The 57,671-nt window shown below is 36.5% G+C and carries 53 protein-coding genes, 1 other RNA gene and 1 riboswitch (2 of these 55 running past the window's edge); of the genes, 10 read left to right on the top strand and 44 right to left on the bottom strand.

What is annotated here, in order from left to right; translation table 11 throughout:
- The 11 genes from H9655_RS03790 to H9655_RS03740 all read right to left on the bottom strand — a co-directional run.
- On the bottom strand, positions 1-33 hold the 5' portion of the coding sequence (locus H9655_RS03790) for a transcriptional regulator SplA domain-containing protein (protein WP_318245440.1). The gene continues 213 nt to the left of window position 1, outside the view; the window shows 33 of its 246 coding nt (coding positions 1-33); its start codon is at positions 31-33; its stop codon lies off the left edge, out of view.
- Between the two features lie 181 nt (positions 34-214).
- Complete coding sequence (locus H9655_RS03785) at positions 215-1,114, bottom strand: 5'-3' exonuclease (RefSeq protein WP_225230394.1); 900 nt, start codon at positions 1,112-1,114, stop codon at positions 215-217.
- A gap of 155 nt (positions 1,115-1,269) precedes the next feature.
- Positions 1,270-2,103 carry a sulfurtransferase gene (locus H9655_RS03780; RefSeq protein WP_191811001.1) on the bottom strand — a complete coding sequence of 278 codons (834 nt, stop codon included), beginning with the start codon at positions 2,101-2,103 and terminating at the stop codon, positions 1,270-1,272.
- Positions 2,087-2,281, bottom strand: a complete 195-nt coding sequence (locus H9655_RS03775; RefSeq protein ID WP_191811374.1) for a hypothetical protein — start codon at positions 2,279-2,281, stop codon at positions 2,087-2,089. Before H9655_RS03775 ends, H9655_RS03780 begins: the two co-directional genes overlap by 17 nt.
- A 28-nt stretch (positions 2,282-2,309) precedes the next feature.
- Complete coding sequence (locus H9655_RS03770; RefSeq protein WP_191810999.1) at positions 2,310-5,960, bottom strand: dynamin family protein; 3,651 nt, start codon at positions 5,958-5,960, stop codon at positions 2,310-2,312.
- 194 nt (positions 5,961-6,154) lie between these two features.
- A complete protein-coding gene (locus H9655_RS03765; RefSeq protein WP_191810997.1) occupies positions 6,155-6,328 on the bottom strand; it encodes a hypothetical protein in 174 nt (57 codons plus the stop codon).
- Positions 6,329-6,347: 19 nt separating this feature from the next.
- Positions 6,348-6,899: an isoprenylcysteine carboxyl methyltransferase family protein gene (locus H9655_RS03760; protein ID WP_191810994.1), complete on the bottom strand. Its 552-nt coding sequence runs from the start codon at positions 6,897-6,899 to the stop codon at positions 6,348-6,350.
- Positions 6,900-6,904: 5 nt separating this feature from the next.
- On the bottom strand, positions 6,905-7,990 hold the full coding sequence (locus tag H9655_RS03755) for a type III polyketide synthase (protein ID WP_191810992.1): 1,086 nt from the start codon (positions 7,988-7,990) through the stop codon (positions 6,905-6,907).
- Positions 7,991-8,396: 406 nt separating this feature from the next.
- Entirely contained in the window at positions 8,397-9,197 is an 801-nt protein-coding gene (locus tag H9655_RS03750) for a formate/nitrite transporter family protein (RefSeq protein ID WP_191810990.1), read from the bottom strand.
- A 249-nt stretch (positions 9,198-9,446) separates the two neighbouring features.
- A complete protein-coding gene (fdhD, locus tag H9655_RS03745) occupies positions 9,447-10,238 on the bottom strand; it encodes a formate dehydrogenase accessory sulfurtransferase FdhD (RefSeq protein ID WP_191810988.1) in 792 nt (263 codons plus the stop codon).
- A 14-nt stretch (positions 10,239-10,252) separates the two neighbouring features.
- Positions 10,253-10,603, bottom strand: a complete 351-nt coding sequence (locus H9655_RS03740) for a DUF2294 domain-containing protein (RefSeq protein WP_191810986.1) — start codon at positions 10,601-10,603, stop codon at positions 10,253-10,255.
- 446 nt (positions 10,604-11,049) lie between these two features.
- On the opposite strand from H9655_RS03740, the gene fdhF reads away from it, so the two are divergent.
- The 4 genes from fdhF to H9655_RS03720 all read left to right on the top strand — a co-directional run bounded on the left by fdhF (position 11,050) and on the right by H9655_RS03720 (position 16,883).
- The gene (fdhF, locus tag H9655_RS03735; RefSeq protein WP_191810984.1) at positions 11,050-13,989 is read left to right on the top strand and encodes a formate dehydrogenase subunit alpha; all 2,940 of its coding nucleotides are present in this window, start codon (positions 11,050-11,052) and stop codon (positions 13,987-13,989) included.
- Positions 13,990-14,010: 21 nt separating this feature from the next.
- Positions 14,011-14,493 (top strand): DUF1641 domain-containing protein, encoded by a 483-nt coding sequence (locus H9655_RS03730; protein ID WP_191810982.1) that lies wholly within the window; start codon positions 14,011-14,013, stop codon positions 14,491-14,493.
- 418 nt (positions 14,494-14,911) lie between these two features.
- Positions 14,912-16,048: a stage II sporulation protein P gene (spoIIP, locus tag H9655_RS03725; protein WP_191810980.1), complete on the top strand. Its 1,137-nt coding sequence runs from the start codon at positions 14,912-14,914 to the stop codon at positions 16,046-16,048.
- 220 nt (positions 16,049-16,268) lie between these two features.
- A complete protein-coding gene (locus tag H9655_RS03720; protein ID WP_191810977.1) occupies positions 16,269-16,883 on the top strand; it encodes a PH domain-containing protein in 615 nt (204 codons plus the stop codon).
- A 239-nt stretch (positions 16,884-17,122) separates the two neighbouring features.
- Here the strand turns inward: H9655_RS03720 and H9655_RS03715 are convergent, their stop codons facing one another.
- The 11 genes from H9655_RS03715 to H9655_RS03665 form a co-directional block, all read right to left on the bottom strand.
- Positions 17,123-18,433: a nucleobase:cation symporter-2 family protein gene (locus H9655_RS03715; RefSeq protein WP_191810975.1), complete on the bottom strand. Its 1,311-nt coding sequence runs from the start codon at positions 18,431-18,433 to the stop codon at positions 17,123-17,125.
- The gene (locus tag H9655_RS03710) at positions 18,430-19,029 is read right to left on the bottom strand and encodes a xanthine phosphoribosyltransferase (protein ID WP_191810973.1); all 600 of its coding nucleotides are present in this window, start codon (positions 19,027-19,029) and stop codon (positions 18,430-18,432) included. The genes H9655_RS03715 and H9655_RS03710 overlap by 4 nt, the downstream gene beginning before the upstream one ends.
- Before the next feature lie 121 nt (positions 19,030-19,150).
- A riboswitch (purine riboswitch) is annotated at positions 19,151-19,252 on the bottom strand.
- A gap of 238 nt (positions 19,253-19,490) precedes the next feature.
- Positions 19,491-20,402, bottom strand: coding sequence for a DMT family transporter (locus H9655_RS03705; RefSeq protein ID WP_191810971.1), 912 nt, complete (start codon positions 20,400-20,402; stop codon positions 19,491-19,493).
- Between the two features lie 26 nt (positions 20,403-20,428).
- Positions 20,429-21,949: a carboxypeptidase M32 gene (locus H9655_RS03700; RefSeq protein WP_404826064.1), complete on the bottom strand. Its 1,521-nt coding sequence runs from the start codon at positions 21,947-21,949 to the stop codon at positions 20,429-20,431.
- A gap of 165 nt (positions 21,950-22,114) precedes the next feature.
- Positions 22,115-24,046, bottom strand: coding sequence for an ATP-dependent DNA helicase (locus H9655_RS03695; RefSeq protein WP_191810969.1), 1,932 nt, complete (start codon positions 24,044-24,046; stop codon positions 22,115-22,117).
- 98 nt (positions 24,047-24,144) lie between these two features.
- Entirely contained in the window at positions 24,145-24,312 is a 168-nt protein-coding gene (locus H9655_RS03690; RefSeq protein ID WP_191810967.1) for a hypothetical protein, read from the bottom strand.
- Between the two features lie 107 nt (positions 24,313-24,419).
- Positions 24,420-25,568, bottom strand: a complete 1,149-nt coding sequence (locus tag H9655_RS03685) for a THUMP domain-containing class I SAM-dependent RNA methyltransferase (RefSeq protein WP_225230393.1) — start codon at positions 25,566-25,568, stop codon at positions 24,420-24,422.
- 148 nt (positions 25,569-25,716) lie between these two features.
- Positions 25,717-26,102: RNase P RNA component class B (rnpB, locus tag H9655_RS03680), an RNA gene on the bottom strand.
- 77 nt (positions 26,103-26,179) lie between these two features.
- Positions 26,180-26,488 carry a cell division regulator GpsB gene (gene gpsB, locus H9655_RS03675; protein ID WP_191810963.1) on the bottom strand — a complete coding sequence of 103 codons (309 nt, stop codon included), beginning with the start codon at positions 26,486-26,488 and terminating at the stop codon, positions 26,180-26,182.
- 86 nt (positions 26,489-26,574) lie between these two features.
- A complete protein-coding gene (locus H9655_RS03670) occupies positions 26,575-27,138 on the bottom strand; it encodes a DUF1273 domain-containing protein (RefSeq protein WP_191810961.1) in 564 nt (187 codons plus the stop codon).
- Between the two features lie 643 nt (positions 27,139-27,781).
- Entirely contained in the window at positions 27,782-28,033 is a 252-nt protein-coding gene (locus H9655_RS03665; RefSeq protein WP_191810959.1) for a CotD family spore coat protein, read from the bottom strand.
- A 435-nt stretch (positions 28,034-28,468) separates the two neighbouring features.
- Here H9655_RS03665 and H9655_RS03660 point away from each other — a divergent pair, with 435 nt between their 5' ends.
- Positions 28,469-28,882 (top strand): VOC family protein, encoded by a 414-nt coding sequence (locus H9655_RS03660; protein ID WP_191810957.1) that lies wholly within the window; start codon positions 28,469-28,471, stop codon positions 28,880-28,882.
- 22 nt (positions 28,883-28,904) lie between these two features.
- Here H9655_RS03660 and H9655_RS03655 read toward each other — a convergent pair whose 3' ends face one another.
- A complete protein-coding gene (locus H9655_RS03655; RefSeq protein WP_191810955.1) occupies positions 28,905-30,164 on the bottom strand; it encodes a ribonuclease H-like domain-containing protein in 1,260 nt (419 codons plus the stop codon).
- A gap of 16 nt (positions 30,165-30,180) precedes the next feature.
- The gene (locus H9655_RS03650) at positions 30,181-32,445 is read right to left on the bottom strand and encodes a DEAD/DEAH box helicase (RefSeq protein WP_191810953.1); all 2,265 of its coding nucleotides are present in this window, start codon (positions 32,443-32,445) and stop codon (positions 30,181-30,183) included.
- Positions 32,446-32,617: 172 nt separating this feature from the next.
- Here H9655_RS03650 and H9655_RS03645 point away from each other — a divergent pair, with 172 nt between their 5' ends.
- The gene (locus H9655_RS03645) at positions 32,618-33,064 is read left to right on the top strand and encodes an Hsp20/alpha crystallin family protein (protein WP_191810951.1); all 447 of its coding nucleotides are present in this window, start codon (positions 32,618-32,620) and stop codon (positions 33,062-33,064) included.
- 318 nt (positions 33,065-33,382) lie between these two features.
- On the opposite strand, the gene H9655_RS03640 is transcribed toward H9655_RS03645, so the two are convergent.
- Both H9655_RS03640 and H9655_RS03635 read right to left on the bottom strand, forming a co-directional pair.
- Complete coding sequence (locus tag H9655_RS03640) at positions 33,383-35,701, bottom strand: ABC transporter permease (RefSeq protein WP_191810949.1); 2,319 nt, start codon at positions 35,699-35,701, stop codon at positions 33,383-33,385.
- Positions 35,694-36,560: an ABC transporter permease subunit gene (locus tag H9655_RS03635; protein WP_191810947.1), complete on the bottom strand. Its 867-nt coding sequence runs from the start codon at positions 36,558-36,560 to the stop codon at positions 35,694-35,696. The genes H9655_RS03640 and H9655_RS03635 overlap by 8 nt, the downstream gene beginning before the upstream one ends.
- A 102-nt stretch (positions 36,561-36,662) precedes the next feature.
- On the opposite strand from H9655_RS03635, the gene H9655_RS22340 reads away from it, so the two are divergent.
- Positions 36,663-36,890, top strand: a complete 228-nt coding sequence (locus tag H9655_RS22340) for a hypothetical protein (protein WP_225230392.1) — start codon at positions 36,663-36,665, stop codon at positions 36,888-36,890.
- A gap of 31 nt (positions 36,891-36,921) precedes the next feature.
- On the opposite strand, the gene H9655_RS22335 is transcribed toward H9655_RS22340, so the two are convergent.
- Positions 36,922-37,497 carry a YppG family protein gene (locus H9655_RS22335; protein ID WP_225230391.1) on the bottom strand — a complete coding sequence of 192 codons (576 nt, stop codon included), beginning with the start codon at positions 37,495-37,497 and terminating at the stop codon, positions 36,922-36,924.
- A 298-nt stretch (positions 37,498-37,795) separates the two neighbouring features.
- Here H9655_RS22335 and H9655_RS03625 point away from each other — a divergent pair, with 298 nt between their 5' ends.
- On the top strand, positions 37,796-38,008 hold the full coding sequence (locus H9655_RS03625) for a YppF family protein (protein WP_191810945.1): 213 nt from the start codon (positions 37,796-37,798) through the stop codon (positions 38,006-38,008).
- Between the two features lie 188 nt (positions 38,009-38,196).
- On the opposite strand, the gene H9655_RS03620 is transcribed toward H9655_RS03625, so the two are convergent.
- Together H9655_RS03620 and H9655_RS03615 are read right to left on the bottom strand one after the other, a co-directional pair.
- Positions 38,197-38,559 carry a DUF1798 family protein gene (locus tag H9655_RS03620; RefSeq protein WP_191810944.1) on the bottom strand — a complete coding sequence of 121 codons (363 nt, stop codon included), beginning with the start codon at positions 38,557-38,559 and terminating at the stop codon, positions 38,197-38,199.
- 81 nt (positions 38,560-38,640) lie between these two features.
- Positions 38,641-38,901: a hypothetical protein gene (locus H9655_RS03615; RefSeq protein WP_191810942.1), complete on the bottom strand. Its 261-nt coding sequence runs from the start codon at positions 38,899-38,901 to the stop codon at positions 38,641-38,643.
- 319 nt (positions 38,902-39,220) lie between these two features.
- Between H9655_RS03615 and recU the strand changes: the two genes are divergently transcribed.
- On the top strand, positions 39,221-39,841 hold the full coding sequence (gene recU, locus H9655_RS03610; protein WP_191810940.1) for a Holliday junction resolvase RecU: 621 nt from the start codon (positions 39,221-39,223) through the stop codon (positions 39,839-39,841).
- Positions 39,842-39,868: 27 nt separating this feature from the next.
- Positions 39,869-42,529 carry a penicillin-binding protein 1A gene (locus H9655_RS03605; protein ID WP_191810938.1) on the top strand — a complete coding sequence of 887 codons (2,661 nt, stop codon included), beginning with the start codon at positions 39,869-39,871 and terminating at the stop codon, positions 42,527-42,529.
- Between the two features lie 109 nt (positions 42,530-42,638).
- On the opposite strand, the gene H9655_RS03600 is transcribed toward H9655_RS03605, so the two are convergent.
- The 15 genes from H9655_RS03600 to bshA form a co-directional block, all read right to left on the bottom strand.
- Positions 42,639-43,115, bottom strand: coding sequence for a YpoC family protein (locus tag H9655_RS03600; protein WP_191810936.1), 477 nt, complete (start codon positions 43,113-43,115; stop codon positions 42,639-42,641).
- 2 nt (positions 43,116-43,117) lie between these two features.
- Entirely contained in the window at positions 43,118-43,771 is a 654-nt protein-coding gene (gene nth / locus H9655_RS03595) for an endonuclease III (protein ID WP_191810934.1), read from the bottom strand.
- A gap of 18 nt (positions 43,772-43,789) precedes the next feature.
- Positions 43,790-44,497 carry a DnaD domain-containing protein gene (locus tag H9655_RS03590; RefSeq protein WP_191810932.1) on the bottom strand — a complete coding sequence of 236 codons (708 nt, stop codon included), beginning with the start codon at positions 44,495-44,497 and terminating at the stop codon, positions 43,790-43,792.
- 132 nt (positions 44,498-44,629) lie between these two features.
- A complete protein-coding gene (gene asnS, locus H9655_RS03585) occupies positions 44,630-45,925 on the bottom strand; it encodes an asparagine--tRNA ligase (RefSeq protein ID WP_191810930.1) in 1,296 nt (431 codons plus the stop codon).
- 141 nt (positions 45,926-46,066) lie between these two features.
- Positions 46,067-47,257 carry a pyridoxal phosphate-dependent aminotransferase gene (locus tag H9655_RS03580; RefSeq protein WP_191810928.1) on the bottom strand — a complete coding sequence of 397 codons (1,191 nt, stop codon included), beginning with the start codon at positions 47,255-47,257 and terminating at the stop codon, positions 46,067-46,069.
- Positions 47,258-47,334: 77 nt separating this feature from the next.
- Complete coding sequence (locus H9655_RS03575) at positions 47,335-47,814, bottom strand: cell wall elongation regulator TseB-like domain-containing protein (protein WP_191810926.1); 480 nt, start codon at positions 47,812-47,814, stop codon at positions 47,335-47,337.
- 12 nt (positions 47,815-47,826) lie between these two features.
- Positions 47,827-47,997, bottom strand: a complete 171-nt coding sequence (locus H9655_RS03570) for a YpmA family protein (RefSeq protein WP_191810924.1) — start codon at positions 47,995-47,997, stop codon at positions 47,827-47,829.
- 103 nt (positions 47,998-48,100) lie between these two features.
- On the bottom strand, positions 48,101-50,902 hold the full coding sequence (gene dinG / locus H9655_RS03565; protein ID WP_191810922.1) for an ATP-dependent DNA helicase DinG: 2,802 nt from the start codon (positions 50,900-50,902) through the stop codon (positions 48,101-48,103).
- A 223-nt stretch (positions 50,903-51,125) separates the two neighbouring features.
- Complete coding sequence (locus H9655_RS03560; protein WP_191810919.1) at positions 51,126-52,511, bottom strand: vWA domain-containing protein; 1,386 nt, start codon at positions 52,509-52,511, stop codon at positions 51,126-51,128.
- A gap of 235 nt (positions 52,512-52,746) precedes the next feature.
- Positions 52,747-53,130, bottom strand: coding sequence for an aspartate 1-decarboxylase (gene panD, locus H9655_RS03555; RefSeq protein WP_191810917.1), 384 nt, complete (start codon positions 53,128-53,130; stop codon positions 52,747-52,749).
- 21 nt (positions 53,131-53,151) lie between these two features.
- The gene (panC, locus tag H9655_RS03550) at positions 53,152-53,997 is read right to left on the bottom strand and encodes a pantoate--beta-alanine ligase (RefSeq protein ID WP_191810916.1); all 846 of its coding nucleotides are present in this window, start codon (positions 53,995-53,997) and stop codon (positions 53,152-53,154) included.
- Complete coding sequence (gene panB, locus H9655_RS03545) at positions 53,994-54,830, bottom strand: 3-methyl-2-oxobutanoate hydroxymethyltransferase (protein WP_191810914.1); 837 nt, start codon at positions 54,828-54,830, stop codon at positions 53,994-53,996. The genes panC and panB overlap by 4 nt, the downstream gene beginning before the upstream one ends.
- 253 nt (positions 54,831-55,083) lie before the next feature.
- Complete coding sequence (locus tag H9655_RS03540) at positions 55,084-56,064, bottom strand: biotin--[acetyl-CoA-carboxylase] ligase (protein ID WP_191810911.1); 981 nt, start codon at positions 56,062-56,064, stop codon at positions 55,084-55,086.
- Positions 56,049-57,245 (bottom strand): CCA tRNA nucleotidyltransferase, encoded by a 1,197-nt coding sequence (locus tag H9655_RS03535; protein WP_191810909.1) that lies wholly within the window; start codon positions 57,243-57,245, stop codon positions 56,049-56,051. The genes H9655_RS03540 and H9655_RS03535 overlap by 16 nt, the downstream gene beginning before the upstream one ends.
- Positions 57,245-57,671: the 3' end of an N-acetyl-alpha-D-glucosaminyl L-malate synthase BshA gene (gene bshA / locus H9655_RS03530; protein ID WP_191810907.1), read on the bottom strand. The gene runs 713 nt beyond the window's last position; 427 of the gene's 1,140 nt are visible here — the last part of the coding sequence; its start codon lies off the right edge, out of view; the stop codon is at positions 57,245-57,247. The genes H9655_RS03535 and bshA overlap by 1 nt, the downstream gene beginning before the upstream one ends.

Raw genomic sequence — 57,671 nt, 5'->3', positions numbered from 1 at the left:
AACATAAACAATATCACCAGCATTATAATTCATCATAACGTCTCCCTTAACTAAATGATCTATCTTACATTTTGTGTCAGTTTCTTAAATACTTGCTATAATAATTTTGGTAAATTTATTGTGAGGAAGAGCATTATGCGATGAATGAAAAGTTTTGTTGGAAGAAAACGTAAAAAAAGCCATCAGGAATGAATTATTCCCAATGGCTTAAATGTTATATAACTGCAGGTTGACGCAGTAATTTAGCAATACCTCTTAGTTCAATTTCTTCAAGCTTCTGATTAACTTTATTTAGATTATATTTCCATTCAGCTTCTAATAAAGTACATTTAACAGGAACATCACATTTAATTTCTGCTAATTGTCTGCTTAAATGTAGCATGTCCAAATCTTGCTCAATTTTAGTTTTTTGCCCTTTTGTTAGTGCTTCAATATTCTCTAATACGCCTTCTATATGCTCGTATGTTTGTAAGAGTTTTAGTGCGGTTTTCTCACCAATTCCCTTTACTCCAGGATAATTATCGCTTGGGTCACCCATAAATGCTTTTAAATCGATTAACTGCTTTGGTTGTATCCCTTTCTCTTCATAAAAGCTATCTGGTGTATGGACTTCATAATTACCCATCCCCTTTTTTAAAAGGGCAACCGATACATTCTTATCTAATACTTGTAAAATATCACGATCCCCTGTTAGGATCACGACCTCCGCTTCTTCTTTTAAAGCCTGTGAAAGCGTGCCAATACAATCATCTGCTTCATAACCCGTCACGCCGATATTTGGAATATCAAAGCTCGCTACCATATCTTTCGCCAGCTCAAATTGTGGGACCAATTCAATCGGTGCATCTGGTCGATTTGATTTATACCCGTTATACATATCTGTTCTGAATGTTTTACTGCCCATATCCCAACAAACTGCCACGTGGCTAGGGTTAAAATGGTTCACACCCATTAAGAAATGTTTCATAAATCCATATATGCCATTCGTTGGCGTTCCTTTGGAATTATACATAAATTGACCAGTAACAGCTGTTGCAAAATATGCTCGAAATAATAAAGCCATCCCATCTACAAGAAGGAATCGCGGGTTTTGTAGTTGTTGATCTTCGTTCAAAGTTGTTCCTCCTCCATCTCAAGTATCATTATTATAACATAGATATAAAACGTGTATTGCCTGCGCTTTGTAACGTATTTCTGCAAAAAAAGAGAAAATCCGTTGTCATCGCAACCAGTTAAGGTGACAAAGATGATCGGATTTCCCTATAGTAATTATTTCATTTTCGTAGCAACCGGATGCTCTTCATAAGAAATCCAGTCACTAAAGCTACCAGGATAGAGTTTTACATTTTTGTATCCTGCTTCTTTTAATGCTAAATAATTGGGAGAGGCCGTAATTCCTGAACCACAATAAACAATAATAGGCTGATCTTTCTCCATTTCTGAAAAACGTTGCTTTTGCTCATCGATTGATTTAAACTTGCCGTTACTTAGAGTGTCCAGCCAAACTTTATTGATTGCTCCAGGTATATGACCTGCTTTCTTATCAATCGGTTCAATCAAACCCAGATATCTCTTTTCTTCTCTCGAATCAATTAACACCACTTCATTATTCGGATACTCAACAGCTTCTTTTACTTGTTTGTAATCGGCAACCATATCAGAATGAATATTTACTGTAAAATGACCGTATTCAAACGCCTGAACGTTGCTTTCAGTTGGATAATCTGAAGCTAGCCATTCGTTATAGCCGCCATCTAAAATATATACTTGTTCATGACCAAAATAATGAAACAGCCACCAACAACGAGCGGCAAAAGATCCTTCCCCATTGTCATAAACGACAATTTTTGTGTCATTTGTTAATCCGACTGCTTCTGCCTTCTGGACAAATTGCTCTGCTAAAGGCAGTGGGTGTCTGCCGCCATGCTTTTCTACTTTTGATGATAAATCTTGTTCAAGGTGATAATAGACAGCGCCAGGAATGTGACCGATGCGATACTGCTCGATTCCTTCTTCAGGCTTAGCAAGATTAAATCTACAATCAATCACTCTCACATCTTTTAGATGTTGGAAGAGCCATTCTACGTTAACTAAGCTGTTCATCCCCGTCACCCTTTCTTTTTTCGATTAGTCTTTTCACATGTTCCTTAGGCTCCCAGCAGTTAAACTTGTAATTAGGCTTTGTTTCATAACCTAAACGTTCACAAAAATAACTCATTCCATTTTCTTTTTTAATGGCTAAGAAGTTTACGCAAGTTGCACATACATGAAAGGTATTCATATCCTTCAAACATGCCACCTCCAATGCCTTAATAGGCCCTCAAACGTTCTTCTGTTGCAATTAGCTGTTCAAGTGGGAAGTCTTGAGATAATGTTGCTAACAATCCTTTATAATACTCTTCTGTTTCGGTCGTTAAATCAGACAGTAGTTGATGATAAACAGCTGAAAGTTTTTCATCATAATAATCTTTGAGTTGTTTAGATGCTTCATGTAAATATATATCTGTTGGTTCTTGCAAGCTTTCCTCAAGATTCTCTGCTAGTAATTTTCTTTCATTCTTCTCAAAGAAGTTTTTAGGGTTTTTAAAATAACTCATTGCTTTTTTAAATGTAGTGCGATCCACCTTACTGAAAGCAGACTCAAAATTCACCCCTTCAAAAGAAGGATTTTCTGGACGACTAAAGGTGACATCGCGATTCATTTGGTTTACTTGGTTGCTTCGTTTCTCATATGTTTGTTGTAATAACTTTCCTATATATACTTCTAGACGAATGGTCGTCGCTCGCAACTCTTGGGCAAAGTCATATCCGAAGCTTTGTAAAAAGTCCTCTAAGGCTACTTGGAGTGCTTTTTTCATATCACGGCCATCCTCTTTTAATTGTCCTGGATTAAAAGATTCTTTTAAGAAATCATTAAATCGTAAGAATACTCGTTGTTTAATATAAAACACTAGTTCATCCGCTTCTTGATTTAAAGCTTGAGTTAACAAATCAAGGTCGTCTTTAGCAATTACTTCTTTAATATTCGCTAGTTCATTCGTCAAGAGTTCTCTTTTTGCTAACTTTGCCTCTTTACTTTCTTTAGAAGATTCAATAAATGAACGCAATTGGTTCATTACTCGATTCCACTCAAGTTCAGCAGCAGATAATGAGAGTGACATCAAATCGTGATTAATAAATCGATAAAAGCTTTCCTCAAAACCCTTCATACCAGAAGAAAGTTCATCACCTGATTGTTTTTCGAATAATGCCTGTAAACTCGATAACCCGTGTAATGTTGGTCTTCTAATACCGTATTGAATGAGCTGATCATGAACATATTGCAAGACATCATTTTTCTCTTCTTCATCACTTGCCAGGTCAATGGCGTTGACAACAAAAAACATTTTATCAAGTTCAAATGCATCTTTAACCCGGCCCAACTGTATGAGAAACTCACGATCGGCTTTAGAGAAAGCATGATTATAGTACGTCACGAATAGAATGGCATCTGAGTTTTTAATATAGTCAAAAGCTACTCCTGTATGACGTGCGTTGATGGAATCCGCTCCTGGAGTATCAACTAGTGTAATGCCTCTGTCAGTCAATTCACATTGATAAAATACTTCAATCATCTCAACAAAACATGATTTTTCTTCTTTAGCAACATAATCAGCTAACTCTGTGAGGTCTGTGATTACTTCTTTACCAAGTTTTTCTTGGAAATTATGATAACCTTTGGCAAAGGCAGCAAGAAAGGCAAAATGCGTTTTTTCATGGGCATCAAAATCGTGATGTTCTTTTAAAATCACATCAATCTTCCCGATAGCTTCAGTAAATGATTTCGCCTGTTGATCAAAGACTTGTAGTGAGCGATTAATATCTGCAAACATAACTTTTTCACTTTTCACAAATACCTTAACCGTACCATGAGGGTACTCAGGAGTAACAGGCATAATTTTATTAATGGCAGCAGTTGTTGGATTTGGCGATACAGGTAAAATCTTTTCACCAATTAATGCGTTGGCAAAAGAAGATTTTCCAGCACTAAAGGCACCAAACAAAGCGACAGTGAAACTACGTGATTGCAGTCGGTCAGCTTTCTCGACTAGCTCTGCTGAGATTTTTTGAAAACCTGGGATATCTCGTAACTCTTTTGCGGTATGCTCGAGCTTACTAATCAAAGTCTCGATATCAGCTTCATGATTATTTTCTTCGTTTATTTCTTTTTCAACATTTGAATGGCTACTTGCTACTTGTTTATCATCAACAAACTCTTCTTCACCTTCGCGAATAATTTGGACCTCTTCATCCTTAGGTCTCATTAATTCTTGTACGGAAGTTGACACTTTTTTATGGTCTAGTTCTCCTGCCAATAATTTCTTGATTTCTACTTTTTGCTCTGTTTGTTTTGCTTTAATTGACTGTAGTGTAGTAAGGGCCTCACCGAAACGAGCATGAGCATCCCATTCCTCTTTCATCTCAAGGATTTTTTCATTAGCTAACTCTTCTACCTCATTCAAGTACAACTCTTTCCAGTTGATTATTTGTTTCTTCGTTTCTTTTTTTACAGCATCAGATACATCCTTTGTATATTGCAAAACATAATCACCTGACAGCCTAGCCCCTTCTTTAATTGCTGCCGTTAACAGGCTTTCTGGTAGAGTGATTTTAATGTTTTGAGCTTGTGCCTGTAAATCATTATTGTGAATTTGATCTTCTTTTAATTTTTTTAGGAATAACTCTTTCACATGCCATTCAATTTGAGATTGGACTTTTTCCTTTAAATCATCAGATAAAAGATGTAGCCTTGTACTTCGTTCTTGTTCAGTTTTAGCCTTTGCAAATAATAGTCCAACTTTAAAGCCAGGTTGCATCGATTCTAAATAGTTCTCAGCTAATTCTCTCGTTTGAAACGGCATTAAATAAGCATTATTTAAGATATCTTCCATCTCATGATTCAAATCAATTTCAGCCTGATATTTTTTTTGCTGCAAAGTTTGTTTCGATAACTTTAATTTTTCAATCTTCTCAAATACGAGCGCTCGTTCATCTTCAGGTAGATTTGCTAAAACTTCCTCATTTGCTGCTATTTCATGAGCGTCTTTTTCTTCTAAGTAGACAAAGTGTTCTTCAGTTAACTTTTGTAATGAGTGAAAAACAGATTGTGGTAAGAGCGTATCTTTTTGGCCAATTTGTTCATAGATAAATTTCTGCAGAGCAGAAAAATCATTATGTTGTAACGCTGGTTTCTTCAGCGATGTATAGAAGATTCTTTCAGGATGAACGCCCCATGAGGCGAAAGAATCCTTTACACTTTCAGTAAAATGTTGAAAACTTAATTCTTCTTCTCGATGTTTATCTATTTGATTGATAATTAAGTATACTTGTTTACCTGCTGCTGTTAAGTCTTTAGTGAATAAGAAATTGAGTTCTGATTGAACATGATTATAATCCATCACATAAAAGACCATATCAGCTAAATGTAAAGCCGACTCAGTAGCAATTCTATGGGCATCATCTGTCGAATCAATTCCTGGTGTATCCATAATAACCGTATCTTTTGGCAAATTTGTATCCGAATGGCTAATTTCTACAGTATGAATGAGGTCGCCATCTTTACTATACTTTTTAATCTTTTCATAATCGTAAGGTGCAGGATAGAGCTTTGGCATCCCTTCTTTTAGATAAACCTTTGCATAGTCCTCTCCAGACATCACTTTAACTAAATTTGCACTCGTTGGGATTGGGCTGGATGGCAGTAAGTTTTCTCCCACAATTTGATTGATCATACTCGACTTACCCGCAGAGAAATGTCCACAAAATGCAATCGCGTATTGTGAATCTCGTAATTTATAGACGAGGTCTCTTGCTCTAGAAGCAGAAACATTATCTCCATTTTGTTCAAAAAACAATGATAATGCTGCTATTCTTTCAATTAATTCATTTTGACTAAGTTGTTTACCCACTGTTTGAACCATAATTAATCCCCTTGTCACATCAATTTACTACTATTATAATTGCGCAAGCTTTTTTCCTATATAGGTATTAATATATTATAAATATGGGGTAAAGTGAACCTTTCGTTATGAAAATTGGTATTTTCACCAAAAAAAAGAAGAAGCCTCACTCACTAAGGCTTCTTCCAATATGTAATAAAGGGGTAAACGCTATTTTAAGATTTTGCTTCTGGCTTAGTAACACCATTCAACACATATTTCATTACTGCACCATATACAGCGACAGTGCCAATCACAAAAAGAGCTGTCAAATGTATCACGCCTTTCATTAATTGAGAATAAATATCATCTTCAATTAATAATTTATCATAATCGAGAATGATTTTCAATACTAAAAAAATACTTTTTTCATATTTTTCCTATTTCTTCATCTCTCTTCAATGGAAATGCTTCTTCATATTTCGTTAATGCTTTCAATGCCTCTTCCTCTGCTGGAATCCGAATAGCTAAAATAAAGAAGTTTAACAAAGTAAAGACGAGTGCAGTGTAATAAGCTTGAAACAATAGTGGCAAAATCAAAAACTCCATAGCAACGACTAGATAATTCGGGTGTTTTAGCCAACGGTATGGTCCTTTGGTTACCACTTTCGCGTTAGGCAAAACAATAATTTTAGTATTCCAAAATCTTCCTAACGAAGATAACGCCCATATTCTTACTCCTTGTGTGAGTATAAATAGCGGCAACAAATAGTACCAGTAAGAAGATAATCCTTTTTCGAATACAACTACCTCAACTGTAAGAACAATAAAAAACAAACTATGTACCATAACAATCAGCGGATAATGACTTTGACCAAATTCAATCCCACCTCTTTTTTTCATCCAATCCTCATTGTATTTTGCAATGATTAATTCGATACATCGTTGGATGATGACAAATAGAAGAAAATAAAAAAACATTCAATTCACCTCCATTTTAATAAAAGCAATTCTGAGCTAAAACCCGGTCCTAAGGCTGTTGCCAAGCCTATATCATCCTTTTTTCCATGTAGAAGAAATCTTCGTAAGACGTACAATATTGTGCTGGAGGACATATTACCGAATTCCCTTAGAACATCTAGTGAAATGGCGGTCATCTCAGCAGGAATTTGTAAAGACACTTGATAAGCATCAATCACTTTTTTCCCACCTGGATGTGCAATAAAATGTTGCAAATCGGAAATCTGTAATGAGAATTGATTTAAGAATTTCTGTACATTTGGCTTCAGCCAGCCTTCAATAATGGTAGGAATATCTCTTGAGAATATGACATACAAACCATCGTCCTTCACATCCCAACCCATTACATCAAGCGAATCTTTTTTGGTCGTTGATTGTGTCCCGTAAATATGGGGGATTACTGGAAATTTCTGATATTTTCTATAATCACTCTCATCACCAGCGATTAATGCACAGGCAACACCATCAGCAAATAAAGATGTCCCTACAAGATTACTCTTAGAGCGATCATTTCTTTGAAAGGTCAAACTGCATAATTCAATGGTTAATACTAAAACTTTTGCTTTGGGATAAGCTAAGCAATATTCATAAGCCCTCGATAAACCCGATGCACCACCTGCACAACCTAATCCCCAGATTGGGATTCTTTTTGTTTGTTCAGAAAAGGGTAATAGATTCATTATTCTTGCCTCAAGTGATGGTGTAGCTAAACCGGAACTAGTAATCGTAAAAATCGCATCTATCTCTTGATACTTAATCGGTTGACTAAGAAATTCCCTCGTTGTTAAACATTTTTCAATCGCCTCACACCCAAGTTTTACTCCCGTTTCAATAAAGGCATTATTTTTATCAGCAAAGCTATGGTCCTCTTTAAACCAATCTAGTTCTTTGGCAAAATGACGTTTTTCAATTTGGCCATTTTGGAATACTTTTAATAAACGATCAATATCTTTGAAAGATTGCCCAAATAAGTGGCGAGCAAATGCTACCACTTCATTTTGGGTAATTTCATTTGGTGGGGGTACTTCTGAGATAGATAAAATTGCTGGCATAAGGAACTCCCTTTCTGTCTAGGTACGGGTATTTTTTCCTTAATAAGGATATTTATGCATTGTTTGGTTTTTAATCTTTCCCGTTCATTTTTCATAAAAAAAAGCCGAATGAGTTATCTCATTCGGCTTTGAAAGATGTGTTTTGAAGGAGTTGCTGTGCCCTTTTATCATATCTTAATATGGCTCTTTTGGCATTACGCAAACTTTACCAATTACATTGACTCATTTATTGCTTTGCTTATGCACATCAATAATAATCGTTTTATCAATGATTTGACCACAAACACGGCAAACCCCTTGTTCTTTATATATGGTTTTACAATAATCACAATAATATTGTTGCATCTGCTCACATCCAATATCTCTAATAGATTATTTTATGTAAGCTATGATGAATATGTTTCTATTATGAAGCTTTTTTCAACTGAGCATTTGTTTCATTTTTTGGTTTATAGGAGATAAAATAAGCTAGGCCAACAAAAACAGCCCCACCAACTACATTACCTAAAAAGGCAGGTATGATATTGCCAATGAAATCTAACCAAGTAAACGAACCTGCAAAAATCGCAGCTGGAATAACGAACATGTTGGCAACAACGTGCTGGAATCCAATTGCAACAAAGGCCATAACTGGGAACCAAATAGCTAAAATTTTTCCTGCAAAATCATGAGCACCATAAGCTAACCAAACAGCTAAACATACGAGCCAATTACAACCAATCGCTGAAACAAATGTTTGTAAGAATGTATCATCAATTTTTGCACCAGCAATCGCTACTGTTTTATCAAGATATGGACCTGTCTCTGTTAAACCAACGACATGTCCAAAGAAATAGGCAACAAACAGCGCACCTACAAAATTGGATAATAACACCCAAAACCAATTATTCAATAATTGCCCAAGACTAATTCTCTTTGAGAACAAAGCACTCGCAACTGACATCATATTACCTGTAATCAATTCAGCCCCAGCCAATACTACTAATACAAGGCCTAAAGGGAAAACAGCTGCACCTAAAAACGATCCGAAACTTCCCCACTCTTCTGGTAAATTCCCAATTACACGAATGTCTAATAAGAATCCTAATGCAATAAATGCACCACCTAAAAAGCCTAAAACCAACAGCGACAAAAGTGGTGTTTTCGTTTTTGCAACACCTGTTGCAATCGTTTGTTCCATAATTTCTTGCGGTTTACTAAATCCCATTCTAACTACCCCCTAAATAAAAAAGGCAGCACTCAGTCATCCCGTACTTTTGTAAAGGATTTCAAAAGAATGCTGCCTAACCCTTCTGCAATCCCCTACAGAAGTATCAGTCATCATATTTATATTGTTTGTAAAAAGAAATAAAACAGTACTTGCCTTATATCCATTTACTCATTGCAAACTATATGCTACCAAAAAACAAAAAATTTTACTAGACTATTTTTATTTTTTCGTGTAGCGAAGTATTTTTTATAAGAGGATTCGTTCAGGATAAGTATAGATATTCATGTTGCCATTACGAATAAATCCAACAGTGGTAATGCCTAATTCCTCGGCTGACTGCAAAGCAAACTCTGTTGGTGCAGATTTTGAGAGAATCATTTCACAACCAATTTTCGCTACTTTTAAAAGAATTTCCGAAGAGATTCTGCCTGTGAAAACAATGATCTTACCTTTCATGCTGATGCCCTCTCTTAAACTGTATCCATATATCTTATCAAGAGCATTATGCCTACCAATATCCATTCTGCTCAAAATCATCCCGTCTTTGTCACAAAGCGCAGCGCTATGAACACCACCTGTTTGTTTAAATGTAGTCGCAGAAGCTTGTAATTGTTCCATTAACTGATTACATTCATTGACAGTTAATCGGATGTTAACATCTTTCATTTTCTTAGCTGTTAATGCATCATTAACAAAAACAAATCCTTGTCTACTCATGCCACAACAAGAAGTAATATATCTTTTATTTTGGAAGTTTTGTATATAAGGATTGGTACGATCGGTTGTTACATGAACGAACCCTTCCTTTTCTTGTACCCATATCTCTTTAATATGCTCGTAAGATTTTATGATACCTTCTGATGCAAGGTAGCCTATAACCATGTCCTCAATATATTCTGGTGTACATACCATAGTGACGAGCTCTTCTCCATTCAGCTTAACCGTTACAGCATATTCGGTAACAATGGTGTCTTCTACCTTTTCAACTTTATTGCCAGTCACTCGTATAATTTTACGACTCGTTTCCACTTGCTTCATCTTTTCACCTCTTTCTATGAATCTATGATATTTTTATCGAATACAAATACAGATATCGCCATATTCTCTTCCACTTTAATATCAGAAAATAAATGTAACAGCTTCGCACCGACTAGTTCTTCCATTCCCTCAGGTGTACCTTCAGCATATACATCTTGAATCATTTTTGTTCTTGCTGAATGTACCATTTCTTTGCCACCTTCTGTACGAGAAATAAATTGTTCTGTTGGTGTAAGATTACCGTATAAAGTCGAAACGGCCATATTCTCTACAAATACTGTATGTATTTTCTCCGGCCCCTTACCAAATAAGTCTTTCCTTAATTTACGAATGATATCATTAAACTCATGCACCATTTTTGACATCTTCTTTACCCCTTTATATAAGATTCTGTCTCAATTGTATAATCATAGTACAAGCTTTTAAAAAATGAAAGGGGCTGTTGAATAGAAAAAATTCGCCCTATGATTGTATCACTTTTTCACTTTACCAAAATTACCCTATTAAACTGTAATCGTTATAAGATTAAATTCATTATTGTTAAATTTAATTTTTAGCGCTATAATAGCTAGTGGAATTGTTGGAGGGGTAATATTTTCATGTTGTCTCTCTATCAATGGTACTTTCTACATACTAAAAATGGTATGGATTGGTCTAATAGCAAGCGTTGTTATTTAACTATTCCACCATGGATTATGCTCGCTTTTTGTAAGCGGTATAGTACATGGTGGTTTTTTTATTGGTTTAAGCAGAAACACTCACTTTATTCTCTTTAAACCTTTGTTTGATCAAGTGTAAGGGGGAAACAAAATTGACTTCCAATGTAAACATTACAATTAATGGTGTGGAATATGAGGGGCATGAGGGGCAAACCATTCTCCAAATCATTAATCAAAACCAAATTGAACATCCACAGATTTGTTATTTACCTGAGGTAGACCCGATACAAACATGTGACACATGTATTGTAGAAGTAAATGGGCAGCTTATGCGCTCTTGTTCGACTGTAGCAGAAAGTGGAATGAGTGTTAGCTTAAGCTCAAACCGTGCCAAAGAGGCACAAACAGAAGCGATGGATCGTATTTTAGAAAACCATCTACTCTATTGTACAGTTTGTGATAATAATAACGGAAACTGTAAAGTCCATAATACAGCTGAATTATTAGAGATTGAGCATCAAAAGTATCCTTATACGCCTAAGGAAGATAAAACAGCTGTCGATATGTCACATCCTTTCTATCGTTATGACCCAAATCAATGTATTGCTTGCGGACAATGTGTAGAGATTTGTCAAAGTCTACAAGTAAATGAAACGCTTTCCATTGATTGGGAAAGAGAAAGACCAAGAGTCATTTGGGACCAAGGTGTATCCATTGATGAATCTTCATGTGTTTCATGCGGACAATGTGTAACGGTTTGTCCATGTAACGCCTTAATGGAAAAATCAATGCTCGGTAATGCAGGATTCATGACAAAAATTGATGATGAAATCATGACGCCAATGATTGACCTTGTAAAAGAAGTAGAACCGAACTATGGCACAATTTTTGCTGTTTCAGAAGTAGAAGCTGCGATGCGTGAAGAAAGAATCGAAAAAACGAAAACCGTTTGTACTTTCTGTGGTGTAGGTTGTTCATTTGAAGTTTGGACAAAAGACCGTGAAATTTTGAAAGTGCAACCGAGTCATGATGCGCCAGTAAATGCGATTTCTACTTGTGTGAAAGGTAAATTCGGTTGGGATTTTGTTAATTCTGAAGAAAGAATTACAAAACCATTGATTAGAAAAGAAGGCCGCTTTGTAGAAGCGAGTTGGAACGAGGCATTAGACTTAGTAGCAAGTAAACTAGGAAATATTAAACAAGAATTCGGCAAAGATTCAATTGGCTTCATTTCTTCTTCAAAAATTACAAACGAAGATAGCTATTCATTACAAAAGTTAGCTAGACAAGTGTTTGAAACGAATAATATCGATAACTGCTCTCGTTATTGTCAATCACCAGCCACTGATGGCCTATTCAGAACGGTAGGTATGGGCGGTGACGCTGGAACCATTAAAGATATTGCTGAAGCAGGTCTTGTCATTATTGTCGGAGCAAACCCAGCAGAAGGTCACCCGGTTCTAGCTACACGTGTGAAAAGAGCGCATAAATACCATGGCCAAAAACTAATTGTTGCAGACTTGCGTAAAAACGAGATGGCCGAACGTTCTGATATATTCATTAGTCCAAAACAAGGAACAGACCAAGTTTGGTTAATGGCTGTAACTAAATACATGATCGATCAAGGTTGGCATGATGCCGAATTTATTAAGGAAAATGTCAATTACTTTGAAGATTTCAATGATGTTTTAGAGAAATATACGTTAGCATATGCTGAAGAAACGACTGGTTTACCACAATCACAAATCATCGAAATTGCCGAAATGATTCGTGATGCTGACGGTACTTGTATCCTTTGGGGTATGGGTGTTACGCAAAATACTGGTGGTTCTGATACTTCAGCAGCTATTTCTAATCTGTTACTAGCAACAGGTAACTATCGCCGCCCAGGTGCCGGAGCTTATCCATTACGTGGGCACAATAATGTACAAGGTGCATGTGATATGGGTACCCTACCTACTTGGTTACCAGGTTATCAACATATTACAGATGATGTCGCTCGTGCGAAGTTTGAGAAAGCTTACGGAGTAGAGATATCAGGTACACCAGGTTTAGATAATATTCAAATGTTACAAGCGATTGAAAAAGGTGAAATGAAAGCCATGTACCTTGTTGGTGAAGATATGGCACTCGTTGATTCTGATGCGAACCATGTGGATAAAGTACTATCTAGTCTTGACTTCTTTGTCGTGCAAGATATCTTCTTCTCTCGCACAGCTCAATACGCTGACGTTATCTTGCCTGCCGCACCATCGCTAGAGAAAACAGGTACATTTACAAATACTGAACGTCGTGTACAAAGATTGTACCAAGCATTACCAACATTAGGAGACTCTAAACCTGACTGGTGGATTATTCAAGAAGTAGCTAATCGCCTAGGGGCAAATTGGACATATACTCACCCTAGTGAAATTTTTGCTGAAATGGCGAGTCTTGCACCACTATTCTCTCAAGCAAGCTATGATGTACTAGAAGGTTGGGGTAGCTTCTTATGGGGAAGTCTTGATGGCGCAAGCACACCATTGTTATATGAAGATGGCTTTAACTTCCCAGATAAAAAAGCACGTTTCGCCTTATCTGATTGGGCAGAACCTGCATTCTTCCCTGAGGAATATGATCTCCATATTAATAATGGCCGGATGCTTGAACACTTCCATGAAGGAAATATGACCAATAAATCAAGAGGTCTAAATGCAAAAGTTCCAGATGTATTTGTGGAAGTATCAGAAGAACTAGCAAAAGAGAGAAAACTTTCGGATGGCTCGACAGTAAGACTTGTCTCTCCATTTGGTGCAGTTAAATTGAATGTCCTTATTACAGACCGAGTGAAGAAAAACGAACTATACTTACCAATGAATTCAGTTGATAAGGATTCTGCTATCAACTTCTTAACTGGTCCTTTATATGATAAACGAACACGTACACCGGCTTATAAACAAACGAAAGTACGTATGGAAATTTTAAATAACAAAGCCGGCGACAAACCATTACCAAAAACGAACCCGCGTAATAAAAAACGTAATCCACAAAACGGTGTGGAAGTTCAACGTAAATGGAATCGCGAAGGCTATGTTCATTTAACAGATCAATAAAGATTGGAGAGATGATTCATTATGGCAGCGCCTATTACTGAAATTCATCGAGAGAGAAATGAAGCTCTTGAACAAGAGCAAAAGCTTAACGAATTAAAATCATTACTCACTGAAAATGATCAAGCAGTACAAAGTATCATGGCTCTTATTGGCGAATTACAACAAGCAGGAATGCTTGATGCAGCCAATTCCATGTTAAAAGGGAAAGAACAAATTGCTAAAGTAGCACTTGGTCAAGTAACAAAAGAACCTGTAACAAACTTGATTAACACATTAATGGGTGCAACCGGTGCCCTTATGCAAGCTGACCCTGAACAAACAACAAAGCTCATTAAAAGTGCAGTATCAGGCATGGACGAAGGGAAAAACTTCCTACAGGAAGAAAAGAAAATTGGTATTATGCAATTGGCCAAAGTATTAAATGACCCTGATATTAATCGTGCTATCGGTTTCGGAGTCCATTTCCTTAAAGGCATGGGTAAAGAATTAAAAGAAGATAAATAATGAGAAAACCTCCCACTCGATTGTTGTGGGAGGTTTTTTATGATTGTTGAACCTTCTTTATCCCCTAACCTAATTAAGATAAAATAAAAATTAGAATCACACACTCCTCTCCTAATGCAACATATGTAACTAACCACACGCTTAAGCTATTCCCTATAACATTACTTGAGTTTATAGCATTTTACAGATCTGGGTGACTTGCTCATCCATTTTCCGTGCTGAGCGACCTGTGAGATACACCCACTTTTTTATCCCCCTTTGGGTGGGAGGTATCAGAACAAAATTTCAGGTCCCCTTTGTCTCTATTATTTTCACCGACAATTAGTTGTTCTTTTTATAAAGACAAAATTGATAGTCTTAAATTTAGCATATCTCTCTCTTTTTCTTCATAAGCATTTTAATAGAAAGGATGGATGATATGCAAAAATCACAAGGCTATCAGTTATTTCTATTTATTAACACTACTGCTCTCTCCATTACTATTGCTTGCATCTTTTTAGCAAGTACTGTCGCACTCGTCACAATAAAGATGTCTTCTGATATTGCTAGCTCTGTCATCAATGGACCACAATCGCATTCCATTTATCTTCACTTATTAAAAAGTGCTAACCAAAGTTTTATAAGTGAGGATGCGATTGAAGAAGTGTCTATCTCTGACCTTGCTTTTAAGTTTGCAACAAGTATTACACCTGAGGATCCACGAACATTCTTAGGTAGAGAGCTCCCTTTATTCTCCTTTTTCGATGGTAAAATTCACATCGCCGGAAAAGGGACAGACTACACAACTTTACCCATTGAGTCAACAAACGTACCAATGGATAAATTAATAAAAGACAAAGAGACGATCGGAAACGATGATGATAATAAAGATGACGAGCAAGATGGAACAACGTCACCTAAAGAAAAAAATGTGTATATTTATCATTCACATAGTTATGAATCTTACCTTCCATTTATAAAAGATGCACAAACAGCCGACGACGCTGTAAGTAATAATGAAAAGTATAATGTAATCTCAGTCGGTTCCAAGCTACAAAAAGATTTGCATGCAGAGGGTATCGGTGTTGAACATAACAGAACAAATATGACAGAAGCATTGCATAGTCAAGGATTACAGCATAATGATGCTTATACAAGAGCAAGAGATTTCGTTTCTGAGGCATTGGCTAGTAATAAAAACTTAACTTATATTATTGATATTCATCGAGATTCGCAGAGAAAAGATGTCACTACTATTGAGATTAATGGTAAGAGTTATGCCCGTCTCTTCTTTGTTGTTGGTGAGGAGAGCAAGAATTTTGAAAAGAATTTAAAACTGGCTGAAGATCTTAATAAAAAACTGGAAAAAAAATATCCTGGCCTAAGTAGAGGCGTTTTAAAGAAAGATTACTCAGTAGGTAATGGTGTCTACAACCAAGACTTATCTGATCGCTCCATTCTCCTAGAAGTCGGTGGTGTCGACAATAACCGTGAAGAACTTGATAATAGCACAGATGCCTTTGCCGATATATTTAGTGAATATTACTGGAAACAAAAAGAAGTAGAATCTCAATAGTTTAAAAGCGACTATTCACTTTATGGGTAGTCGCTTTTTATTGATGAATATATTTAACAGAGCTACATTTCATCCTACTTACGATTGAAAACTCTTTTCTCTAATTGGCTTCATACTTCTTTCAAATTTTACAAATTTGTGATGCAAATCAAATGAAATATCCCTTATAATGAAAGTTGGTAACAATTGACTAATTATATTAACAGAGGGGCGTATTCGTATGTTTAAAAAAATTGCTTCAGATGCATTAGGGTTATCAGATATCGGGAAAATTATAAAACCAGAGGATTTTGATAAAACACAATCAGATGATTTTGTACGTCATGAAGATAATGAAAAAATCTATTTTCTTATTATGACGAAAAGTGATGAATATTGCTTTACCAACTTAGGTTTAATTCATATTGATGGCCAAAATGCAATCTCTTCAAAAAGAGTCATGAAGCGTTATCCTTACTTCCAATATGACATCAGTGACGTAAAGCTAGAAACAGCTGGTAAGATTGACTTAGATGTAGAGATTAAATTTAATCTTGGTAGTATCCCATTCAGTATTGATGTAGATAAAAAGCAAGTAGATGAATTGAAAGACTTATATAAAGCATTATTATATATTGCCGAAAAAGTGTATGAGAACAAAATTATGCTAAAAATGGCCAATGATAGTCTTGATAAGGCCGTTCAAGTTTTACATAATTCGAGAATCGGTGAACAAGACCTAGCCAAACAATTCCAAGCCCTCACAGAATTTTCATTTAATTGGCTTGACTCAAGTAAAAATCAATTACATGAAAAAGACTTCGGTTCAGTGTTCGAAAAATATATTAATAACTAAACAGAAAAGACTCTTGCCTATTATTGGATTCAGAAGTTTGTAGTACATATCGAAGAAAACGAGTTTTGCTCGGATAGCTTTGCAAGGTTTCCTATAGATGTAGAAGCAAAACCAATTTCGTTTTATATCAAAGCTGGGCGAAGCAATCGACTTTTAATGCATTCGATTTGAACCGCCAACATTTCTATAGAGGCAAAGAAAAGCAGCTGACTTGAATATCAGCTGCTTTTCTTCACTAATTAAGAAGCTTTCGGTTGCTCAACTTCCTCTTCATTTACTCCACTCTTTTTTCCAAGCATATTAAAAACGATATTTAAAATAATTGCCGTTAAACTCCCAACCACAATTCCGCTTTCAGTAATAATACGGATATTTTCTGGTAGATTCGCAAAGATCGTTGGAACAAATGTAACCCCTACACCTAGACCAACAGAACAAGCGATAATGAGTAAGTTTTCTTGTGAGTTAAAGTCAACTTTACTTAACATTTTAATTCCTGATGCTATAACCATACCAAACATGGCAATCATTGCTCCACCTAGCACAGAAGATGGAATAACAGTTGTTAAGGCACCGATTTTAGGTACTAATCCTAAGATGACTAAAAATGCACCAGCAACATAAATGACATTTTTTGTCTTCACACCTGATAATTGAATTAATCCAACATTTTGTGAAAAAGTTGTGTATGGAAATGCGTTAAAAATACCACCAAAAACGATCGCTAACCCTTCTGCACGATAACCGTTTGCTAAGTCTTTATCTTTCAATTTTTTATTTGTAATATCACCTAACGCGAAATATACACCCGTAGATTCGACAAGGCTAACCATTGCCACGAGAATCATTGTAAGAATCGGAATCAAATCAAAAGTAGGCATTCCGAAATAAAATGGCTGTGGCATATGGAAAAATGACGCCTCGCCAACCGCTGAAAAATTAACTTTCCCCATAATAGAAGCAATAATCGTACCGACAACAATACCAATTAAAATAGAAATAGCACGTACAAAGCCTTTAGTAAACTTATACAATACTAGGATAACGAGAAGCGTTGTAAAAGCTAAAATAACATTTTCCGTTGAACCAAAATCTGGACTACCTTCCCCGCCGGCCATATTATTCATCGCTACAGGAACTAAAGTTAATCCGATAATTGTCACAACTGATCCTGTTACGACAGGTGGGAAAAACCTAACCAATTTGCCAAAGAAAGTAGCAACCAATATTACAAACAAGCCTGAAACAAGAATGGCACCATAAATGGATGTAATACCATAGTTTCCGCCGATTGTGATCATCGGCCCTACTGCTGTAAATGTACAACCTAAGACAACCGGCAAACCGATACCAAAGAATTTATTCTTCCAAACTTGCAATAATGTAGCAATCCCACACATCATAATATCAATGGAGACAAGATAGGTTAATTGCTCTGCTGTTAAACCTAGTGCACCACCAACAATTAATGGGACAATAACTGCTCCAGCGTACATCGCTAGCACATGTTGTATTCCTAGGGAAGCTAATTTCAACGGATTTTGATTCATTTTGAGGATTCCTCCATCTCTTCAACTTGTGTAAAAGTAACCTTGCTACCCGCAAGCGATTGAACAATTGCTAAAGATTCAACTTTATAACCTTTTTCGCGTAATTGTTTTCCCCCATCTTGGAATCCCTTTTCAATGACAATGCCCATACCAGCGATGGATGCTTTCGCCTTATCGACGATATCCGCCAAGCCTAGAGCTGCCTGACCGTTTGCTAAGAAGTCATCAATAATTAATAGACGGTCATTTTCACTAATGAATTTTTGCGATACTGAAATCTCATTGGTTTCTTGTTTTGTAAAAGAATACACCTCTGCAGTTAACAAATCATTGACCAATGTCAAAGATTTTCTCTTCCTCGCAAAGACAACAGGTACATTCAAATATAATCCAGTCATTACAGCTGGAGCAATTCCTGAAGATTCTAATGTAAGTATCTTCGTCACGCCTTCATCTTTAAACCGAGCTGCAAATTCTTTGCCTATTTCTAACATAAGCTCAGGATCAATTTGGTGATTAAGAAAAGAATCTACCTTCAAAACAGTTTCTGAAAGTACTTTTCCTTCTTGTTTGATTTTTTCTTTAAGCAGCTCCATAATAATCCCCCTTGGCTATAATACAAAAAAACCTAAAAGTCATCCGCTTCACTTTCAACTTGAGTGCAGCAAGGACCTTTAGGTTTTAAAGGTGTGGAAACAAGAGCAGATAAAAAGACTACTCCTCCACTTGCTCACCCATAGTCAAATAATTTACGGTTATTCGGTAGAAACTCGCGGACCCTATTTCCGCTATTATATGAATGACAACTATTAAGTTAATTAAATTGAATTACTATCATTATATCATGCGACTTTGAAAATTCAATAGGATTATGTTAGAAAAAACGAACAATATAGAAATTCATTTAATTATCATTCGTATATTATTGTAAATTTTCTAAAATCTCATGTTACGCTCATCCTAAATATTTCGCCAAACTAAATCATTTCTACCTAAAAACCATCTAAACCTACTTCAATGAATAGATTCAGATGGTTTAAAAACTTACGAAACTATATTATTGAGTGAATTCATCAATGGCATATCGTTTCCTTTTCTTTTGCGGTAAGTTCACAACAACAACTGAACCGACAATAAAAAGGGCACCAACTACTTGTAGCCAAACAAGGCTTTCATTAAATAATAGTATACCCATTATTGTAGCAACAACCGGTTCAACTGTGGAAATGACTGCTGCAGTACTTCCTTCTGTCTTCTCTAACCCTTTTGTATAAAGAATATAAGCAAGGACTGTTGGTATAAGTCCTAGGCCAACACTTAAAAGCAATACATCCGTTTGCCTGAAGAGTGTAATTTTCTCCCATAAACTTGTTATTGGTATAAGCACAGCAGCTGCGATAACAAAAGTAAAAAATGTTACGGCAAACGGAGAATAGCGGTTGAGCGCAAATTTACCAAATATCGTATAAAGTGCATAACCAATACCAGAGCCTAAACCAGTAATAATACCTAAAATGGTTATTTGACTTTCTCCTAAAGCTAACCCTGCAATTAATATACAGCCTGCCATAGTCATTATAACGACGATGATTTTATTTATTGTCATTTTCTCTTTTAAAAACATAAATGATAGAATGGTTACAAATGCAGGTGCAGTATAAAGAAAAATAACTGCCATGGAAATACTCATCTCACTCATTGTCGTGAAATAACAAAAATTGAATAAGACAATACTACAAATTCCTGTCCCGAGGAAGTAACGCACATCACCTACCGCATGCAGCTTCATCTCTTTTCGATAATGTACAAAACCAATGAGTAGCAAAAATAAGACAGCAAATACTGCACGAATCGCAACGATTTCCATTGATGTGAATCCAGCGGAAGCTAGTCCTTTAACAAATAATCCGATGATGCCCCATAAGCTTGCCCCCGCGGCAATCATTATAAAGGGCAGAATCCGCTTCATCTGCCTCCCTCCATTTCTAACAATCTCTAGTTAAGTTGATAAATTTCACGATATTTTTCCGTTAAATAGTCAATTAAATATTGGACATTTAAGCCTTCACCTGTAGCTGCTTGAATGATTTCTAAAGGTTCTTTCAAACTGCCAAACTGATGGACATTTACAGTTAACCATTCTCGTATCGGTGTAAGATTGCCCGCTTCTACTAATTGATCAAACTCCGGGATACTCTGCAACATGCTTTGTTTTAATTGTGCTGCATACATATATCCTAGCGCATAGGATGGGAAATAACCGAAGCTACCACCTGCCCAATGGACATCTTGCAAGACACCTTCTGCATCATTTTTAGGCGTAATCCCTAAATATTCTTCATATTTTTCATTCCATAATTGCGGCAAATCTTTCACTTCGATTTCATCATTAAATAATGCCTTTTCTAGTTCATAACGAATCATAATATGAAGCGGATAAGTTAATTCATCTGCTTCTATACGAATCATAGATGGCTTAGATTCATTAATCGCATGATAGAATTCATCTAATGTAATGCCGTCAAATTGATCCGGTGCATATTGATTGAGCAGTGCAAAATTATGTTGCCAGAACCCTTTATGACGACTGACAAAATTTTCATAAAAAAGCGATTGTGATTCATGTATACCTGTTGATGTACCTTGATGGAGGGGAGTATTTTCTAGCTCTTTAGAGATATTTTGTTCATAAATCGCGTGCCCACCTTCATGAATCGTACCGAATACTGCCATGCGAAAATCATTTTCGTCATATCTCGTTGTGATGCGGTAATCTCCAGAATTAATACCAGTTGCAAATGGATGGACGGTATCATCTAATCTCCCCGCCTCAAAGTCATAACCCATTTGATTAAGAATTTGGATTGTAAATTCCTTTTGTTTTTCCTTAGGGAAAGTTTCATATAGGAAATCTGTTTCTGGTTTACTTTGTGATTGAGCAACTTCTTTTACAAGTGGCACAATCGATTGTCGTAACTGACCGAACACTTCGTCTAATGTTTTCACCGTCATCCCTGGTTCATGGTGATCTAATAATGTATTATACTTATGTTCTTTGTAACCCCAATAATTGATAAAACGTTTATTATAATCGACGAGTTTTTCTAAATACGGCAAAAACATCGAGAAATCTGACTTTTCTCGTGCCTCTTCCCATACTGTTTCAGCGTGCGATTGAATAGATACATATTCTCTAAATTCATCAGCAGGAATTTTTTTATTCAAATCATACTCTTTTTTACATACTTCAACTAACCTATTCGTTCGCTCTGAAAGTTTATTTTTTGCCTGCTCATCACTTAACTTCCCTATGTATGCCGCCATTTCTTCGCTCGTACACATGGCAAAGATCTCAGAAGACAACATACCTATCGTTTCAGCTCTTTGTTCAGCACCTTTGCGCGGGGCACCTGTTCGTAAATCCCAATGCATAAGAGAAACTGCTTCCTTATAAGCCATCACTTTTTTAACAAATGCTAAAAACTCATTTTCAACATTAGTAATCATCGCATCCATCGTCATTCCCCCTTCTTATTACTAGGTTTATTTTAGCATAATCTATTCTATAAAAGCTGATGTTTTATTTATCTTTATTAGCTGCTACATAATTAAAAATAACAATCAAAGTATTTATTTAGCCCATAATAAAAGAGAGACCTAAATTGAAGTCTCTCTTTTATTTTAACCATTATTAACCATCACAGGCAGTATATTCAATACCTTTTCCTTAACCTCTTCCGAATGATTTTCGTCAAATAAAATATGCACATTACCATGATCGTCATTCGTACGAATCAGGCGGCCTATGCCTTGTCTCATGCGCAGCAACATATAAGGCATGTCCACTTCTTCAAAAGCATGACTTGTTTGTTCCCTTTTTGACTGGAAGACAGGGTCATTTGGTGGAAATGGTAAGGAGAAGATAAAGACATTTTCAAGTGATGCACCTGGAATATCCAACCCTTCCCATAAATGAACCGACGCAAGAATGGACTGCTCTTCATTTTGGAATTTTGAAACGAGCGTACTGATTTCTGCTTCTCCTTCAAAATAAATCGGGTAGGTAAGTTTTCCTTCTGCATAGTCTTTAAACAATGCTAGCTCTTCTTTTTTTGAAAAAAGAAGTAAACTACCGCCTTGCACTTTATTTAATTGCGCAATCATATAATCCATTTTTTGCCGATGGTCGCCTGGCTTAAAGAATGGCGCCAAGGCCGTCATGTTATTTTCGTAATCAAATGGTGAATCTACAGTGAAAGAAAGAAAATCATCAACGCCTAAGCTTTTCGCCATATAGTTAAATGATTGTTCCTCAGATAATGTCGCTGATGAAAAGATAAAAGGAATGTCCTGGGAGAATACTTCTTCTCTCATAATTTCTTCTACCAATCTCGGCATAATGATCAATGTTCTTTCTTCTTTCTCCTCTTCAAACCAAGCGATACCACTTTGGTCTTTAATAAATAGTGATAAAGAATAGGAAATCTGCTCAAGATACTCTTCAACAACCTTTAGTTCATATTCATTAATGACATACATTTCACTTTCAAACACAAGTTCTTCTTCTAGCTGACTAATAAGGGCAAATAGCTTTTTCGCCTCATCCATTAAAGCTTTCTCTCGCTTAATCATTTGTTTTTCAGAGCCAGCAATTTTCTCAGTCGTTTGTGATAGTTGGCGAAAGAACATTTCACTTTGATAAATGGTATCTTCAATTGTATGCAATGTTTTTTCACGTACATCGTTCGCCATTAATCTCGTTAACAACGACTCTAAAATTTGTTCAGTTAGGCGATAGGTTAAAGCTTTTTGGGCAGCATATTCTAATAAGTGGCCTTCATCAAAGACAACACTAGATGCTTCCGGTAAGAGTGGTAACTGTCCTTCTCTCTTTCTTGATTCTTTCGTCCAAATATGTTCCATATAGAAATCATGAGAGCAAATAATGATGTCTGTTGATTGGCGGTAATGGTCACGATGTAAGGTTTGACCACAACGGTGACGTTTTTCACAAGTGAAACAATCTTGTAAGGAGTCCCAACCAACCTGCTCCCATTGTTCATCTGTCAGCTCTGGATAGCTTTTGCGATCACCATAAGGCGTAAACTTTTTCATGGAGACACTTTCCTCAACAAATGATGGAAGGCTTTCATGTACCTCCATAAAGATATCATCACTATCAATAGACGCAAGTTGTTTATCTAATTTATTCAAACATAAATATTGCTCTCTTGATTTGGCTAAACGAACATCAATATTTAAATTTAAAGCTTTCTCTAACTTAGCAATATCTCCTTCTGGCTTTACTAATTGCTCAATTAACGTTTCATCAGCACAAGCAATAATCGCCGGCTGGTGGCGGTACCGCGCGTAACAAAGGGCATATAATAAATAGACAATCGTTTTTCCTGTGCCTACTCCTGCTTCAGCAAATACGACTTTACGGTCTTTCATTGCATTTTCTAATTGAAAAGCCATATAGATTTGTTCATCGCGTATATCAAATCCACTCTCTGGAAGTAGATCATAGAATACATCACCAATCCAATCCCCAAGTTTCTCGTAGAATGATTCTGTTTTTTCAACCGTAAACGGCATCTGACTCTGTTGCATGACGCTCCCCCGTTTTCTTCTTTTATGAACCCTATAGTAGCAAAAAAAAGTCGAAACCCCTCAATCATACAAGGTTTCGATTAGCGATTACTACCTTTTTAATTTATTTTTGATAATGAATACGATAATGCATGCCTAATTTCTTGTTGGGCAGATTGCAATTTTTTTAGTGCATCACTATCTTCTATTTGATCTGATGATATCGCCTGTATAGATCCATCAATTGCTTGCATTATTTTGTGAAAATCAATTTGCGTATCTTTCATTATCATGACCTCCATGAACCTTTCGATATATGTATTCTATTCACTTTTATCACATCATATACCTGCTTTAAAAGAGAAATACAATCATAAATTTCATGGAGAGTCTATTAGTTTTTGCGTGGAGGACGCTTGCCCCAATATTGATAATAGTCTGTTTTAATAAAACCATTAAAAAGTTTTCTTTTCTTTGTTGCTGGCTTTCCGAACATTTGTTCAAATTCCTCATCAGAAGTGAGGATATAAATAGACCATGTATCAAGTAAAGACAAAGCTTCGCCCATTTCTTTATACATTCTTTGCACTGCTGGTTTATCACCTAACCGTTCACCATATGGCGGATTTCCAACAATGACACCATAATCCTTCGTTGTTGTAAAGTCACGTACTTGCATCTGTTTAAATTGCACAAGATCGCCAAGACCCGCTTCGAAGGCATTTTCTTCAGCAATTTTCACCATGCGATGATCAATATCCGTGCCAGTAATATCTAGTGGTTGATCATAATTAGCAAGATCTTCCGCTTCCATTCGTACCTCATCCCAAACTTTAGTAGGGATAATGCCCCAACCTTCTGAAACAAATTCTCTGTTAAATCCAGGAGCGATATTCTGTCCTATTAAAGCAGCTTCAATAGGAATTGTTCCTGACCCGCAGAAAGGATCTACAAATGGTTTATCTGGATGCCAATTAGTCAGCATGATAAGTGACGCTGCCAAGGTTTCTTTAAGCGGTGCTTCACCTTGTCCAGTTCGATAACCTCTTTTATGCAATCCACTTCCACTCGTGTCAATTGTTATCGTTGCCACATCCTTAAGAAGAGCGACTTCAATCTTGAATAACGGACCATTCTCTTCTAACCAACCATTCGTTTTATAATGGTGCCTCATCCGCTCGACAATTGCTTTTTTTACAATCCCTTGACAATCAGGAACACTAAATAGTTTGGACTTAACCGATTTACCCGAAACAGGAAACTCTGCATTTTCTGGAAGAAATGCTTCCCATGGTAAGGCTTTTGTTTTCTCAAATAATTCATCAAATGTTTTTGCTTTAAATTCTCCCACTTTGATTTTGATACGATCCGCAGTTCTTAACCACATATTGCTTCGGGCAATCGCATGCGCATCACCTTCAAAAGTGATTTTTCCATTATCAACTTGACATTCATAGCCTAGCGCACGAACTTCCTTGGCTACAAGCGCCTCTAGCCCCATTGCAGAGGTGGCAATCAATTGAAATTTTGACACAACGTTCATCCTTTTATCTCTTATTCGATCTCGCTCAACAGCAAGCTTGCATAACTTTATTTGATTTAATAACTTAACTGAATTCTAATCTTAAATTGAAAGAAAAGCTCTCCTTATATTAGGAGAGCCTATAATTTCTTTTTTTACATTAATTCCGTTCTGTAAGCCATGTTTTGTTCTACGTACTACAAACGGCAATGTATTGCCTCGTACATAGTGGTAATCATCTATCTACAGACGATACGCCTGTCCTTCCCATCAGTTCATTTCCTTTAGGAAAGTGCCCCTACCATAATTTGGGTTTCTCACTCGCGGGGTTTACCTCGTTCCACTCTTCTCATTTCTGAAAAGACTTCGTCACTGTGGCACTTTTAAAGGTATTCATACCATATCTTAAAAGACTTAGGTATTTTCCCTGCCGTCAACTTTTAAAGTTGCCCTAGCTTATGACTTCGCCAGGCACGAACACTACTGGCATCTCAGCCTGTGTGAGCATGGACTTTCCTCTACAATTTCAAAAAATTGCAGCGATTACCCGAACGTTATTAATGATACAACGAATATTATATGTAATATTCTTATGAATAGCAAGGGCTTTTTTGAAAGTCACTAATGTTTAATTAATCGTACAATTTACTTCCAAATACATGCTTCTCTAAATTTGATAACCTTTTTAGAATATCAAAGTTTGTTGTACCTGCTGGTTGCGAAACGGCTTGAGGTCTTTTATTATTAGACTCCTCAAGTTCTTTTCTTAATTTCAAGTTTTCATGCTGTAATTCTTCAATTTCAGCGTGGAAGGTTTCATAATCTTTAATAATTAAATCTAAGTATTTATCTACATCTTCAGGTTTGTAGCCTCTCATGGCCGTTTTAAATTCTTTTTCTAATATATCCTTACTCGTTAATTTAACTTTATCAGATAGCATTATACTCACCTCTAGTATCGCCAATAGTATTCTTTATTTTTTCAAATAACAACACTTTTGTCAATTTAATTTATCGGTTTCACGCGTTAAAATCCTTCTTGGGTCATTTGATCTTCTTCTACTATTATCTGTATATCATAAAACGAGATTTGATGTATGGCGTAATTTTCTTTATTTTGATACTTTAGTGCCTCTTCAAATAAATATTTGGGAGACCCTTCTTTTTCCGTATCATAAAAAAGGATAAGACAATCACTCTTTATTAGATGAAAAATGTTTTTCATTCTAAATTGATTAGGGTTTTCATAAGGCTTATGTGAGACTGCATCAACATAATCAGCTCTTGCTACAATTGATTCATACCATTCTTTATTATCCTCTTTCCAATTCCCCTCTACATTTAAAAAAGGCGTGATTACAGCTAACTGTAAGTGTTCATATCCTTCCTCCTGCAATTCGTAAACGACCTCTGCTGCCCATAGCTCCGTTCCAAGCTGCCCACTAATGAGCACCCACTCTAATCCTTCATCAAGTAATATAAGCAATTGTTTTTTAATTGCCCTTTTGATATACGTTACTGCTTGTTCATCTTTTTTAAAAATTCCTAACTCGAAAGGCTTATAACCTGAGACAGTGGTTACTTTTACCAACTTTAACTTCTCCTTACAACTATTTCAAATTCATATTAGCCTAATTTTAACATATTCCCTCATTTAAATCGAAGGATTATAAAGCAAATACAAGGTATCTTTCGTTTCAACATCAGATGACCTGGAAATCTCAGTAACGCGTGATACAACATTCCACTATCTTTATTTCTATTCCCGATTCAATCGTGTATGCTCGAAAAAGATTCTCAGTTTTCCGATAATTACTGGAGATTCCGAGCTCGATCGGTTAATCCATACATGTTGCGTATTCTTTTCTCACGCTTATTTCAATTGAATTTTTTGAAAAATTTTCAAAAAGAGGTTGGGACATAACTAAATGAGCTAACCTCAAAAAGAACAATAACAAATTAATCTTAAAACATCATTTAAAAAAAGTCCGTTCCATTGCGCTCACGTACTCTCGCTTTCCGCGGGGAGGGGCTGAGTCTTCTAAGGCATTGCCTGTGTCTCAGCTTTCCCTCTATTTCCCGCAGGAGTCGAGTGTCTTCCGCTCCATTTCACTATTCTTTTCATATAAGGGTTCAAATCACACAAAAAACCGAATGATTAGACTAGAACTCCTAATCATTCGGATAAATCATTAGCTAGAATACTTATGTCCCAGCCTCTTCGTGCTCCATTTTCAAAATCCCCTAAACCTTCTATTAAAAGGATGAAGTGGGAAAGGGCGATACGGTACTTGCCCATGTATAGCCGGTACTTCTGAAGAAGGATGATCGAAATGTACATGCTGATAATTAATATGTTTCACTGTTGTCGTATGACTGGGATGAAAATGTGGAATAATAACGGTCTCATAAACATGGTTAACATGATGGTTAGTTGGATGAACAATCGGTTGCAAATCATTTGGTTTATGTGGAAATTGGTGCATAAAATCTCTCCTCTCACTAGATAAAAAAACCTTTTTTTTCATTCTATGAGAAGTTAGGAAATCTGCCCTGAGAAATCCACCTATAATCGCACCCAAATTATATAAATAGTAAACTATAAAAACTATCCTTCATCGTTGACATAAAAACAGCTGTAATGATAACGACAAAAAAGAAAATATATAAAATAGCTCTGTACATTTAAAAATCATCCTCGCAATTAGCATTCATTTCATACACGGATTATTGTACAAGGAAATATCTGATAAAACAACTAAGAAAGTTGCCCTTTTTAGTGGTTTTTTTTTACAAATAAAAATACGATTAACGCAAACGACGTAAGTCTAAAGTCTTATAGAATTTCAGACATCAAACAGACGGCAAAAACCTTCTCACTTTCTATAATTAAAATGAAGAAAGAAATGGAGGTTTTTCCAATGACAAAGAAGTGGCCAAATGGCGCAGCTGTTGCCCAAGTAAGAGTCGCACGTCCGACTAATCAATTAACAGAAATAAAACGGTTTTATTGCAGAGGTTTAGGGTTACAACAGATAGGATCTTTCCAAGGTCATAGAGGATATCAAGGGATAATGATTGGTTTACCGGACTCTAGTTATCACTTAGAAATCATCCAACACGAATCTGGACAGCCGGTTCCTTCACCTACAAAAGAAGACCTATTCGTTTTTTATATTCCTCAATTATCAGAAATGATGGATATAAAAAATAGATTACATAGCTTGGGGTACCACACGGTTTCACCAGAAAACCCATACTGGGAGGAGAAAGGTTTCACATTTGAAGACCCTGATGGCTGGAGAGTTGTTATAATGAATACATCAGGGATATAAATAAAGATCTCCACCGGGACAATTACTCCTCCCGGTGGATGCTTTTCTGTAATTTCCTTATTAGTCTTTCACGACGTTTATATAGCTCGTCTTTATGCTTTTTATATTTCTTGTTCGTTTCTATTTGCTTTAAAGCTTTATCTGTATATTGGATCGCTCGCAAGGGATCTGGCATCCGGTGTTCATATATTTTTGCCAATTCAACACATGCACTAAGCCTTTCTTGGTCATCTCCATCAGAAGAAACCATCTGCCATAACTCTGCTGCTTTAGCCCATTGCTTTTCCTTTTTTAATTGCCAAGCTAGCTGATGTTTCGCCTTCATTCCTGCCTCATCATTCATTTGTGCTAATTCTTCATACCCCACTTGCGCTTTTTTGATTTCACCAATAGCGTTAAACCATCTCGCCGTCTCATAGGCTTCTCTTGAGGTTTGCTCTTTATCTAATCCTAGTAATTGGTTAGACAAGTGGATATATAATGTGATCAGTGAGAGAATGTCTGTTTCATTATGTTTCATGATCCCTAACATACCTTCAGGGTTTTTAGTATCTAAATAATCATAGTAAATCATCGGTGCAAGATAACCTGGGATATCATCTACTCTTTTTACTCCTAATACTTCTCTTTCAACAATAGATAATTTCGTCCGCTCGAGTTTATGTTTCCATAACCTTCTTGAAGCATGATATAAATCAAAATGCCCGAATGGCGGTAGTTTGGGTAAATGTTCACGAATTAATGTATGACGTGTTTGTAATTGCGGCCAATCGAACGCCTTACCGTTATAGGTCACCATTGTTGTATAATCAATCGATTCTAAGAAACTTTTATAGAGAGCGATTTCTCCTCCAGGGTCAGGTAATATATGTTGCTTTAATGTGACTCCTTTTCGATTCAGGCTCGCATAACCTAATAAGAAAATCGTATTACCCACTCCGCCTCCAAGCCCTGTTGTTTCAGTATCAAAAAAGAACAAGTCCTCTGCTTGATGACCTTTCGCTGTTAACGGGTGATACTCGGTCGTTTCGTTCCATTTTTCAATGACATTGTATAATTCTTGAAAGCGGTAATTTCCATGTAAATAATCTAGGGGATAATGAATTTCTCTAATGAGACAAGTACTACCTTCTATATCACGATAAGGAGAAACATCATGTTGTTGCCAAATGTCTTGGTAAGGGAAGACGGGTAGACATTCCTCCTGCTCTATTTTTACTTTTTTCTCGGTAGTATGAGACATATGTGATTGTAAACGATTCAATTTATTTTTTAATGACACACTACTCACCTACTCCTTATAGCCATGTTTGAAATAACTTTAAAACATCTCCTTTACCCGTCTCAGAAGAAAGATCTGTGCCAATACACGAAGGACAGCCGGCCTCACAAGGACATCTCTCAATCATTGAGATGGCTTCTCTTATTAGTTGATCAATTTGATCGTATACTTTCTCACTTAATCCTACACCACCGGGGTATTTATCGTAGAAAAATAATGTTGGTTTTTCATTATGAATCGCTTTTACTTGTGGGACGACATGAACATCCGTCTGATCACACATGACGAATAATGGAACAATTGCTTTTAGGGCATGAGCGGCACCTATTAATCCTTGCTCCAGTCGTTCTTTTCCAAACATCAACCCTTCTGCAAAAAATGTCACCCACGTAGCACTTGTGTGCAATTCTTCTTCGGGTAATGAGATTGGTCCAGAGCCGATGTTATCATGGGTATCAAATTTAATTTTTTTAAATATCGTTGCCATGGCCGTTACACTCACATCACCATAGCCAATCTGCTCGTTGCCAATTCGCTTTGTTTTATCTTCCTCTAATACCTTTAATTCGACGGCTAAGTTGGCATCTGTATAATAATCGACGGCTACTTCTCGTACAAAAGCCTTTTTCTCTTCCCAATCTAAATACTCAACTTGAAATTGTGTACCTTGGTGGAGATAGATGGCTTCATCATGTAACAATGTCATCGCAGAAAAACGATCCATCTCACCAATCACCTTGACATTCGCCACATCTGATTGATCGATAATGACAACATTCTCTTGCGATGCAGACCGCAAACTAACATTATGCGCTGGGAATGAATCATTCATCCAATAATACTTTTGCTGATTTTCATGCAGCACCTGTTCTTCAGTTAAATAGTCTAATACTTCCTCGGTTTCAAAGCGACCAAATGACTCTCCTTTCTTAAAAGGTAATTCATAGGCAGCACATTTAATATGATCGATGAGAATGATTAAGTTATCCGGATTGATTCTTGCTGTTTCTGGATTTCGTTTAAAGAAATAATCAGGATGATCAATGATATATTGATCTAATGGGTTTGAGCTAGCAACCATAATGACGAGTGATTCACTATGTCTACGCCCAGCTCTACCAGCTTGCTGCCAAGAACTAGAAATTGTCCCTGGGTAACCAGTCATAATACAAACTTGCAGCTGACCAATATCGACACCAAGTTCGAGTGCGTTTGTACTAACCACTCCATAAATTTCTCCATGACGTAGACCTTTTTCGATTGATCTTCTTTCAGAAGGAAGATAACCCCCACGATAACCTCTGATTGCTTTCGGACCAATTTTATGTTTGACTAGCTCTTGTAAATACTTGAGTAATACTTCCACTCTTACACGACTTTTAGCAAAAATAATCGTTTGCACTTTGTTCATTAGCATTTCACTCGCTAGCCTTCTAACCTCGAGTGTCGCACTTCTTCTTATATTTAATGGTTTATTTACAATCGGTGGATTATAAAATACAAAATGTTTGCGTCCGCTCGGCGCACCATTATTGTCAATTAATTTCATCTTCGCTTCTGTTAGCTCCTCTGCAAGTTCAAGGGGGTTGGCAATGGTCGCAGATGTGCATATAAAAACGGGTTTACTTCCATAAAACTCACAGATTCTTATTAATCTCCGTAGAACATTGGCTACATGAGAACCAAATACACCGCGATAAATATGTAATTCATCAATGATAATAAAACGAAGATTTTCAAATAATGATACCCATTTCGTATGATGTGGGAGAATAGCTGAATGAAGCATGTCCGGATTAGTCATAACAATATGGCCCGCTCTTCTCACTTTTTGTCTAATATTTGAAGGTGTGTCACCATCGTATGTATAGCTATTAACGGAAAGAGATGACTCTTCAATCAATTCATTGATTTCCATTTTTTGATCCTGAGCAAGTGCTTTTGTAGGAAATAAATAGAGTGCCCTTGCTTGTGGATCATTAATAATCGTTTGTAATACTGGCAAATTGTAACATAACGTCTTTCCCGACGCTGTCGGTGTAACGGCAACAATGGACTGCTGAGCCATAACGGCATCGTAACTTGAGCGCTGGTGAGTATACAGACGGGAGATTCCTCTTTTTTCTAAGGCGCTCATTAAATGAGGATCTAATCCAATCGGCATATCCGCCACTTGCGCTTCCTTCTCTTCCAATGTATGCCAATACGTTATTTGTTCTCCAAATTTATCGGATTGCTTAAGCTCTTTAATCAGTTCTTGTAAATTTTTTTTCACCTTCACGTTCTTCACCTCATCCTTTTATTTTAGCGAATAAACGTTCGCTGAAAAAGGGTTTTTTCTATTTATTTAGTAGAATATTATTCCATCTCTCCTATTAGAGTTTTCAAATCACCCAAACTTTATCGAGTGCATAGAATAAAGGAAATGTTTGATTTATTTGGGAGGGAGTTACATGAGTGAAAAAAGAAAGGAGCCGTTCGGGGATTTAATGAAATCCATGAATCAATTTTTTCATGAAAAACCTGTAAAAAACTTCATGCAGACAATGGACGACTTTTTTAAAAGTCCGTTTCCTTTCGCTACTTCTTTTCATATAGAAGTAAATGAAAACGCTGATGATTATATTATAAAAGCGGAACTGCCAGGCATAAACCGTGAGCAAATTGAATTGAATGCCATTAATAATTATATTAAAATTACGATCCACCGCCTCGATATTGAAACGAGTGAGGATGACTTACAGCAAGTATATCAAAAAAAACAAGCATTCCAACAATCAACAAGGACGATCCCCTTACCTTTTATTATCGATGAAAGCACCATTCAAGCTTCTCACGCCAATGGCTTACTTATCGTAAAAGTGCCTAAACCAAAAGGTAAAAGGATCAACTTAAAATAATATAATGACCGTAAAGAGGCTGGGACATAACTTAATGAGCTAACCTCAAAAAAGAACAATAACAAATTAATCTTAAAATATCATTTGCAAAAAAGTCCGTTCCATTGCGCTACAGTCACTTGCTTTCGCGGGGAGGGGCTGAGTCTCCTAAGGCATTGCCTGTGGGGTCTCAGCTTTCCCTCTATTTCCCTCAGGATTCGAGTATCTTCCGCTCCATTTCACTATTCTTTTCATAATAAGGGTTCAAATCACACAAAAAACCGAATGATTAGACGCTAGAACTCCTAATCATTCCGGATAAACCATTAGCTAGCATACTTATGTCCCAACCTCTTCTGTATTTAACCACCGACTAAACGCCCCTGAAGGTACACTGAAGTAGTCTCGTGTAAACTGAAGGAAAATTTCAGTATCTACTTCTCTTCCGGCAAACTGTTCATAAAAGGAAGATAAATATTTTTCACCGACTTCTTCGGGACTCATCCCTCTATAACCGTAATGTTCTTCGATTAATTCGATTATTTTCCATGCAGGTTGTGCATTTAATACAGCTTCATGTTCAACCTCGATGATATTGGTATTGGATACTTGGCTTCCATTCACATGCTCTTCTAACGCCCCTAATTCTTCTTGTAAGTAAGCCAAAGCCTGTTGCTTACTTTCCTCACCTTGATCGACGCTATATTGATAAGCAGCTAAATGAGATAGACCCGATCCAATCCAGCTATCATTTTTAGGGTCCTGACTGATAGCCGATGCATAATAAAGAGCAGCCACCTCTTTAGCTATCATATATGAATCCTGCGCTTCTTCTACATTCAATATGACCATCCCAGGCAAACTCTCAGTTTCCAAGTTATCACTTATGAAAATATCTACTTGCTTAAATGGTAGAGGTGCTATCGCTTCTTCAAAATAATCAATCACCGTTATGATCTCTTCTTCAGCTGATTCCTCCAGTGATGGAGACTGTTGCAAAAAGCGAACCTGGGTATCCTTCTGTGTAACCCTTTCGTTTTGATCCCAATTATCAGACACAATAGAAAAGGAGAAATTCTTCACATCATCAATGGAGACCGTCTCCTTGTCATTCTCAATAGCAGAAGATATAAATGTATATCCTGGTTGAAGATCATAGCTTACTTTAAATGAAGATAATAATGCATGATGATGTTGAACATATGGATTATCTTTTGTCGCTTCTGACCATTTTCCGTTTTTAAATGGTGCTAATGCAAAATACCAGTCTTGGAAAATATCAGCATCTTCTATTCCTGTCATTCTATAGTTAAATTGCACATCAAATTGATTCTCGCCTTGCCATTTTTCCGGTAACGAAATGTAATAAACGCCATCCTTTATTTCGTACGGTAGATTTTCCTGGTTTACAGTGATTTCATTACGTTCTATTTGGGCTATATCTCTCGGTGCAAAAAAAAGTAGCTCTTCCCATTTATCTTCTGATTGGTTCTTAACTGTCACTTCTTCTTTCACTGTAAACTCTTTATCACTTACCATCGAAAGCGCTAAGGAATAGCCCCCTTCATTTTCATTTGTTACACCAATTTTCGAATCACTATATTGATGAACAAGTATACCCCCAATAACAAATAATAAGAAAAGGATAGCGAAACCCACTTTATGTAAACTAAAGTTTAAAAATCGCTTTTCACCTAATCTTTTTCGGCTTGGTTTCCCTTTTGGTTTAATTCCTGTTTTAATCCAAGGCATTCTAGCATAATCTGATAGGAATTTATTTTTTAGCCCTGCGGTTAACAAACTAAAGGATATCGTAGTGATTAACAAAATGATAAGTGGCACCATTAAAATATATTGATTGCCCATCAAATTATCTCTCGCTTGCCCAACAAGACCTGATAATTCTTTTGTAACCGATAAGTAGATAACAGGATCATTTCTAACAATTGTTCCGCCGATAAAAATATTTAATAAAGCTAACTGACCCATGATTGTAATCACATAAACAATTTCCATTGTGAACATCACAAGTAACGATTCTTTTAATTGTGGAAATACGTTACGCCATAATAGCCTCCACCTCTTTGCCCCAAGAGTAATGGATGCCAAAACAAAATCTCTTTTATAAATTTCAGCTGTTTTTTGCCTAACAGAAGATACAATACTTGGAATGCCAACAAGTGAGGCAATAACGATGAAATACGCTATAAGAATAGGCGTTTCCAATACAGATCCAAAATTAATAGGCAATAAGCAGAAATATAAAATTAAAAATGCAGGTACATAACTCCAAGCACCTTCAAAAGCGATAATGAAAGAAGGCGTTTTTTTCCATGTACCAATAAACATACCTAGTACTGTACCGACTATCATTTTTATAGCAGCAACCGCAATAGCGATCCACACCGTATATCGCAAACCATATAGTATCATTGACAATAAATCGTATCCCCACAGATCTGTTCCTAAAGGGTATGCCATTGATTCAAAAGGTTGTAATGGTGGTGAAATGACATCGCCATCCATATACTTCACCTCTAATGCCATAAAGATGGAGTGGGGTGCTATTTTCGGACCAAATATCGTAAAAAATAATACAATCGATACACTAATTATCCCTAAATACAATGCGTAATTTCGATTATATAACTTATTCATAAATAAACCCTCGTTTAAATAAATAAAGTAAAAGTCTCATAGCGGCAAAGACAAGAAGCGAAATGAATAGCATGCCAAATAGGCCAATAGCAATAGGCTGCGGATCACCAGAACTTTGAAAAACAAACTTTGTTAGACCTGACACGTTGAGCAAATATTCCACAATAAATAAATTACCGATGGCAAGGGATAATACTTTCACCAAGTCAGCTACAAGAAACGGCTCAATATTTTTAAACACATGCTGAAAATTAATACGATCAATTTTCAAGCCTTTAGCTACAGCTGTACGAATATAATCTTCTCCAGCTATTAAAAAGTACCTCTCAGAAATCAATTTAAATAGATAAATAGAAGGGGCAATCGCAACGAGAACCATCGGGAACCAAATATTCAATGCACCCCCATTCGGTAAAAAGGAGACGACTCTAATGCCTGTCCATTTATAAATATTCACCGCCAAGAGTAGAGCAAAAATAATAAAAATAAAATCAGGAATGGTCGAGATGATATTCATAATGAGACGAAAAATTTTTGTTAAGTAGAATCGACTTAAGAAAATACCGAATAATAAACTGAAAAGAATGGAAATAAATACGCCTACAAAAACAATATAAAAGGAAGTGAAAAAATTATCGCCAATCTCTGAAGCAATCGACCTTTGCTCCATTCCTACATAAAATGTACCTAGGCTGCCAGTGCTTAATTCTTTAAAGAAATTTCCTACTATTGAAGGAAATTGGGAAAAATTCAAACTAACCGTACCATTTGTAGGATCAACTAAAACGATTGATGGTAATGTTGCAAGAAATAAAATAAGAAAGATGACGATAATCATTTGCTGGATATAACGAACCATTTCTTTCCCCCTTCTGCTTCTTTCGTCATGCTAACTATTTTTCATCTTTCCAACATCATTGTCAATATTTTTTTACAATTCTCCTATTTCCGAATACAAGACTTGTCATCTAAATTGATATTTATTAAATTCCCTTTCATAACGAAAGAAAAACAGCAGCCAAACTTCCGTGCACTCACTCTTTTTTATGATGGCATATCCGGAACAAGCCATCATAAAAAGCCATGTGCTCTTTTGCCGTCACATGGCCAAAGTAAGTATATGTCTGCATTAATCCAATTAATAGTTACTACCTTAAAGCCTATTGCCGATTTACTTATCCATCAATGAACCTTATGATCATCCTATTAGACTATCAACCCTACACCTTAAAGAAACCACCGACCCCTTTTACCATTGAGGAAACTTGGTTTACAGCATTCATCATTTGCCCCGCTGTATCCATCATTTTATTAAAATCTAGTGAACCATCTTGGGACTTAAAGCTATTCATAATCGATTGAACATTACTTGGTTGTTTCGCAACAAAAGATTGTTTTGGATACGGGTTCATGGAGTTATATTGGTTTGGCATGTTAAAAGATTTATTTACCGGCTGCTCATTTGGTTCGAGTGGATTGTGAAAGTAATTTGGACTCTCCTGTAAAGGGTAGTTTGGTTGGTGATTATTTACCTCTGATTGCGGCGGATACATATGACCATATGGAAGGGTCTGATACGGATAATTCGTTGGATAAGCATAATTTAGTTGAGATTGATTCCATAATGGCTGTTGTTGTCCATTCATTATCGGGTGTGGAACGGACTGCATTACTGGCATTTGTCTTATTTCAGCAGGGTAGGACATATTAGATTGGTAAGGTGCATAATATGGATTAAAGCTCCATGCAACAGGCATATTTCGTTTACTTCTCTCATTTCTTTTACGGCCAAACATGGGCAAACATCCTCCTTATTCATCATCATTATACTGTATGATGAATAGGCGAATTAGGTGATTATCCTTAATGATATTTGCATTTATAAAAGAAAATCCTTATTTCGCAATCTGTCATTAATTGTTGAACTTTGTCGGAAGTTTAAATTTTTGAAAAATAAGCAATCTATTTATTTCGTGTTACTATATATTTAAAGATTTGTTTTTTCCTACATTTCTTTAAAACTTCATATTTCATCGCATGATTGGATGAGTATCCTTTTAAGATTATTTCATTATTTGGGGGAGGAAGATTCAAATGAATGTTCACGAGCTAAAGCAGAAGTTTCAACAAGTGAAGGAAGTTAAGCCAGATCACGCGAACCAACTACTAGATTTCTCTAAACGAGCTTATATCCACAATGAAATTTCCATTTTGGATTATCGAAATCTAGTTCGTGAATTAGAATCATTAGGTGCTGTCATTCCTGAAAGTTTTTTTAAAGACGGATCCCTAATTACTATGAAATAGGAAAAAACATTCATAACTCAGAAGGAAAAAAGGAGTCACTTTTATAGTGGCTCCTTTTTTCCTTCTATTATTTATACTGAAGCTACTCTCCCTTTTCCAATCATTCGGTGTAAGAAAGAGTCGAAATGATCTCAAGGCGTCCGTTGAAATGAAGTTAGGACCTTTAAATTATTCGTCCTGAGTCTTGATCACACTTCACTTTCTTCTACGATTCTTAACAACGTCTCAACAACAAATTTTGCAGACTGCAATTGATTGGTAAATCTCGATTTACTTGTTTCAGGGTAAAAAGCTTGAATCGAGCATGTTTCAATTTGGTCATAAGCAGAATTGATTTGCATCGGCCATAACTTCTTCGTTGCTTTTGTCTGTAAAAATAGAAGTGCTTCTTCCTGCCATACATCTAACTCTTTTTTCACCTTATCGGCATAAGGCTTAACTTCGTCGAAAAAATCCGCTTTCTTATTTTCTTTTCTACCATCTATATAGCGCTTCTCAATCCATTCCAAATGCATTAAGATTTCATTTGAGTGTTTGGCTAGCTTGTTCATCATGTTCATCTCCAGTCATTCTGTAAAAATCATAGATGAGCTAACCTTATTGTAGCTTACGACTATACTACTCGTAAATGATTAGCGATAACCAAGTTTGTATTTCACAAAATGTGAATCCGTCGTATCTTGTTGGTGAAGCTCGTCCATCGGAAAACTTTCTAATTCCACTAACTTTTCATGACACGCTTCTACTTTTTCGATTTGTTCTTTTTGTTGATTGAACTTTAATTGTTGTAGATTCTTTTGCACAGCTGTCTCTAAAGCCTCCAATTGATTATAAATATCCTCTAGCATGAGTAATAATTCCTGTTTTTCAGTCATATTAGGTTTCATTGACAAGTCATGCCTCCTTTAAGGTCGCGTCTTTGATATAATGTACATTCGCTTTCCTATTTTTATCTCCTTTGCGATTGACAAAACTAGAACTGATTCGGCAAAGAAAGAAGGATTTTTTATATAATGACCTTCTTTCGACAGCATATGAAAAAACGTTTGAAAATATGTCTAAACGGCAACACTGAAAAGAAAATGAAACATTTTCACCTTCTTTTACGTCAAATATTACAAAACAAGTACACCTTGTTATATTAGTGCTTTTTGACCACCCGATTACATCTTGCTTCTGGTATGATAAGGTATAGTTTGTGAGGTGAAGTCTATGGCATTTCATTACCCGAACGGGAGAAAATACGTACCTGCAGAAAAAAGCACAATAGAAAAAAGAAAACGAAAGAATCCGTCATATGGTAAAAGAGGTATGACATTGGAGGACGATATTAACGATAGCAACCAATATTACTTAGATAGAGGGATCGCAGTCATACACAAGAAGCCAACACCAGTACAAATTGTTCAAGTGGATTATCCTGCAAGAAGTGCAGCTGTTATTAAAGAAGCATACTTTAAACAGGCATCTACAACTGACTATAATGGCATTTACAAAGGTAAGTATATTGATTTCGAAGCAAAGGAAACTAAAAATACCACCTCATTCCCTTTTAATAACTTCCATTCTCATCAAATTGAACATATGAGGAACATCATAAAACAAAGGGGCATTTGCTTTGTCATTTTACGCTTTTCTACCACTGACGAGTTATTTTTACTAGAAGCAAAGGAACTACTCGCTTTTTGGGAGCGGATGAAAAATGGCGGAAGGAAATCGATGACAAAGGATGAAGTGATAGAAAAAGGCCATCGCATAATACTTGGCTTTCAACCGAGAATTGATTATATTAAGATATTAGATAACATTTATCAGCTTGATAGCTCAACATAAGGTTTGAGATAGAAAGGAAGGACTTATATGTCAGAACAGTATAAATCTAGGGAGGAGCGCCGAAAACAACAACAGCAATCACCTAAACCGAAGAAGAAAAAATCAGGAAAATCGCTATTTAAGAAGATTTTCCTCACATTAATTGCACTCGGTATTGTTGGAATGATTGCAGGCGCAGCTACATTTGCCTTTATGGTTAAGGATGCTCCCGAGTTAGATCCGGCACTATTAAAGGACCCTATTCCATCGGTTCTTCTCGATATAAATGGTGAGAAAATCACGGAAGTCGGTGCTGGAAATTTAGATTATGTTGAATATGAAGATATACCCGACCTTGTTGAAAATGCTTTTCTGGCAACAGAAGATGTTCGCTTTTATGAACATAACGGCATGGATTTAATTCGATTAGGTGGAGCAGTTATCGCCAACGTAACAAAAGGTTTTGGTTCTGAGGGCGCTAGTACGATTACACAACAGGTCGTAAAGAACTCATTCTTAAATAATGAAAAGACAATTAGCCGGAAAGCACAAGAGGCATGGCTTTCATTCCAATTGGAACGAAAATATACAAAGCAAGAAATCTTTGAAATGTATGTGAATAAAATTTACATGTCAGAAAATAGTCACGGTGTGTTAACAGCATCACGTTTATATTTTGGTAAAGATTTGGATGATCTGGAGTTACATGAAGCCGCATTACTTGCAGGAATGCCGCAAAGTCCAAACAACTATAATCCGTTTACACATCCAGAAAATGCCGAAAAACGACGTAACATTGTCTTATCTTTAATGAACCAACACGGATTCATTTCCGAAGAGCAAAAGACTGAAGCACAATCCATTCCTATCACTGAAGGGTTAGTTCCTGAAGGTGAAAGAGAAATAGAAGATGATACACCATATGATTCATTTGTCGATGTTGTCATTGATGAAGTAACTGAAAAATATCCTGACCTCGATATCTTTTCCGATGGTTTAACAATTCATACAACAGCAGACAAAGATATCCAAAAATATGTTGCAAATATCTTAAATAGCGAAGATGTCATACAATATCCAGATGAAGAATTCCAAGCGGGGATTACTTTATTAGATTCAAGTAATGGTGAAGTTCGGGCGATTGGCGGCGGACGTAATCAAGAAGTAAAGCGTGGTTTCAACTTTGCTACAGACCAAAAACGTCAAGCAGGTTCAACATTTAAACCGATCGCCGGATATGCACCTGCCATTGAATTTAATCAATGGGGCACTTATCACACACTTGTTGATGAGCCATATAAATACAGTGAGGGAACCGAAGTAAATAACTGGGATAATTCATTTAAAGGGACAATGACGATGCGCCAAGCATTGGCAGAGTCAAGGAATATTCCTGCTGTTAAAGCCATTCAAGAAGTAGGTACTGAGCAATCAAAGGAATTTGCTAATCGATTAGGCTTTAACTTTAAAGACGACTATTATGAGTCCTCTGTACTTGGTACAAATGCCGTTTCTCCAATGGAAATGGCCGGTGCTTATAGCGCATTTGCCAATGAAGGTTTCTATACAGAGCCTCATACTGTCAAAGCCATTGAAATGCGTGATGGTACGAAGATTGACACTACACCTGAAAGTGAAGCGGTGATGAATGATTACACTGCCTTTATGATTTCGGATATACTGAAGACGGCTATTTCAAGTGGTACCGGTACAACTGCTAATATCCCAGGTTTACCAGTTGCCGGAAAAACAGGAACAACGAATTATGATGCTGCAGATAAAGAAAAATTTGATATCCCTAACGGTGCTACACCAGATGCCTGGTTTGCAGGTTATACAACGAATTATACAGCCGCCATTTGGACCGGATATGAAAATAGAAAGAATTACCTAGCATCAAACGGTTACGACCAGAAGATTGCCCAAATGCTCTTTAAAAACATTATGCAATATGCTTCAGAAGGGAAAGAAACAGCTGATTTCAAAATGCCTAACTCTGTTGAAAAAGTGGCGATTGAAAAAGGTAGTAATCCTGCAAAACTAGCAAGTAAATATACGCCAAGTGATCAAATTATTACAGAGTACGCTGTCAAAGGAAACGCACCAAAAACAGTCTCTGAAAAGTTCGATAAACTTGAAGCACCGAATGGTTTAAATGCCAAATACAATAAAGAAGCCAATACGATTGAAGTCGTATGGAATCATAAAGACAAAGACAATAGTCAATTTGTGGTGACAGGCGCTATTAATGATGGCAGTGCCCAAGAGTTCACGACAACATCTGAAACATCACTTACGATTGAAAATCCTGAACCTGATAGCACGTATACCTTCACCGTAAAAGCGGTTCAAGGTGATAAGGAAAGTGATGGAGCCCAAACATCTGTTAACATACCAGCCAATGAAGAAGAGCCAGAAGAAGTCGAACCTCCTGAAGAGGAAACGCCTGGTGAGGGACAACAACCACCTGGAGAAGAAGAAGGTGGCAATGACGACGAGAATGGTAATGGCGAAGGTAATAATGGTGGCGAAAACAACAATGGCAACGGGAATGGTAATGGGAATGGCAATGGAAATAACGAAGGTGAAGGCAATGGTAACAATAATGGTAATGATGGAGGTAATGAAGACGGTAGCGGAGAGGACAATCCACCTCCAAATGAAGAAGAACCACCGCCATCACCACCAGATGATGACAATGAAGAATAATAAGTTAAAAAGGCAGAGAAGAGCTCCTTCTCTGCCTTTTGTATGTCTCTATACGTATATATTCCCCTATTACATGATGTAAATGATCAGTACAAAAAAACACTCTTTTCTATTTTGAGTGTTTTTTCTTTACCTTTTTTTTAGCATATAATTTATTTACTTCTATCATCAACTCGGTTAATTGAGAAAAAGCTAAATGAAGTGAAGGCTGCTGCATAATAAATTGTAATCGATCGCTGAAGTTGAATGGAACTATTGGCAAACGTATACCGATTTGTTGATCACAAAAGGACACCGGTTTTTCATTTAACCAATACACATATTGTACTAAAATCGCGACGCCTACAACCATGAGCTGCCCCGCTTCCTTCTTATTTCTTTGTTGATGGGCATATTTGATGCTATCCGATAACTCTTGCCATTCTCGATTAATCGTTTCGCTTACCCGTTCTAAATCCTGCCAAGGTTCAAAAGAAGCGAATCCTCTGTAATATTGTTGTTCATAATAAAACGGCACAAACTCCCTATCTGACTTCTGTATATCGTTGAAAAAAGGGTGCTGTAGCTCTTTAGGAATCTCATTCATATTTACGCACCTAAACGCTTCATTCTCTTTTTACCTTCTCTACAAACATCGAGAACGGGACATTCCTGACATTTTGGATTTTGCGCTTTGCAATGGTAGCGTCCAAAAAATATTAAGCGATGATGGGTCACTGACCACTCTTCTTCTGGTATTTTTTTCATAAGCGCTTTTTCTACCTCAAGAACTGAATCCTTCCACCTACAAAAACCAAGACGTTTACTTACCCTTTCCACATGTGTATCAACAGCTATTGCAGGGACATTAAAGGCCACTGATACAACCACATTCGCTGTCTTCCTACCGACTCCTGGTAACTTTGTTAATTCATCCCGATCAGCAGGAACTACACCATCATAGTCATCAATTAACATGCGACATAGTTTTTGAATGTTTTTTGCCTTATTTCTATATAAACCAATTGAGCGGATATCCTGTTGTAATTCTTCAATTGATACATTTAAATAATCCTCTGGTGTTTTGTACTTTAAAAAGAGTTTGCTTGTCACTTTATTCACTAATACATCGGTACACTGCGCTGATAATGCCACTGCAATGACAAGTTCAAAAGGATTTTTATGAACGAGCTCGCAGTGAGCATCTGGAAACATTTCTCCCATTTTATCTAAACAGTATCTAATATCCTTCTTATTTAACATATATCATCACCATTCAAACTATTGTTCTAACCAATTATAAAAAGGTAGCGATTCATTTCTCTTGTCACTATTCTCTACACTTTTCATTCTCTTCCCTTGGTTTTGTCTAAATTTCTTCCCTTGATTTGTTGCTTGCTCTACCGTTTTTATCCCATTCTTTTTCCACTCAAACAAGATGCGATCAATATAGCGAAAATTTAATTTACCAGATATCACTGCTTCTTTTAAGGCAGCTTTGATGATTTTCGCCTCATGATGGTCATCATCTAACCAAAGTGCTAGCGTTTCGCATTCAAAAGGAGATAACGGCCTGCCAAATTCACTTTCAAATACTGAATACAAATCAATTTCATCTTGTTGATTTTCTTTTGCTTCATTTCTTTTATCTGCAATCATAAAAGCATCCGCTAATTTTTCCCAAAATTGATCTAAACAGTATCTTTCAAAGCGAATACCTTCTTCACTATAACCTTCATTTATCGTGATTAACCCTTTTTGTATTAAACGGCGAAGCATCCCTGCACATTCCTCGGCCGAATAGTTCATTACTTCTGCAAGCTCAAAAGGAGTCGGGAAGTCATTTCCCTTTTCACTAATTGAAATCAAATGGAGAATAAGGACCACTTCTTCTTCTTTTAAATTCATTGCTTTGTATTGCGTTAATAAAGCTCCAGGAATCGTAATGTCCTTTTCCTGTAACCATTTTAATAATATCTTCTTTGGCATCATACACACCTCCATACAAGTATATCATGAACCCTTTTAAGAAAAGTATAGAAATGTATTCAAATTAAAAGGTGTAAAAAAGTGAAAAAAGAGCCACAAAATGACTCTTTTTCGTTTAATATTGTTAAAAGCTTACGGGTATAAGCGGTTTAAAAGTCTTGGGAATGGAATCGATTCTCTCACATGCTCCACGCCACTAATCCAAGCAACTGTTCTCTCTAGACCTAAACCAAACCCAGAATGAGGAACTGACCCGTATTGTCTTAATTCTAAGTACCATTTGTATGCATCCATATCTAATTCATGTTCTGCCAATCTTTGTTTCAAGAGCTCATAATCATGGATACGCTCTGACCCGCCTATAATTTCACCATATCCTTCTGGAGCTATTAAATCCGCACAGAGGACAACATCTTCTCTTTCAGCATCTGGCTGCATGTAGAAAGGTTTGATTTTTGTTGGGTAATGTGTAATAAATACGGGTTTATCATAGCTTTCGGCAATCGCTGTTTCATGTGGCGCGCCAAAGTCTTCTCCCCATGTGATATCATCAAACCCTTTTTCTTGTAAAAACGTAATGGCATCATCATAGTAAATTCTCGGGAATGGAGCTTGAATTTTTTCTAACTTAGACACATCGCGGTCTAATGTCTTCAATTCAACTTGGCAGTTTTTAACAACAGCTTGGACAATATAGGAAACATATTCTTCTTGTACTTTCAAATTGTCTTCAAACTCATAAAAAGCCATTTCCGGTTCAATCATCCAAAATTCAATAAGATGACGTCTCGTTTTTGATTTCTCAGCTCGGAATGTTGGTCCAAATGAGAAAACTTTCCCTAAAGCCATTGCTGCGGCTTCCATATACAATTGACCACTTTGAGATAGGTATGCATCTTCATCAAAATACTTGGTAGCAAATAACTCTGATGTCCCTTCAGGTGCACTACCTGTTAGGATTGGTGGATCCACCTTTGAGAAACCATTTTCATTAAAGAATTCATATGTAGCACGAATGATTTCATTTCGAATTTTCATTACAGCATGCTGTTTTCGTGAACGTAACCATAGGTGACGGTGATCCATCAAAAACTCTGTCCCATGGTTTTTCGGTGTAATTGGATAGTCGGTTGATTCATGAATCACTTCTACATCCGTAACGAGTAATTCATAACCTAAAGGTGAACGATCATCTTTTTGCACTTTCCCTACTACAAACACACTAGATTCTTGTGTAACCGATTTTGCCACTTTAAATACTTCTTCAGACACATCAGCCTTTACGACCACACCTTGGATAAAACCAGAGCCATCACGTAGCTGAAGAAAGGCAATTTTCCCACTGGAGCGTTTATTAGCAATCCATGCACCAATTTTTACTTCTTGATCAACATATTTATATGTTTCAGCAATTGTCGTTTTATTCAATTTAATACCCCTTCCAAAAACATTTACCAATTAAGTTCAAGTCGCCTTTATTATACCCTTCTCTGATTCTCTAGGCAACTTTTCATCAAACATACCTCTAGCAAGAGAAAAGGAAGTGAAGGGCTCCACTTCCTTTAATGATTACTGCAATTTATGATTAACAAATTCATGGATTCGACGAACAGCGGCTTCTAATTGCTCAAGTGATGTCGCATATGATAATCGAATATTTTTCGGAGAACCAAAGCCAGAACCAGGAATAACAGCTACCTTCGCTTCTTCTAATAAACCTTTTACAAACGCATCAACATCTGCAAAACCTGTAAGTTTTGCTGCTTCTTCTACGTTAGGGAAAAGATAAAAAGCACCTTGTGGTTTAATACATGTGAAACCTGGAATGGCTACTAATTGTTGATAAATTATATTTAAACGCTCTTCAAACGCATTTTTCATTTCTTCTACTGGTTGTTGTGAACCATTGTACGCTGCAATCGCCCCGTATTGAGAAGGAGTAGTTGGATTAGATGTACTATGACTCGCAAGGTTTGTCATTGCTTTAATAATGGCTGTATTGCCGGCAGCATAACCAATTCTCCAACCTGTCATTGAATGAGACTTTGATACTCCATTAATGATAATAGTCTGCTCTTGCAATTCTGGACTGATTTGTGCGATCGAAATATGTTGATGCCCATCATAAGTCAACTTTTCATAGATTTCATCAGAAATAATTAAGATATTATGTTTCAAACAAAATTCACCAATCGCTTCTAGTTCCGGTTTGCTATAAAGCATGCCTGTTGGGTTACTAGGTGAATTAATGATAACTGCTTTTGTGGCTTCTGATATAACGGTCTCTAACTGCTGAGGCGTAACCTTATATTCATTTTCTTCAAGACCATCAATAAATACTGGCTTTCCGCCTGCTAGTTTTACTTGTTCTGGATAACTTACCCAATACGGAGTTGGAATAATGACCTCATCACCTTTATTTAAGATGACTTGAAATAAAGTGTATAACGCATGCTTAGCACCACTTGTAACAATTATATCTGAGGCGGGAATATCAATCCCTTGATCTTGTTTAAACTTGTTAGAAATAGCTTCTTTTAGTTTTGGTAGCCCTGCCGCTGCCGTATACTTCGTGTACCCTTCATTCATCGATTGAATAGCTTCATCAATAATATGCTGAGGTGTATTAAAGTCTGGTTCACCCGCACCTAAACCGATAACATCAATCCCTTGTGCCTTCATTTCTTTTGCCTTAGCTGTAATCGCTAAAGTTGTAGATGGTGTCAGTGATTGCACTCTTTGTGCTAGTTCAAAATTCATTTTCCTAATCCTCCAGAATGTATAATCTATCATTTTATATATGAGCTGGCCATGGAATAGTCAGCCGAACCACTTAGTTAAAGATTTTCTAATATTTTTAATTCTTCGTTACCTGTCTCATAATCTATTACATAATAATTAAGAAGACCTTCCCCGGTTTTATAGGAAATCTCCCACAAAGGGATTGATTTTTCCATACCAAGGTTGACAGAAATAATCTCATTGGGATTTTTTTTATTCATTACCTTTTCGATTGCTTCTTCTTTTGAAATCCCATCTTTTTTATTTTTTATGATTATTTCATCCTCAGAGTCTGCTGAAACCCATACATACACTTCTTTATCTTCTTTTGTAACCCCATCAATAATGTAATACGTTTCATTACCATTATATAGCGTTACTCTTTTTACGGCCTGTAGATCTGCCTCATTTTCCGCTTTTTCTTTTGCCACTTTTTCCGCTTGATTTATCGGCTCCATTGCTTTTATATAAACTTTTGCCGAGAAACCGATAATGACAACCATGATGGCAAGTACGATAATTAGTATTTTTTTCATTTTTTTCACTACCTATGTACGATATATTGTAAATACAGCTTTGCTATCATCATCCTTATCCAATGCTAAGCCGAACATTAAATCTTTTTCTTTTAATGTTCTGTTTAAACTATCAACAATTTTATATAAATCTGGACTATTTTGAATCGTTACTGTTGATAAGATTTCAATCTTGCTTTCCATCTGTATTTCCTCCTTGACAAGTAAGGCCCATATTCTCTGTTACGTCTAATAGTATACCAGTAAAAGTGGTTTGCATAAATATTAGACGATTAGTTTTTAAAAATTATAACCATTCTTCAATGATATGAATCGTTTCATTCAAATCACACTCTTTTGCTTCAATAGGCGGTATCGATTGCAGAAATGCTTTTCCATAACTTGCAGTTTTAATTCTTCTATCAAATACAATCACAACACCCCTATCGGTAGTCGTTCTTATTAAGCGGCCAAACCCTTGTTTAAAACGAATCACAGCTTCCGGTATGGCGAGCTCTTTAAAAGGATTTCCCCCATCTCTTTTCAGCTTTGCAGCTTTCGCACTAGCTACAGGGTCATCTGGCGGTGCAAATGGTAGGCGAACAATAATCAAGCAAGATAAATCTTCTCCAGGAATATCTACACCCTCCCAAAAACTACTTGCTCCTAATAAAATCGCTTTATCAAACTTTTGAAAGTTTCTCGTCAATCGCGAACGACTACCTCCTGATATTCCTTGAGCAAAGATCGCATAATCACTGAGAAAGTCCGATTCCTTTATAAGCTGATACGTTTCCTTAAGCATTTCAAATGAAGTGAATAAAATGAGCATACGCCCCTTTGTTACTTCAGCAATGGAAATGATTTGCTCAGCGATACTGGCAATATACTCTTCCATTTTCACCGTTTTAATATCTGGTAAGTCTTTTGGTATAATCATTTTCACTTGTTTTTCATATTGAAATGGTGAAGGGATTTGCCGACTAGTACAAGGTGAACCTTCTAAGCCTAATTCTTTCTCCATATATTGAAACGACTGATTAACGGTCATTGTAGCCGAGGCTAAAACAACACTTTTCTTCTTTGTAAAAAAGGACTGACTCAGTCGGTCAGAGACATTTAATGGTTCCGCATAAATAGAAGTGACATTCTGAATTGCACGTAAATCAACTTCTACCCAAGATGCGAAAGGTTGGTCTTGAGTGTTTTTAAAAAAGAAGTGCAACGAATGGACATAACCTTCTAATTCCCTGACAGCAGATGAGACATCCTCTAATAAAGGCTTTGACTTTTCTGCAATAGGAGATGATCCATTTTGTATAGCATGTAGCCTTGCTGTCAACATTTGAATAACCTCTTTTAGAATAGAAGAAAACCGCTCCACTTGGATGTTAATTTGACGTCCATATTTAGCGATTAGATTTTGAACATTCATTTTCACTCGTACCAATTTACTCTTTTTATGACTAGATTTTTGCACAAGATTCGAAATGAGGTAAAAGAACTCATCCATTTCTGTATGTAAACTCTCCATCATCTCATTTACCTCAAATGAATGAATCACCTCATTAGAAACACCGACTTCTTCTAGCAATTGCTCAAGCTGATAGATCCACTCTTTTTGCTCGAATAACCCTAATTTATTAATCGTGAGCCGAACAGTCATAAAATCTAGCATACGTCCAAAATAAGGAGATGCCGCTTTTACAAAATGATGAGCCTCATCAATAATTGCATATTGATATGATGGCAAAATATCATAATCACTGATGGTATCAGAAAGTAACATACTATGATTCGTAATAATCAATTGTGCTGACTCAGCTTGCTTCTTTGCACGATTATAAAAGTCTTTCTCTCTAAAGTCCTTATCGTTAATAAATAACATCCGATTATTTTTAATTTGGTTCCAATACAATTGACCACCACTAGATAAATTAAGTTCGTCGACATCCCCTGTTGTTGTTTCCGTTAACCATACTAGAATTTGCATCTTCGTTAAACAAGTATCATAGTTATCATCTTGACTTCTTAGTGTATGAATAAACTTTGCTAAACTAATATAATGATTTCTTCCTTTTAGAATACTTGCCTTGATTGGCATTGGTATCATTTGCGTTAGTAAAGGTAAGTCCTTCTGCAGCAATTGGTCTTGAAGTTGAGTTGTGAATGTACTAATCACAATTCGTTCGTTTTCCTGCAAAGAAAAAATAATAGAAGGCAATAAGTAGGCCAATGATTTACCTACACCTGTTCCAGCTTCAATCAGTGAATGTTGTTTAGAAATAAATGCCTTATAAACGGCATCCATCATTTCATATTGGCCCTCTCGTGATTCAAAAGGTTTAAACACTTTTTGCAAATAAGCTTCTTTCTCTTCCTTTGTATATGGATACAAGATACTGGATTTATTCAATTTCCCTTCTTGCGTATTTTGCCTTTTACGAAGAGCGATCCCATGATCAATTTCTAAATCGCTAGGAAGTGATTGATGGCTCTCTTCTTTCCATTGAATCCAATCCTCTAAATATAAATCTAAGTCACTTTTTAAGCCAAAGGAAATATCTTTTAATTGCTTCAAAGTAAGCAATGGTAAGCTTTTCATTTTCTGTTCTAATATTAAAAGTAATTCTGCTGTTACATAAGCATCGCTATCCGCTTGATGTGGTCTCACATGAGAGAGCCCTAAGTTTAACGATAAATCAGATAGCTTATAGCTATCCTCACTTGGTAAAAAGATCCTTGCCAGTTCAACAGTATCTATAATTGGCCCATAAAAACCTGCTAAACCAGCCATTTTAAACTCTTCCTGTAAAAACGATAAATCAAAAAGGACATTATGTGCAACGAAGTAGGCACCTTCAAGCATTTGCTCCACTTTCTTGGCAATCTCAGAAAATTTAGGTGCTGAGGCCACCATTTCGTCTGTTAGTCCGGTTAGTTCTTCTATAAATGGAGGGATACTGTGACTAGGTTGTACAAGTGAAGCGTACTGTTCAGTAATCTGTCCATTTTCAATCACTACTGCTGCTAATTGTATAATTTGATCACCTTTTTTAGGTGAATTTCCTGTTGTTTCTAAATCTACGACAACATATTTATTACTCATGGTTACACCTCGAACATTCTGTCACACAAAACGTTATCATAAAAAGGATAAAAGAGAAAGTTATCTTTCTTTATTTAGCAAAAGAGAGATTTTACTCATCTAAAAAAGAAAGCCTTACGTTTTTAGTAAATAAATTATTATTCATAACCCATCTATTTACACAAGTCCAATAGGTCATTTACTTCTCTTCTGATTATTTTGCCAAATTGTATATTTAATCTTCTTATTCACTCACGTTTTTCAAGAACCTCTCACTAATCTCTTCCCAGTTATCAAGGAATGAGTCTCTATTCAGTTGATCCAGTTCAAGAAAAAGTTCACGTGCTTCTTTATCGACTTGTAAATAGTATGCCCGATAGTTTTCATCTAGGCGTAGGAAAACATCAGAATCTATCTTTTTTTGCTCTTTTAAATAATTGATAGCCAGTTGTAAATGATGATGCTCTCTATTCATCTTTTCCTGCTCTTCGTGATGCCAATCATTTAATTGCTTTTGTACCGTTTTATTAAGATTATTAATGGCAGCATTGCTATTTCTATGCCATTCTGACCATACTTTAGCCATTTCTGTGGTTCGCTTAAATTCTGCCTTTAAATCCTCTTGATTTTGGACATTAATAAACTTTCCATTTGCAGCCCTTGCCATTTCTTTCAACTGCGTTAATCCATCGTTATTAACTTGATAGCCAATGATTTGAACGACTGGACTTAAGTTGGAATCACTCAGTTTTTCCATTGCCTGTACAGGATTTCCTCCACAGGTTTCGACTCCATCACTCACGAGATAAATAATATTCGTATTCTCTGAACCATCCTGTGATTCTAAATTAACCATTGCCTGTTCAACTGCCTTTGTCATTGGTGTCCATCCCGCTGGGTCAAATTCATCTAAGGCATTTGTAAACTCTTTACTATCATAGGCTGATAGAGAATAAACTTGTTCTACAGTACTGCATGAAACCTCTTTATCTGCTTCATCTCCTGTTCCTTTATGTCCGTAAACAGTTAATGAGACTTTAGCTTTTTCTGGCAAACTATCAACAAATTGATTAATGGCTTCTTTTGCAAGTTCCATTCTTGTTTTTCCATTTTCTAGAGCACCCATACTACCACTAGCATCAAGTAAAATAGCTACATTATAATTTTTCTTTAATTGGTTTTCCTCTTCTGCAATGTTTGGATCTGCAAATTTCATTGCTTGCCATTGTTCAATCGGAACATTTGGCATACTTAAATTCTCTTTAAATAGGGAAAAGACTTTCCGTTCATAAGCATGAATCTCTTCTTCTGTAGCCTCTATCGTAATAGAGGGCAGCTGATCAAGTGCCGACTTTACTTCATCGGAAAATTCCTTCATTGCCCATTCTCCCGTATAACCATAGTCAACTGATTCCTTAAACGATTGGGGAATAGGTAATGAAGTTTGAGGAACTGGATTTTCTCCAACTTTTGTATCGTTTGCTGTATCTGCTACACCCTCAGTTGATTCATCCCCACCAATACCTTCTTTTTTTGTATCTCCCTTGCTACAGGCAACAATGATAAAAATCGTTACCATTGCTAATGCAAATAATAAGACAGTTTTTTTCAGATTGACCTCCTCCTTCAATGGTTTATTTCTCTTTATCCCTTCATATTCATATGAATTATTTTACCATTATTGACTAAAGCCGTTGTCATTTTGTATAAAAAGAAATAATAAAAATAACAAGTCTGCAATGACCCTTATCTGCTCATTATTAGAACAGATAAACACAATAAAAAGCACAAACAAATCCTTTTAAAATACAGAATTTGTTCGTGCTTATTAACTAAAGCATTTTTCGGCAGTTCAGTCACTTTTTTTACAAAATCGTACTAGCTGGTTCCTGGTAAAGCATATCAATGATTTGATTATCTGCGCCCATAATCGCTACTTTTGGTTGGTGACTTTTAAGTTTTTCCTCTGCAACTTGAGCATATGAAATGATAATTACGATATCCCCTTGCTGAACGAGACGTGCGGCAGCGCCGTTAACACAAATAACACCACTCCCTCTTTCACCAGGAATAATATACGTTTCGAATCTTGCTCCATTATTGTTATTAACGATTTGTACCTTCTCATTCGGTAACATATCAACAGCATCTAAAATATCACTATCAATCGTAATACTGCCGACGTAGTTCAGGTTAGCTTCTGTTACTGTTGCTCTATGAATTTTCCCATTCATCATTGTTCTGTACATATTAAATCCTCCTCTATGACCTCATGCTGTGATGATGATATTATCGATTAAACGGGCCTTGGAAAATTTTACGGCCAACGCAATAATGATTACACCGCCGACTTCTTCGATTGGCTGTAATTCTGGGTAAGAAAGAATCTCAACATAATCAATTTCACCACTTGTCTTCTCATTGAGCATCGTTTTCATTACATCAATTATACGAGACGGATTTTTTTCTCCTTCTGTGATGATTGCTTCCGCTGCCTGTAAACTTGCAAAAAGCACAGTGGCTTCTTTACGTTCTCCTGCTGTTAAGTGTACATTTCTTGAGCTCTTTGCCAACCCATCACTTTCTCTTACCGTATCCACTGCAACGAGTTCAATCGGGAAATTAAAATTTTTCACAAGCAAATCTATCACTGCAAATTGTTGGGCATCTTTTTTACCGAAGTAAGCTCTTTCTGGTTGAATAATATTAAATAATTTAGAAACAACCACAACCACACCGTCAAAATGACCAGGTCTTGAAGCGCCACAAAGTCTCTCTGTTCTTGCTCCGACGTTCATTGTTATCTCTTGCATCTGTGGATACATTTCTTCTGCTGTTGGATGAAACAGATAATCTACCTTTACTTCTGCCGCTAATTCCATATCTCTTTCTAAATCTCTCGGATAAGTGGCCAAATCTTCCTCTTCCCCAAACTGGAGCGGGTTTACAAAAACACTCATGACGACGATATCATTTTCCAAACGTGCTTTTTTAGCTAATGTTAAGTGGCCTTCATGCAAATAACCCATTGTTGGGATAAGCCCGATTGATCTCCCTTCCCTTTGGAAGTCTTTGATGATTTTCTGCATTTCTTTGATGCTCGTCACTTTTTTCATTGCTTTCCTCCGTAGAGACTTAAAAGTTCTTCTTCTTTCATATTAAAAGAATGTTTATCCTCTGGAAATTGTCCACTCTTTACCTCTTTTACATAAGCAGAAATGGCCTCTTCCATCATTTCTCCACTATTTAAATAGCGCTTAACAAACTTTGGTACGCGCTCAACGCCGTATGTGAGAATGTCATGGTACACGAGTACTTGCCCATCTGTATGCACACCAGCACCAATCCCAATTGTCGGGATATTTAAAATTAATGATACCTCTTTAGATAATTGTTGCGGCACACATTCAAGAACAAGAGCAAAAGCCCCTGCTTCTTCACATTTTCTTGCATCATTGATTAGTTTTTGAGCTGTTTTTGCATCTTTACCCTGTACTTTGTACCCACCTAACACACCAACTGATTGTGGCGTTAAGCCTAAATGTGCAACAACGGGTATACCTGCATTTGTCATTGCAGTAATTTTATCTATTACTTCATCTCCACCTTCAACCTTGACGGCATGGGCACCCGTTTCTTGAATCAGTGTTCTCGCATTTATTAGCGCTTCTTCCATAGAAATATGGTAGCTCATAAACGGCATATCTACCACGATAAAAGTGTCTTTTGCCCCGCGCTTTACAGCTTTAGCATGGTGAATCATATCATTCATTGTAACTGGAATCGTTGAATCATAACCTAATACAACCATTCCTAGTGAGTCGCCGACAAGAATCATATCGACATTAGCTTGCTCTGATAATTTAGCCTGCGGAAAATCATACGCCGTGAGCATCGCTATTTTCTCACCCTTACTTTTCATTTTCAAAAAATCAGTCGTTTGTTTCATCCTACTTCCTCCTTTTTTAATAGGAAGAGGTGATGATCTACTGATAATGAGAAAGACATAAAAATAACCTTCTACAAAAAAAGTGCAGAAGGATAGTGTATGTTCTCATTATTAAACTCATCCCTCTGTCCTGGTCCTAAATGGATCTAGGCAGATTTCGTGTATATATGATGGTCAAGCAGGTGCAGTTCTTACCGATACTGCCCACACAAAGTATATCAACATTTGCGTTAACTTTCTATAAAAATATCTATTATTCTAATTCAATATCTGCAGAATAAATTTGATGCTGCACACCAGCCTCATCTTCTAAAAGCAATATTCCCTCATCTGTAATACCAATCGCTTTTCCCGTTATCGTGCCAGATAGCGTCCGCGCTTTTATTCTTTTTCCTATACTAATGGCATAACTTTCCCATAAAATTCTTATCGGCTGAAAACCATGCTGTAAATAGAGTTGATAAAGTTTTTCGAGTTTAAATAACAGTGATTGAATAATTTGTGCGCGGGAGATTTCTTCTTTCTTTTCAATTGAAAGGGAGGTGGCAATCGATTGAATTTCCTTCGGATAGTCATCCAATTTCTGATTCACATTAATGCCTATCCCCATAATAATAGAAACAATTCGATCTGCATCTGCTTGCATTTCTGTTAATATCCCTGTTATTTTTTTGCCATTAATCAACACATCATTAGGCCATTTAATTTCCGCTGTTAAACCGGTCACTTCCTCAATCGCTTGAACAACAGCAACAGCAGCAATAAGTGTTAATTGTGGGGCGCGATGAGGAGGAAGTTGCGGCCTAAGAATGATGCTCATCCAAACACCAGTATATTTAGGAGATATCCATTTTCGATCCATTCTTCCCCTACCGCTTATTTGTTCTTCTGCTACTACAATCGTACCTTCACTTGCACCATCTGTTGCTAATTGATGAGCTACTTTTTGGGTGGAGTCCACTGTTTCTTCATAATGGATATGACTACCAAGTATATTTGTTTTCAAACCATAACGTATTTCATCAGCAATCACTTTTTTTGGTGTAGCAACAATGCGATATCCTTTTCGTCTCACCGCTTCAAACTCAAACCCTTCTTTACGAAGATTTTCTATATGCTTCCACACGGCTGTGCGTGAACAACCGAGTAAATCAGCAATAGCTTGCCCAGACAAATATTCATCTTGGTGAGTCGTGAAGGCATTTAATAACTTTATCCTTATTTCTGATTCCATTGAAACAGCCACTCCCTGATCTCTTCTTTATTATTTTGTAATTCTCCAAGTATAATTGCTTCCTCAATTTTCGCTAACCATTCCTTCAGCCAAGGACCAGCTGATTGCTGACTCCAATTGATAATATCATTGCCATTAACCGCTAATTGTTTTCTTGAAGTAATCGCCAATTTGTTATACATTTCTACTAAATGATCAGGATATTCTACTCTTTCATGATTGTATACTTGATGAAGCTTTTCAGCACTCACTGCTACTGTTAAACCACTGTGATAAATAGTAGTAGCTTGAAAGGGTTTTGAAAGTCTTTTTTGGAACCACTGATAAAGATTGAGTATTTCTTTCATGTCTTTACTTGACATCTTCCATCCTTTTAATCCTAACTTTGCTTCATGCTCACTAAATTGAAAAACCTTTAAGAGCAGAACCCATATTTCGGGCAAAGATAATGATTGAAGAGGATAGGTGACGAGCTGAGAAAGTGCCTTCTCCTTTTGCGAAAGCATCGGTAAATGGCGATGTAAGTTTGAGTCTTGTAGAAGCGTCAAGGCATCCACTCGATAATCTCCTTGTAATAATTTATTAAATTCAACGAGCTTCCTTTCAACTGCCACATGTTGCAGTAAATGCGCTTTCTTTTTTAATGCATAATAGGTACCTTCTTCGAGAGCGAAACCTAATTGACTTTTAAACCGAAGCGCTCGCATCATTCTTAAGGCATCCTCATTAAAGCGTTCTTCACTTGAACCAACGGTCTTTATTTCTCTGTTTTTGATTGATTCTCTTCCAGCGAAGGGGTCAATTAATTCACCACTTTTATCCATCGCAATGCTATTCATCGTAAAGTCTCTTCTCTGTAAATCCTCTTTTAAATGACGGATAAAGCGGACTTCATCCGGTCTTCTAAAGTCGCTATACGTTGACTCTGCCCTATATGTTGTGACTTCATATGCTTCACCTTTATGAAGAATAAGTATGGTACCATGCTCAATACCTACATCAACGGTTTTAGAAAAAATCGCTTTCATTTCAATTGGTGTAGCAGATGTAGCGATATCTACATCTGCTATTTCACGACCAATTAGAAGATCTCTTACTGCACCACCGACAAAATAAGCTTCATAACCTGCTTCCTCAAGCTTTTCAATAATTGGAATGGCTCTTTGAAATATCGGTTTCATTATTTCGCCTCACTTAATAGATCGAAATAGAGCTGCTCGTATTGTGAAACAATCTTATCGGCATGGAAACTTGTCAATACAGATTCTTTTGCTTGTAATGATAACTTTGTATGTAATTTTTCATCTTGTAAAATATTTAATGCGACTGCTGCAACACTCTCAATATCACCGAGTTCACAAATATAGCCATTTACACCATTTTGGATAACTTCCGGAATACCTCCAACATTTGTTCCTATACATGGCACATTGCATGCCATCGCCTCAAGCGCGACTAAACCAAAGCTTTCTTTTTCGGACAATAAAAGCATTAAGTCACTAATGGAATAAAGTTCCGCTAAGTTATCTTGTTTGCCAAGAAATATGACTTGTTGTTGTAAAGATAATTGATCTACTAATTTTGAAATATCACTCATCTGCGGACCA

This window comes from Cytobacillus stercorigallinarum (genome assembly GCF_014836495.1).
GTDB lineage: Bacteria > Bacillota > Bacilli > Bacillales > Cytobacillaceae > Cytobacillus > Cytobacillus stercorigallinarum.
Note: the sequence above shows the minus strand (reverse complement) of the source record. Positions and strands in the feature narration are given on the sequence as shown.

Bases quoted from the DNA above. Each gene is read 5' to 3' on its own strand.
- H9655_RS03755 (WP_191810992.1), bottom strand. From the start codon at position 7,990: ATGCCAGCAATTTTATCTATCTCAGAAGTACCCCCACCAAATGAAATT.
- H9655_RS03580 (WP_191810928.1), bottom strand. From the start codon at position 47,257: ATGAATTTTGAACTAGCACAAAGAGTGCAATCACTGACACCATCTACA.
- nth (WP_191810934.1), bottom strand. From the start codon at position 43,771: ATGTTAAATAAGAAGGATATTAGATACTGTTTAGATAAAATGGGAGAA.
- H9655_RS03600 (WP_191810936.1), bottom strand. From the start codon at position 43,115: ATGAATGAGATTCCTAAAGAGCTACAGCACCCTTTTTTCAACGATATA.
- H9655_RS03690 (WP_191810967.1), bottom strand. From the start codon at position 24,312: ATGAAAGATACGCAAATTGATTTTCACAAAATAATGCAAGCAATTGAT.
- H9655_RS03740 (WP_191810986.1), bottom strand. From the start codon at position 10,603: ATGTCAAAAATGGTGCATGAGTTTAATGATATCATTCGTAAATTAAGG.
- fdhD (WP_191810988.1), bottom strand. From the start codon at position 10,238: ATGAAGCAAGTGGAAACGAGTCGTAAAATTATACGAGTGACTGGCAAT.
- recU (WP_191810940.1), top strand. From the start codon at position 39,221: ATGGCATTTCATTACCCGAACGGGAGAAAATACGTACCTGCAGAAAAA.
- H9655_RS03770 (WP_191810999.1), bottom strand. From the start codon at position 5,960: ATGGTTCAAACAGTGGGTAAACAACTTAGTCAAAATGAATTAATTGAA.
- H9655_RS03660 (WP_191810957.1), top strand. From the start codon at position 28,469: ATGACAAAGAAGTGGCCAAATGGCGCAGCTGTTGCCCAAGTAAGAGTC.
- H9655_RS03625 (WP_191810945.1), top strand. From the start codon at position 37,796: ATGAATGTTCACGAGCTAAAGCAGAAGTTTCAACAAGTGAAGGAAGTT.
- spoIIP (WP_191810980.1), top strand. From the start codon at position 14,912: ATGCAAAAATCACAAGGCTATCAGTTATTTCTATTTATTAACACTACT.
- H9655_RS03640 (WP_191810949.1), bottom strand. From the start codon at position 35,701: ATGAATAAGTTATATAATCGAAATTACGCATTGTATTTAGGGATAATT.
- H9655_RS03685 (WP_225230393.1), bottom strand. From the start codon at position 25,568: ATGAACGTTGTGTCAAAATTTCAATTGATTGCCACCTCTGCAATGGGG.
- panC (WP_191810916.1), bottom strand. From the start codon at position 53,997: ATGAAAAAAGTGACGAGCATCAAAGAAATGCAGAAAATCATCAAAGAC.
- H9655_RS03540 (WP_191810911.1), bottom strand. From the start codon at position 56,064: ATGGAATCAGAAATAAGGATAAAGTTATTAAATGCCTTCACGACTCAC.
- H9655_RS22335 (WP_225230391.1), bottom strand. From the start codon at position 37,497: ATGTTTGGCCGTAAAAGAAATGAGAGAAGTAAACGAAATATGCCTGTT.
- H9655_RS03705 (WP_191810971.1), bottom strand. From the start codon at position 20,402: ATGAAGCGGATTCTGCCCTTTATAATGATTGCCGCGGGGGCAAGCTTA.
- H9655_RS03715 (WP_191810975.1), bottom strand. From the start codon at position 18,433: ATGAATCAAAATCCGTTGAAATTAGCTTCCCTAGGAATACAACATGTG.
- panB (WP_191810914.1), bottom strand. From the start codon at position 54,830: ATGAAACAAACGACTGATTTTTTGAAAATGAAAAGTAAGGGTGAGAAA.
- H9655_RS03720 (WP_191810977.1), top strand. From the start codon at position 16,269: ATGTTTAAAAAAATTGCTTCAGATGCATTAGGGTTATCAGATATCGGG.
- H9655_RS03695 (WP_191810969.1), bottom strand. From the start codon at position 24,046: ATGCAACAGAGTCAGATGCCGTTTACGGTTGAAAAAACAGAATCATTC.
- H9655_RS03710 (WP_191810973.1), bottom strand. From the start codon at position 19,029: ATGGAGCTGCTTAAAGAAAAAATCAAACAAGAAGGAAAAGTACTTTCA.
- H9655_RS03760 (WP_191810994.1), bottom strand. From the start codon at position 6,899: ATGTTTTTTTATTTTCTTCTATTTGTCATCATCCAACGATGTATCGAA.
- H9655_RS03535 (WP_191810909.1), bottom strand. From the start codon at position 57,245: ATGAAACCGATATTTCAAAGAGCCATTCCAATTATTGAAAAGCTTGAG.
- gpsB (WP_191810963.1), bottom strand. From the start codon at position 26,488: ATGCTATCTGATAAAGTTAAATTAACGAGTAAGGATATATTAGAAAAA.
- H9655_RS03605 (WP_191810938.1), top strand. From the start codon at position 39,869: ATGTCAGAACAGTATAAATCTAGGGAGGAGCGCCGAAAACAACAACAG.
- H9655_RS03590 (WP_191810932.1), bottom strand. From the start codon at position 44,497: ATGCCAAAGAAGATATTATTAAAATGGTTACAGGAAAAGGACATTACG.
- H9655_RS03700 (WP_404826064.1), bottom strand. From the start codon at position 21,949: ATGGATGCGATGATTACTAATGTTGAAAATGAGTTTTTAGCATTTGTT.
- H9655_RS03775 (WP_191811374.1), bottom strand. From the start codon at position 2,281: ATGAATACCTTTCATGTATGTGCAACTTGCGTAAACTTCTTAGCCATT.
- panD (WP_191810917.1), bottom strand. From the start codon at position 53,130: ATGTACAGAACAATGATGAATGGGAAAATTCATAGAGCAACAGTAACA.
- H9655_RS03665 (WP_191810959.1), bottom strand. From the start codon at position 28,033: ATGCACCAATTTCCACATAAACCAAATGATTTGCAACCGATTGTTCAT.
- H9655_RS03730 (WP_191810982.1), top strand. From the start codon at position 14,011: ATGGCAGCGCCTATTACTGAAATTCATCGAGAGAGAAATGAAGCTCTT.
- H9655_RS03780 (WP_191811001.1), bottom strand. From the start codon at position 2,103: ATGAACAGCTTAGTTAACGTAGAATGGCTCTTCCAACATCTAAAAGAT.
- H9655_RS03635 (WP_191810947.1), bottom strand. From the start codon at position 36,560: ATGGTTCGTTATATCCAGCAAATGATTATCGTCATCTTTCTTATTTTA.
- H9655_RS03645 (WP_191810951.1), top strand. From the start codon at position 32,618: ATGAGTGAAAAAAGAAAGGAGCCGTTCGGGGATTTAATGAAATCCATG.
- H9655_RS03620 (WP_191810944.1), bottom strand. From the start codon at position 38,559: ATGAACAAGCTAGCCAAACACTCAAATGAAATCTTAATGCATTTGGAA.
- H9655_RS03750 (WP_191810990.1), bottom strand. From the start codon at position 9,197: ATGGGATTTAGTAAACCGCAAGAAATTATGGAACAAACGATTGCAACA.
- H9655_RS03570 (WP_191810924.1), bottom strand. From the start codon at position 47,997: ATGGAAAGCAAGATTGAAATCTTATCAACAGTAACGATTCAAAATAGT.
- H9655_RS03575 (WP_191810926.1), bottom strand. From the start codon at position 47,814: ATGAAAAAAATACTAATTATCGTACTTGCCATCATGGTTGTCATTATC.
- dinG (WP_191810922.1), bottom strand. From the start codon at position 50,902: ATGAGTAATAAATATGTTGTCGTAGATTTAGAAACAACAGGAAATTCA.